The sequence below is a fragment of the Streptococcus sp. STR1/CE/0325 genome, from assembly GCF_055386095.1.
This window is the reverse complement of the sequence record NZ_AP045018.1, coordinates 42,501-100,171: the sequence shown is the minus strand read 5'-3', so window position 1 is coordinate 100,171 and position 57,671 is coordinate 42,501. Positions and strand designations below refer to the sequence as shown.

The window sequence follows — 57,671 nt, the reverse complement described above, 5'->3', positions numbered from 1 at the left end:
CGATGACTTGAGTGATATAAAATTGGAGAAGAAGGAGAAACAAGCTAGACATCAGTAAAGCGTAAAGTAAGACCCCTCCTTTAACTTGGGTTTTCCATCGCATATTGAAAAGTCCTTTCTCCACCTTGTTTGAAGGATAGCTGAATGGTGATGATATTGCCTGCTTTTTTGATTTGTGTTGCTTTTAAACCTGTCATCATGGGTTGATAGCCTCTGCCGTCAGCATTGGTTTTACGAAAATCATCGGCTTTAGATTGGCCAAAAGCCAATTCTTGGCTGCCTTTTTTAATATACAACTTGTGCTGCTCTACTTTGACAAACTCACCACCTTCTAGTTCTTTTCGTAATTGCTGACAAAAAAGAAGCCAGTCTCGCTGCGTATTTTCCGACAGATGATGAACATTGTGCACCAAGACCTTGGTCAAACCTTGATATACCGATATGGAACCCACTAAGACCAAGAGGGCAACCAAGCACTCCAAAAGGGTGAAGGCTCTGACCTTACGCTTTTTCAATCGCTAACACCTCTTTCTTCTCATGATAAACTCGAATGCTGGTTTTCGTTTTTTTCACTCTGACACTGACACCATTGAGTGAGAGACTTTCTTGATTGGTTTGAACCGCCATCTGGGCAACATTCAAAATTTCTTGTCTTTTTAACTGACTGAAACGATTAGCCCGCTCTTGATTAACCTGCCCTAAAATAAGGCTTGTAATCGTGACTAAGATAGCTAAGGCGCTCAAGCTCTCAAGAAGAATGTATCCTTTTAGTTTCTGTTTTTTTATAATGCCCACTCCCTATATATAACTGATAAGCAACCACCTTCTCCTGCGATTCAAAGCTAATCTTAGAAAGAGAAGAATTGCCTCCTTTAGCATTAAAAATCAAGCGGTAAGAAGCCACAGGCTGAATGGTCTTTGGAATGGAGAGACGTTTTTGCCCATTGTTTATCTCTTTTTCTCCAATCTCAAGAGTTAGCTCCTTTTGCTGACTGACTGCTAATTTTTGGGTGTGGCGGTACATTTGCTCAAAGGAGAGGAAAAATAAATTTTGTTCCACCTTGTCAAAGGTCGATTTTACCCCACCTGAAAAGGTAAAGAGTAAAAAACTGACCACAACCAAGACACATAGACTTTCTAATAAAGTGAAAGCCTTAATTGTCAACTGCACGCGCTTCATTCCCATGCTTACTGTAATAATCGTTATAGGCTTTGGCTTGTTTTTCTGTGATATTGCCCTTATTAACGAGCGCTCGAAGGGTTGCTCTATCATCGCTATTTAGCTCATAAAGTTCGGCTTGGCTTTCCACAACCTTGACAACAGCAGCGGTACCACTTTCTTTGACCTTGTCTTTTTGTTGACTGAGATTAGGGACAAACAAAAGCAGCAAGACGCTGATGATTAAAAGGACCACAAGCATTTCCACCAACGTGAAGGCGCTTGCCTTTTTTCTGCTTATTTTTCTCAATTTTTCTACGAGTTTTTGTTTCATTATAACGTCACCTCCATACTGTGATACATTGGTAATAACATGGCAGCATAAATCATAACGATGACCACTGCGACAAAAATAAAAATGAGGGGTTGAATCAGCTGGGTTGCCTGATGCAGTCGGCTGAAAAAACGTTCCCAGATTTCTCTGGCATAAATGCTCAATTCTTGACCTAATTTGGATTTGACCTGACCGTATTCAATCATCAGACTGAGCTCTCTTAAAAAGAAAGGATAGCCTTCTACAATGGTATGAAAAGCCTGTCCTGTTAAAAGTCTTTCCTCCATGTCGTGTCCAATTTCTTGAAAAAGAGAAGACGACTGTTCTTGCATCAGAGCAACCAAATCAACCAAGCCAATGCCCTGCCCCATGAGATTTCCCCATTCTCTAGCGTAATATGCCGTGAGATAGAGCTGAACGGTCTTTCCGATAAAGGGCAGACGACTTAATTGTGTGACCCATTTCAAGCGAGGCACTTTTTGATAATAGCGATAAACCAGCCCAATCAAACAAAGCATCACCCCAGCCCCTGTAAAAAAGAGACTTGGAAACAAAGCAACCAGCTGAGTGGCAAGATTACCCTCCTCTAGCTGAGGCAGGAGATAATTTTTGAGTCCAATCATGATGAGCATCAAAAACGAAAGCAATAAGATGGGGTAGGTTGCCACTTCAATCAGCTTTTTACGAACGCTAGCCATCTGTAAGAGATAATCATCAATCAAGGCCATACTGCTGACCAAATCCCCGTGCTCCTCGGCAAGAGACAACTGGGTGACAATTGCATCAGAAAAGCCTAAGCGTTTTAAAAGCTGCGATAAGGTCTCACCGGATAGTAGCCCCTCTTCTAGTCGATGAACATAAACTTCCTCTAAGAGCTGACTACGCTTTAGAAAGACCACAATCTCATTGAGGGTAAAGCCACTGACCAAGAGGCTGTGAAAGAGCTGAATGACCTTTCTTTGCTTAGCGAGAGGTAATTTTTTCAGCCTGTGCTTCTTCAAGAGAGAGAAGTCCTTTTTCCACCAGCTGGTCGATTTTGGCATTCCATCTGTCTGGGACGTAATTTTCAAACTGTTCGGTCGCAAGATCAATCACACCTCCTCCCCCAATTAACCGCTGATAAACGATAGCGCGAAGGCTATGATACAATTCTTCCTTGGTGACCCCAAGCTCTAACAATCTGGCATAAACCCCTGAGATACTCTTGGCATGCACCGTTGAAAGAACAATAGTGCCTGTCAAACTGGCTCGAATGGCTGCTTGGGCGGTTTCTTTGTCCCTAATCTCCCCAATAATCAATAGATCCGGACGATGCCGCAAGGAGAGTTTGATTAAATTATCATAAGTCGCACCAATGCTGGGATTGACCTGTAATTGCAACATGTGATCTTGCTTAATTTCAACCGGATCTTCAATGGTAATGGTTTGTTTATGCGCAAATTTTTCTTGAATCAGTTGATGCATCAAGGTGGTTTTTCCGCTACCGACCGGACCGGAAAACAGGTACAGCCCTCGTTCTTGCAGGCAAGGTAAAATGGATTCGAGGGCATCGAAATGGTAGGTCAGATTTCGTTTGCCATCAAATAAAATCCGAATCACCAAACTTTCATCATTTTTGTAATCGCCCACACTTGACAGCCTCAACGAAACCGCTTGATTGTCGCCATAAGCATAATCACAAGAACCAAGCTGACTGCGTCTTTTCTCTCCGACATTCATGCCTGCTACAAATTTAAAGTGGCTAATCAGCGCCATTCCTTCTTCTCTTTTAAGAGAACGCTCAAAGACACGCCTGTCTTTGATACGCAAATAAAGTTCGTAGGATGATTGTCTAGGAAGCAGATAAATATCTTGTGCTTCTCTTTCTACCGCTTCTTGAATCATACTTTTTCCAAGTTCTTGTATCATCTCAACCTCCTTACCTAACTATTCGCAAAACCATAAAAAAATAGCCTAAGTCAATAAACTTAGACTATCTTTTTTGTTTGAAAAGAAACACTGCAAGCATAAGGAAGGCTCTGATCGTTTGCTTTTTCATAACCTGGACGATGACAATCAAAGGGAAGCTCCTGCCAATTCGCCAACAAAGCTACTGAGTGATAACGTTGTAAATAATCCACACATTCCTCGCACCAAAACTGTTCTCTCTTATTCCAAAAAGCACTCATCAATGAACTCTTGCTAATAAAACTAGGATAGCGAGCAGCAAGATTAAACCATTCTTTCTTATAGTGTTTTAGGGCGGTATAATAATCATCAAATTCTTTAACCGTGACGATGTCTTTCTTCCAATCGTCTAAAAACCACCATGGCTCACTGTCGCCACATAACGTAATAACTTGATACATCTTTTTTTCCTCTTACTAAGACTTCTATTATACTCTATTTTCTTCCAAGATTAAACCTTTTTGCTTAAATAAACATTAAAAAAGCGTTTGAAACAATTCCTTGTTTCAAACGCTTCTGATTATTTCACTGCCACTTTCTCGATTTCTTTTTCATTTTCAAGAATTTGCTTGGCAGCTTCTGGGGTATCAATGTCTTCTTGTTCTTTGACTTCAAATTCATTGATAGCTTGTGGTTCGATATTGCGGTAACGTGCCATACCAGTACCTGCTGGGATGATCTTACCGATAATGACATTCTCCTTAAGTCCAAGGAGGTGATCTTTCTTACCACGAATGGCAGCATCAGTAAGGACACGAGTGGTCTCTTGGAAGGACGCTGCTGAGAGGAAGGAATTGGTTTCAAGGGAAGCCTTGGTAATTCCCATAAGGACTGGACGGCTGGTTGCTGGAAGGCCACCTGCGATGAGGATTTCCTTATTGGCATCGGTAAAGTCTGAGATGTCCATAAGAGTTCCTGGAAGGAGATCGGTATCTCCTGGATCCATGACACGCACCTTGCGTAGCATTTGACGAACCATGACCTCAACGTGTTTATCGCCGATTTCTACCCCTTGGCTACGGTAAACTTTTTGCACTTCTGAAAGCAAATAAGTTTCAACAGACAAGGTATCGCGCACTTCGAGAAGGCGTTTTGGTTGGATAGACCCTTCGGTCAGCGCAGAACCACGCTCCACTTGATCGCCAACGCCAACTTTCATACGGGCTGTGAATGGTACGATATACTCGCCCATCCCCCGTTCACCTTTGACGTAAACCTTCTTGGTTCTGGTTGAAGCATCTTCTTCAATCTCGATGACTTCACCTTTCATCTCAGTGATAACAGCTTCCCCTTTTGGATTTCTCGCTTCAAAGATTTCCTGAATACGTGGCAAACCTTGGGTGATATCGGTATTTGACGCTACCCCTCCGGTATGGAAGGTCCGCATGGTCAACTGAGTACCCGGCTCACCGATAGACTGAGCGGCGATGGTGCCGACTGCTTCACCGACTTCAACGGCATCCCCTGTTGCTAGGTTGATACCGTAACAGTGACGGCAGACACCATGACGGGTGTTACATGTAAAGACAGAGCGGATGGTTACTTCTTCAACACCAGCTACGACGATCTCTGCTGCCATGTCCTCAGTGATGAGTTCGTTAGCACCAATGATGATTTCACCAGTTTCTGGATGACGGACACTCTTCTTGGTATAACGGCCTTGAAGACGTTCTTCCAGCGTTTCAGTGACTTCCTTACCATCTGTGATGGCGCGAATCTTGAGACCACGGTCTGTGCCACAGTCATCTTCACGGATAATCACGTCCTGTGCCACGTCAACCAAACGACGGGTCAAGTATCCAGAGTCAGCGGTTTTAAGAGCGGTATCGGTCATCCCTTTACGCGCACCGTGAGTAGAGAAGAACATTTCCAATACGGACAATCCTTCACGGAAGTTAGATAGGATTGGCAATTCCATGATACGACCATTTGGTGCAGCCATCAGACCACGCATCCCCGCAAGCTGGGAGAAGTTGGAGATGTTACCACGGGCTCCAGAGTCCATCATCATAACGATTGGGTTCTTTGGATCTTGGGTTTCAATCAAGCGTGCTTCTAGCTCTTCTTTGGCTTCACGCCAAGTTCCTGTGACCGCAGCGTAGCGATCATCATCAGTCATGAGACCACGACGGAAAGCCTTGTTGATTTCTTCGACCTTCTTGTGGGCCATGTCAATGATGTCTTGCTTGTTATCAATCACAGGAATATCAGCAATCCCCACGGTCAAACCAGCTAGGGTAGAATGGTAGTAACCAAGGTCTTTCAAACGGTCAAGAAAGGCGGATGTTTCCGTTGTTCTCAGACGTTTGAAGGTTTCTGCGATGATATTTCCGAGATTTTTCTTCTTAAATGGGAGGTTCAACTCAAGGGCATCGATAGCTTTTTTGATGTCTGTCCCTGGTTCTAAGAAGTACTTGTCTGGTGTTTTTTCGGTTAAGTTGCTGTTGGTTGGCTCTTGGAGATAAGGCAGATCCGCTGGAATAACCTCATTGAACAAGATCTTACCAACTGTTGTAATCATAATCTTGTGGCGTTGATCGTCTGTCCACGGTTTGTCTGGCATGCTATCTACCGCAATCCCAACACGGCTATGAAGATGGACCAAACCATTGCGGTAAGCCATCACAGCTTCGTCTGCATCCTTAAAGACCATACCTTCGCCTTCGCGACCAGCCTCTTCCATGGTGAGGTAGTAGTTTCCAAGTACCATGTCCTGAGATGGGGTAACAACTGGTTTTCCATCTTTTGGATTCAAGATGTGCTCAGCAGCCAACATCAAGAGGCGAGCTTCGGCTTGGGCTTCTTCTGACAATGGCACGTGAATGGCCATTTGGTCTCCGTCAAAGTCGGCATTATAGGCCTCACACACGAGAGGGTGAAGACGTAGCGCACGTCCATCAATAAGGACTGGTTCAAAAGCCTGAATCCCCAAACGGTGGAGGGTCGGTGCGCGGTTAAGGAGCACAGGATGCTCTTTGATGACTTCTTCTAGGATGTCCCAAATACGCTCATCCCCACGCTCAATCATGCGCTTAGCGGCTTTGACGTTTCCTGCGTAATCACGAGCGACAATCTCGCGCATCACAAACGGTTTAAAGAGCTCAATTGCCATCTCACGTGGCACACCACATTGGTACATCTTAAGAGTTGGACCAACAGCGATAACGGAACGTCCTGAGAAGTCCACCCGTTTTCCGAGCAAGTTTTGACGAAAACGCCCTTGTTTTCCTTTGAGCATGTGGCTGAGGGACTTGAGTGGACGGCTACCTGGACCAGTAATCGGACGACCACGACGACCATTGTCAATCAGAGCATCAACAGCTTCTTGGAGCATACGTTTTTCATTTTGAACAATGATACCTGGCGCATTAAGTTCCAAAAGGCGAGCAAGACGATTATTCCGATTGATAACACGACGATAAAGGTCGTTAAGATCAGATGCAGCAAAACGACCACCATCCAACTGCACCATTGGACGTAAGTCTGGTGGAAGGACTGGAAGGATGTTGAGCACCATCCACTCTGGTTTATTACCAGATTTGTAGAAGGCATCAAGAACATCTAATCGACGAATGGCCTTGATCCGTTTTTGACCAGAAGCGGTACGGAGTTCTTCTTTGAGGGCTGCAATTTCAGCTTCTAAATCCACCTGTTTCAAGAGATCTTGAATGGCTTCTGCCCCCATCTTAGCGACGAAAGAACCTGGACCATACTCCATGAGTTTTTCACGGTATTCGCGCTCGGTTAAAAGCGTCTTTGGCTCAAGCGGTGTATCCTTTGGATCGATAACAACATAAGCTGCAAAGTAAATGACTTCTTCCAAAGCACGTGGACTCATGTCAAGCGTCAATCCCATACGGCTTGGAATCCCTTTGAAGTACCAAATATGAGAGACTGGGGCTTTCAACTCAATATGTCCCATACGCTCACGACGCACCTTGGCACGCGTCACCTCAACCCCACAACGGTCACAGACGATCCCCTTGTAACGGATGCGTTTGTATTTCCCACAGGCACATTCCCAATCCTTGGTCGGACCAAAGATAACTTCGTCAAAGAGACCTTCGCGTTCTGGTTTTAGGGTACGATAGTTAATGGTTTCTGGTTTCTTGACCTCACCGTAAGACCATGAGCGAACCTTACTAGGTGAAGCGAGAGTGATTTGCATACTTTTAAAACGATTTACATCAACCACTATAACTGACCTTTCTTTTTTAATTTCATACGAGGTGGGCTAGAAGCAACCACTAAGGAAAGATGGAGCAAAATTTGACCTATCCTTCCTCTGTTGTTACTACTTCCTCGATTGCTTCAGCAATTTCAACTGCTGTTTCTTCTTTTTCTTGCTCTTCTAGAGCTGCTTCTCTGGCTTGTTTTTCACGGGCTTTTTCTAATTCGTCCACGTGCATCACATCATCATCTTCGCCCTCATCAAGGTCACGCAGTTCGACTTCGATATTGTCTTCGTCAAGGACACGCATGTCAAGACCGAGTGATTGCAACTCTTTGACCAAGACACGGAAGGATTCTGGAACACCTGGTTTTGGAATCGGTTTGCCTTTGGTAATAGCTTCATAAGCTTTGAGACGACCAGTGACATCGTCTGATTTGTAGGTCAAGATCTCTTGGAGCACGTTTGAGGCACCATAAGCTTCAAGCGCCCACACCTCCATCTCACCGAACCGTTGTCCACCAAATTGGGCTTTACCACCGAGTGGTTGTTGGGTAACAAGTGAGTAAGGACCTGTTGATCTGGCATGGAGTTTATCGTCAACCATGTGGTGAAGTTTGATCATGTACATGACCCCAACAGAAACACGATTATCAAATGGCTCACCTGTCCGACCATCATAAAGAACAGTCTTGGCATCGCTTGCCATACCAGCTTCCTTGACCGTTGACCAAAGATCTTCTGAGGTTGCCCCATCAAAGACTGGAGTCGCAATGTGAATACCAAGGTTACGAGCCGCCATACCAAGGTGAAGTTCCATAACCTGACCGATGTTCATCCGTGATGGCACCCCAAGTGGGTTCAACATGATGTCAACCGGCGTACCGTCAGGAAGATAAGGCATGTCCTCAATCGGTACAATCCGAGACACAACCCCTTTATTTCCGTGGCGTCCCGCCATCTTGTCCCCAACCTTAATCTTACGTTTTTGGGCAATGTAAACACGCACCAACATATTGACACCTGATTGAAGCTCATCACCATTAGCACGGGTAAAGATCTTCACATCGCGGACAATACCGTCTCCTCCGTGAGGGACACGAAGAGAGGTGTCACGAACTTCACGAGATTTGTCTCCAAAGATAGCGTGGAGCAAGCGTTCTTCGGCCGAAAGATCTTTTTCCCCTTTAGGTGTAACCTTACCGACCAAGATATCGCCTTCTTTGACTTCTGCTCCGATGCGGATAATCCCCATCTCATCCAGATCTTTAAGGGCATCTTCACCCACGTTTGGAATCTCACGAGTGATTTCTTCAGGGCCTAACTTGGTGTCACGAGTTTCACTTTCAAACTCTTCTAAGTGGACCGAGGTGTAAACATCCTCTTTGACCAAGCGTTCACTCATGATGACAGCATCCTCAAAGTTATACCCTTCCCAAGTCATGTAGGCAACGATTGGGTTTTGACCAAGCGCCATTTCTCCATTTTCCATAGAAGGACCGTCTGCAATAAAGTCACCTTTTTCGACCAAATCGCCGACCTTAACAAGGGTGCGTTGATTGTAGGCTGTTCCTGAGTTGGAACGACGGAATTTGGTAATGTGATAGACATCAAGGCTACCGTCCTCACGGCGCACCTCGACCTTGTCTGCATCTGAGTAGACTACACGACCGTCATGTTTAGCAATCACCGCTGCACCTGAATCGTGGGCAGCTTGATATTCCATTCCAGTTCCCACATATGGTGCATGAGGATCAATAAGAGGGACTGCCTGACGTTGCATGTTGGCACCCATGAGGGCTCGGTTCGAGTCATCGTTTTCCAAGAAAGGAATACATGCCGTCGCAACAGCTACTACCTGTTTTGGTGATACGTCCACATAATCAACGATGGCTGCTGGGAACTCTTGGTTGTTACCTTGATGACGACCCATGACGATCTCTTCTGCAAAAGTGCCGTCTTCGTTCAATTTAGAGTTAGCCTGAGCCACTGTGTACTCATCTTCTTCATCTGCTGTCAACCAGACAATCTCGTTGGTTACTTGACCCGTTGCACGGTCCACCTTACGGTAAGGTGTTTGGATAAAGCCGTACTTGTTCAAATGTCCGTAAGACGACAAGTTGTTGATCAGACCGATGTTTGGTCCTTCAGGCGTTTCAATCGGACACATCCGACCGTAGTGGGTGTAGTGCACGTCCCGAACCTCGTAGCCGGCACGGTCACGGGTCAAACCACCCGGTCCAAGGGCAGACAAACGACGTTTGTGGGACAACTCAGAAAGTGGGTTGTGTTGGTCCATGAACTGAGATAACTGAGATGAACCAAAGAATTCTTTGACCGCTGCGGTCACTGGACGAATATTGATAATTTGTTGTGGCGTGAGGGATTCATTGTCCTGCACACTCATGCGCTCACGCACGTTTCGTTCCATACGGGCAAGACCGATACGGAATTGATTAGCTAGCAACTCGCCCACCGCACGGATACGACGGTTTCCAAGGTGGTCGATATCATCAACCTTGCCAAGACCTTCTGCCAAGTTTAAGAAGTAACTCATGGTCGCAAGGATATCAGCTGGGGTCAACGCACGAACCTTGTCGTCTGGATTGCTGTTGCCAACGATAGTCACCACACGATCAGGGTCAGTTGGAGCCACTACCTTGAATTTTTGAAGGACCACAGGCTCGGTCAACACAGCAAAATCATTTGGCGTGTAAACAAACTTGTTCAAATCCCCATCCAAATGCTCTGCAATGCTGTCAATGACATCACGGGTCATCACAGTGCCTTTTTCCACCAAGATTTCACCCGTTTCTGGGTCAACCAGATTTTCAGCGATGGTTTGGTTCAAAAGGCGGGTTTTAACGCTGAGTTTTTTATTGATCTTGTAGCGACCAACGCCTGCTAAATCGTAACGACGTGGATCAAAGAAACGAGCAATCAAAAGGCTACGAGAACTTTCTGCTGTCTTTGGCTCACCTGGACGAAGGCGCTCATAGATTTCTTTGAGGGCTTCATCTGTTCTAGAGTCGCTTGGATTTTTATGAATGTCTTTTTCAATGGTATTGCGTACCAGCTCGCTATCGCCAAAGATATCGACAATCTCATCATCACCAGAAAAACCAAGGGCACGCACCAGCGTGGTAAATGGAATCTTACGTGTACGGTCGATACGAGTATAAGCAATGTCCTTGGCATCTGTTTCTAACTCAAGCCAAGCTCCACGGTTTGGGATGATGGTTGAGCCGTAACCAACCTTACCATTTTTATCGATTTTTTCATTGAAGTAAACACCGGGAGAGCGCACCAACTGAGAAACGATGATCCGCTCTGCTCCGTTGATGATAAAGGTTCCCATCTCCGTCATGAGTGGGAAATCACCAAAGAAGACTTCTTGCGTCTTGATTTCGCCTGTTTCTTTATTGATTAGCCTAAAGGTCACAAAAAGTGGTGCAGAATAATTGGCATCATGAGCACGCGCCTCTTCTAGGGTATATTTAGGCTCTTTTAGTTCATAACCAACAAATTCCAACTCCATGCTGTCGGTGAAGTTGCTGATCGGAAGCACATCTTCAAAGACTTCCCTCAAACCACTATCTAAAAAGTCACGGAATGAATCGGTTTGAATTTCAATCAAATTTGGCAAATCAAGAACTTCTTTAATCCTTGAAAAACTACGACGTGTCCGGTGTTTACCGTACTTAACTTCATGTCCTGCCACGTGATAACTCCTTTAACTAAGATACTAAGCCCGGTCCGCTTTAGCGGACATTTTCGTAGAAAATTAGAAAAGGTGACGCAGTGCCTCTTGGCACAAGGAAACTTTGTCTATTTTCCTAGAAAATGAGGGCGAGTTCGTTTACAACTAAGATACTAAGGGCGTTAAAAAAGCAAGAGGAAAATAGGAGACAAACAGCAGGATGCCATGCATCCAAGGGATGGCTATCTTTTTCCCGACGCTTTTAGCCCGAGTTCCACTCGCCACAGAAAAGCTGAGGCAAAGCCTCTAGCTTTCTGACGCTTAGCCCTATAAGGCTAAGCTAGGCGACTGACTAGGTTATCTTTTGATTATTGTCGAATCAAAAGATAACCGTCGCATACAACTAAGATACTAAGCTCTTTGATAGCTCAGTTTTGTCCTTTTTGAAATAATTAGAAAGATTAAGTTTAGGTGACAAACTGTTTTTTTCCTAATTTTGGGCACAAAAAGAGCAGCCAAATCGTTCTTAATCAAGAGTGATTTAACTGCTGTAAGTCCTAGCTGGACAAGATTTCAGCTAAAACAGACGACAATATTTGATACCATTTTAGCATATTTTTTTCATTTTGACAAGACTAACGTCCCAATAAACTGGACCAAGCTTTTTGATAATCACTATCCGTACCCCCAATAGCAAAGCGGTAAGTCATATTACCTGGACCATTTTTTGCCCAATAGCTGGTGGTCATCTCACCGTTGACCGTGATGGCTCCTCGTCCTGGCACATCCACCTTTCCTGGTCTTAGACCAGTAGATTTGAGCACATCTGCTCGGATAATGCTAGAATCTAACCCAAAACGCTCGCTGCCAAAAACACTACTATCTGCTTGGTTGATGGCATTGACCAAGGCTGCGACATAGCTAGCGTGGTTGTTATAGCCGGTCAAGGACTGCATAGAATGGTTGTCATCATGCCCTGTCCAGTTTCCCAAGGACACCCTAGGTGTAGAGAGCATGAGCCAAGCATCAGAATAATTGTCAGTCGTTCCGGTCTTTCCTGTCCAATCCACACCAGAAGCCAGCGCAGGATTCAGAGCAGACAAACGATTTTTAAAGGACGTGGTCACACCAGAAGCCACGGGACCTTTGAGCAGTTCCTCCATGATGCTAGCTGTTGCCTTGCTGTAAACACGAATCGGTTTTTGCTCATGGTGATAGATGACCTGACCACTGGCATCCCTAATCTGATCGATGATGTAACCTTGCTGATATTCTCCGCCATTTGCAAGAGCTTGGTAAGCATTGGTTTGTTGGGCAACAGAAACTTCAATTCCCCCTCCAAGCGGTAAGCTTTCGATACTATAATCAGCGATGTCATAATTCATCTTCTTCATATAATCGGCAACGTCAACGCCTTTTTGTCGCAATAGGCGGTAGGTCCAGTAGGCAGGAATATTCCAAGAAGTATTTAACGCCTCTTGCAGCGAAATCATGGTCGTTCCCTCATCAGCTCCGTGCATGATTTTTTGTCCACTAGAAAAGGTCGTGGGATAGTTGGACAAGACACTAGCACTTCCCATCAAGCCTTGGTCAATCGCAATACCATAAGCCAAGATGGGCTTGATACTAGAACCTGGTGAGCGCTTGGTATCAAAGGCATGGTTATTTTGGTTGCTACGGTAATTTCTTCCCCCCACAAAGCCCAAAATCGCCCCTGTCTGATTGTCCATGAGGACATTTCCCATCTCAAGCTGGCCTGTGCCATCATCTAGGAGACTTCCGTACTGAGCAGCTGCTGTCTGCATGGCTTCATAGACTGGACGGTTAATGGTGGTCACCACTTGATAGCCACCTAGACGCAGATCTGCTTTGGCTTTCTCACGATAGGCTTTTTTGGTTTCGTCATTTTTCAAGTCTTGTTCGGACACGCCATCACGTTTGACCAAGTAATCATAGAGATGGTCTTCTGCTTCAGCCATGACGGTATAGTAGAGATAGTCATGCTGGCTACTACCGACTTGCTCAGGCGCTTTAAAATCCTTGCTGATGTCATAGTTACTGTATGTTTTGTACTCAGACTGCGACAAGACACCTGTGCGGTACATATTGTAGAGGACGGTCTGCTGTCTGGCAAGACCCGCCGCCATATTTTCCTTGGATTTCAACTGCCCATCTGCGGTATAGGGAGAATAAACAATGGGACTTTGAGGAAGTCCTGCTAGAAAAGCGGCTTGCGGCAGGCTCAAATCCTTAGCCGAAACCCCAAAAATCCCCCTTGCTGCTTCTTCAGCACCAGCGATATTTTGCCCCCGATTATTGCGCCCAAAAGGAGAGACGTTGAGATAATCGGTTAGGATGGTCTCCTTATCCATATAACGCTCTAGCGCTAAAGCATAAACCATTTCCCTTGCCTTGCGCTTAAAGGTGGGATCATCTCCTAACACCTGCTGTTTGAGCAACTGCTGGGTGAGGGTTGACCCCCCACTGCTTTCCCCCAGTCCCAAGAGCGATCCCAAGGTGGCCCTGAATACCGCCTTTGGTACAACACCGTGATGACTCTTAAAATTTTCATCCTCTGTTGCAATGATGGCTTTTTTTAAGTAATCCGAAATATCATTTCCCTTGACAGGTGTGCGCAAGAGGTCGCTATCAATGCTTGCGATCGTCGTGCCATCGGCATAAACCATTGATGAGGTCGTACTGAGCGCTTCGACTTGCTTGAGCAGCTCGTCCTTAGGCGGAACGGCTACTTCATCCACTTGACTAGCAAAATAACCCAAGCCTAACCCTAGACCCAACATCACAAAAAAGAGTAGGGCTAAGAGGAAAAAGCGAGACAAATGCCTCAGCGTCTCCAAAAAGACAGTCCCAATCTCCACAAGGGTCCAAGAGTTCTGTTTTTCTTGGTTACGTCGTTTTTTCTTCATCGTTTATCATACCTCGTTCCCTTATTATAGCAAAACTTTTAACATTTTTCCCATATTATCCAAAAGATACACCTTTCCTTGAAATGCCTTTTGCCAGTTAGGGCTTTTTTTGTTATAATGGAGAATAAAATCAAAGACGAAAAGAGGACTTCCATGAATATTTTTGATCACCTAAAAGAACGCGGTTTGATTTTTCAAACCACGGACGAAAACGAGCTGAGAAAGGCTTTTGAGGAGGGACCTGTCAGCTTTTACTCTGGCTATGACCCAACAGCAGATAGCCTCCACCTCGGTCACTTAGTGCCAATTCTTATCATGCGCCACTTGCAGTTGGCTGGTCACAAGCCTTATCCTTTGGTGGGCGGTGCCACTGGTCTGATTGGAGATCCGTCTTTTAAAGATGCAGAAAGAAGCCTGCAAACCAAGGATACGGTCAAAGATTGGGGCAATAAAATCCAAAAACAATTAGACCGTTTTCTAGATTTTGACAAGGGTGACAACAAGGCGGTCATAACCAACAACTACGATTGGTTTGAGGATATTTCTTTCATTGATTTCTTGCGGGATGTCGGCAAATACTTTACCGTCAACTACATGATGAGTAAGGAATCCGTCAAAAAACGCATTGAAACAGGGATTTCCTACACCGAATTTGCCTACCAAATCATGCAAGGGTTTGACTTTTACGAGCTCAACCGCAGACACGGCGTAACCTTGCAAATCGGAGGGAGCGACCAGTGGGGCAACATGACCGCAGGAACCGAACTGCTACGCAGAAAGGCAGACACGACCGCCCACATCATCACAGTGCCCCTCATCACGGACAGCACAGGCAAAAAATTTGGTAAATCAGAAGGCAACGCCATCTGGCTAGACGCAGAGAAAACCTCGCCTTACGAGATGTACCAGTTCTGGCTCAACGTCATGGATGAGGATGCCATTCGCTTCCTCAAGATTTTCACCTTCTTGTCGCTTGAGGAGATTGCAGACATCCAAAAACAATTTGAAGCTGCACCACATGAGCGCCTCGCCCAAAAAATCCTAGCTAAGGAAGTGGTCACGCTCGTTCACGGAGAAGCTGCCTACGAGGAAGCCCTCCACATCACCGAGCAACTCTTTAGAGGAAATATCAAGGAACTCTCTGCCAAATCTCTAAAAGAGGGGCTCAAAAACGTACCGAACTACGAGGTACAAGCCGAAGATAATCGTAATATCGTAGATATCTTGGTGCAAGCGGGTATCTCCCCATCCAAGCGCCAAGCAAGAGAAGATATCACCAACGGAGCTATCTACCTCAACGGTGAGCGTTTGAGTGAGCTCGACTATACTCTAACAGATAGCGACAAAATCGACGGTGAACTCACCGTTATCAGACGTGGTAAGAAAAAATACGCCGTCCTCACCTATGCCTAATCCCAAAAGCTCGGTCCACGAGCTTTTTCTGTGAAAAAGAAAGAAGAAACATGCCTAGAGAAAATCAAAAATCACACCCAAACCGCGAACAGCGCCAACAAGACATCCAAGACTTTATCGAAAAAGTCCGTGACGAATTTGCCCTCTCCTATCCTGAACTTGAAGGCCTCAGCGAAAAAGAAGCTAGAGAAGTCTTAGAAGTCCTCAAAAACGAAGAAGACATCGCCAATAAAAAACGCATGAAAGACCATTTGGAAGTCTTTTCCGATGCCGTCATCGCCATTGTCATGACCGTCATGCTGCTGGAGATTCCTATTCCAAGTGCCAGCGTTTCATTCCACGAGTTTCGCCACAGTATCTTTCTCTTTCTCGTCACCTTTTTCTTAGTTGCTGATCTCTGGTGGCACAATCATGTGGCCTTTGATGGGACAAAGACTGTCTCGCCAAAGATTGTCATCACCCAATTCCTCTTTATGGCAAGCTTAGCGCTCCTTCCCGTCTTTACCCACTGGATGATGGAGGAAATCACCTTTACAGCCGTTTTTGCTTATGCCCTTATCGCTATCATCACCAACTTTTTTCAGTGGTGCCTCAAGTACTTTATCCTGCAAGAACGCTATGCCAACACAATCCACACCAAAGAATTTGTCAAACACGTCAGCTACCGCAGGCTCCTTAATTCCATCATCATTAGCTTAATCATCATTGGTCTTGCCAAGATCAACCCCTACATCGCCTTTTACTTCTACCTGCTCTCACCTGTCGCTTCCTTTATCCGTACCCTTAGAGAACCTCAGGAAGTTCTGCGACCTCGTTTTCACCTCAAACGTAAATAAAAAAGATGTTTCACGCGAAACACCTTTTTTATTTTCTCTTGATAAGGCTGACCAACAAGAAAAGACCGATAAAAATAATGGTAATCGTCGCACTCGCTGGTGTTTCCCAAAAATAAGAGAGAAAAATCCCTGCCACCATGCCGACAAAACCAATGCCGATCGCCCAGAAAATCACACTCTTGAAACTCCGACCTAACCGCATGGCGATACTGGCAGGCAGCACCATAATGGTGGAAACAAGAAGGGCACCAGCCGCTGGAATCATGAGCGCAATAGCAATCCCCGTCACTAAGTTAAAGAACACCGACATAAGCCGAACAGGTAAGCCATCAACAAAGGCGGTATCTTCGTCAAAAGTGAGGATGTACATGGGCCGGATGAAAAAGAAGGTCAAGAGCAAAATCACCGCCGCAATGCTAAAGAGCGCCACCACCTGCTCCGTGCTAATGGTGATAATCGAACCAAACAAATACTGATCGAGATTGACACTAGAGGCATTGTCCGCCTTACTAATGATAATTAAAGACAAAGCAAGACCTAGGGACATGAGGATAGCGGTCGCAATCTCCATATAGTGGCGATAAACCGTCCGTAGGTATTCCAAAACCAAGGCACCTACCGCCACCACTAAAACTGTGGTCCAAGTCGGTGAAATCCCTAGAAAGACACCTACCGCCACTCCAGCTAAGGAAACATGACTAAGGGTATCACTCATAAGACTCTGCCGCCTTAAAATGAGAAAAATACCTAAAATTGGCGCAAAAATACTAATAGCAACCACCGCCAACAGCGCGCGCTGCATAAAATCATACTGTAAAATCTCTGCAATCATGATGAAGCCTCATCCTCCCTTTCATGCACATTAAAACAACGCCAAGGCAAATCATGGTTGCGCACTAGATGGATATTGCGATCCGCATAAGCCTTGACCTCTTCTGGATCATGGGTAATCATGAGCACCGACTTGCCGTGCTTATGAGCATTGTGGTGCATGAGTTCATAAAAGGTCTTGGTGGTCCCTGCATCCATCCCAGTGGTCGGCTCATCTAGGACGAAAACATCTGGATCAGAGGCAAACATCCGAGCAATCACCGCCCGTTGCTTTTGTCCACCAGAGAGATCTCCCAAGCCCTTATGTCGATTTTCCCACATGCCAACAGACTCTAAGCTAGCCTTAATATGCTCCTCGTCGTGGCTATTGAGCTGTCTGAACCAGCCTTTTCTCGGATAGCGTCCAGACTTGACAAACTCATAAACGGTACTTGGAAACCCTGCATTAAAACTAGCAATCTGCTGAGGAAGATAAGCCATTCGCAGTTTTTTACCTTGGGTATTGACAGGCGAGATGGTCACCGTCCCAACCTTGGGCTGTAAGATACCTAAAGTCGCCTTGATAAGGGTGGTTTTGGCAGCCCCATTCTCCCCAGTTAGGGTTACAAACTCTCCGCTATCCAGATGATAATTGACCCCTTCCAAAACAGGAGTTTGCTCGTACTGATAGGAGAGATTTTCAACGGTAATGTAGCGCATCTAGGCTTCCTCCAATCCTTTTGACAGGGCATCTAGAAAACGGGCAATCACTTCTTGCTCACTTGCTGAAAAACCCTGCAACAAATTTTCATAAACAGCTAAGGTCTTTTGGTGATGCTCATCGTGTTCCTTGGCAATAGGAAGAGCAGCCGGTGTCAAGGTCAAAAGACTAATCCGACCGTCCTTGCGGTCTTTTTGGATATCGATCAAGTCCTCTTTGACCAGACTTTTGACCGCCTTGGTCACAGCTGCCTGACTGACAGACAAGCGCTTGGCCAACTCTGAATTGGTCAAAGATTCCTTGGATAATAGCATTAAAATATGTTCTTGTGTATTGGTCAACTTGACATCGCTCCTGCAAGCACCGAGCAAGAGTTCATGCTGATTTTCAGCCTTGAGCAGGATTTGCTGCAAGACTTCATCGATTTGCTGGGACATGTTCATCTTTGTTTCCCCCATTTTATTATTAACCAGTTAATTATAGCATAAAATAAAAAAGAGTCAAAGAAAACCTCAACTCTTTAGGACAAAAGCCTGACCTTATAGACTTCTTGGCAAAAGCCTTTCATACTATTCATGACCCGATTGGCACGTTTCTCGGTCGGGCAAAGGGCAAAGACCGTCGGCCCACTCCCTGTCATCAGCGCCACATCCGCCCCAGCCTCTAGCATCTTGTCCTTGATTTTTTGGATAAAGGGACGCTTCTTGATGGTGATGTCCTCCAAGGAATTGCCCATGCTGGCAAGCATGCCCTCATAATCATCAGCCAAGATGGCAGCCTTTAGCCCATCGATATCCACACGCGAGATGGTTTCTGGCTCAATCTCCTTAAAAATCGTCCGCGTCGAAACACCGAATTTTGGCTTGACCAAGACAACCCAAGAGGAGAGCTTGGTGGGCAGCAACTCTACCACTTCTCCCTTGCCTCCGATCCAAGCACAGCCGCCTTCTAGACAATAGGGTACATCACTGCCAATCTCAAAGGCCAAATCGATCAACTCCTCCTTGCTCAAGCGCAAATCCCACAGCTGATTGAGCGCCCGAAGAGTCGCCGCCGCATCAGAAGAGCCACCTCCAAGCCCAGCACAGATGGGAATGGTCTTTTCCAGACGAATCTTGACCCCAGCTGTAATACCGTAACGTTCCTTGACCAGACGCACCGCCTTATAGACATCATTTTTATGATTGTGGGGCATCCTGTGGCTGTTGGACTCAAACTCAATCCGACCATCTGGGAGTTCCGATAAGATGACATAATCATTCAAATCCACGCTGACCATAATCATGGACAACTCGTGGTAGCCGTCCAAGCGCTTGCCCATAATATCCAAACCGAGGTTAATTTTTGCAGGGGCTTTTTCCATTATTTCCATCAAGCTACCTCTTCTCTCGTCCTTTGTTTGTCTATTATAACAAATTTTTTCCCATTTCTTTAGTGGAAACCTCACCTCGTCAGAGAAGCCGTTTTCTTCTTGAACAAAAAAGGAGTCCACAGGACTCCTACTTTATATTTAAGATTCTTGGGATGCAAACTGGGTTAGAATCCCGTTGATAAAACGTGGCGATTGGTCATTGCCATAAGCCTTAGCTAGTTCGATGCTTTCATTGAGCGCTACCTTAGACGGAGTTTCGTCATGATAGAGCATCTCGTAAAGCCCCAGACGAAGCAGGCTCAAATCCACCTTGGTCAAACGCTCCAAAGACCAGCCAGACCTTAGCTTGGGCGCGATGCGCTCATCCAAGTCCTCACGGTGCTCTCTCACCCCTGTGACCAACTGGAGCAAGAAAGCAGGCACATCCAAGACCTCATCTTCTGCCAAATCCTTGTCATAGCTATAAGCAAAGTATGCCGCCTCTAAGCTGTCCGCCCCAAAGGTCTCGGCAAAGACTGCCTGAAAGGCCCGCTCTCTTAGCTCACGGCGTGAATGCTTCATCTCAGTCATTCAAGAAGTCCTCTTCAAACAATGACTTCATGTCTGGTTTTGGCGTTTTTTCTGGGACAATGCCAAGCACATGCACATTGACCTCATCCACCACGACCTCCGCCATGTCAAAAATCGCTGACTTGACCGCTTGCTGGATAGCAATAGCCACTGCTGGTACACTGACACCATATTGCAGATAAAGGTAGATGTCCACACTCAAGCGTCCCTCTTCATCTGACTCCAGATAAACCCCACGACCAAGCGTGGTCTTGCTGAGTGTATCGGTCATGGTCTTGTTGTGAAGCGAGTGCACGCCTTCGACCTTCATGGCCGCAATCCCTGTGATGACCTCTAGCACGCGTGGTGCTATGACGATCTCACCAATGGTTTCATTTGTCATCGCTCTTCCTTTCTATACGTAATCCTGAAATAAGGTCACAAAAGACCCCTATTAAGCACGTGAAACGTAAGTTCCCTCAGCGGTGTTGATGATCAGTTTTTGACCCACTTCGATAAAGTCAGGCACGTTAACCACAAGACCTGTTTCAAGTGTCGCTGGCTTACCAGAACCCGTCACAGTCGCTCCCTTGATAGATGGTTGGGTCTCTGTTACAGTGAGTTCAACCGTTGTTGGAACGGTCACACCGATTACTTCTGTACCGTAGAATTGAATCTTCACCTCAGCGTTTTCAAGGATGTAGAGCAACTCATTTTCCACGTTAGCAACTGGAATTTCGTATTGGTCATAGCTTTCTGTATCCATAAAGTTAGCCGTGTCATCCATCTTGTAAAGGTATTGAGCAGGACGTGTCTCAATGATAGCTTGCTCAAATTTTTCCTCAGGACGGTAGCTCGTGTCAAAAGTAGAACCCGTACGCACATCACGCAGTTTCATGCGCATGATGGTGTTTCCCTTACCTGGTTTGTGGTGGCTTGCTTCCAAAACGCGGAGCAATTTGCCCTCAGACTCAAACGTCATCCCAGCTTTTAACTTACTTGCTTCAATCATGGTAGATCTCCCTTGTTTTCAAAATAATATCATCTTATTTTACCATAGAAAGAGGAAATACTCAAATGAATTATTGGAAAGCTCTTTATTTGCTATCGGGAAAATCTCGCTGCAAGCCCTCTTCAAACTTGAGGTAGAGACGTTCCTGACCAAAGATCTTGCAGAGGTACTTGGCCTCGGTGTAGTACTCCTTCAAGGTCTCACGAGGGAGAAAATCCTCACCAGCATTGGCTACAATGGAAATCAAGACAGCTAGTTGATAGCTGGTATGGTGTTTTTTGCAGAGTTCGATTGTCTCAAGTGCTAGATCCATGGCCGCAAAGTTCTCCCCCTTTTTCCAAAGATAATAGCTATAATTGTGTTGCACCTTGATATAGCCAAAAAGATGATCCGAGTAGGAGAAATCCTTGGTCTCATACTCCTTGATGAGAAGCTGATAGATCTCCTCGTAACGTTTCACTTCATCCTTGTTGGCATAAAAGTTAGCCAAGGTATTGAGAACATCCAGATAAGTCGGACTCTGAGGGGCCACAATTTTAGCCAGCTTTTCTAATTTATGAATGGCCTGCTCTTTTTTATCATGATCATAATATAATATCAAGACTTCTATCCAGTCTAAATAGTGTTGTTCATCAATAGAGAGTCTAGACTTTTTCTCCTTTTCCAAGTTGAACAGATACTCTAACTCCTCATAGTTGCGATCATCTAAGAGACGAAAAGCGATCTTTTTAAAGGAGGTCAGGTTGGAGGGGATGGTCATCTTTTCATCAAAAAAATAGTCTATCGAGACTTCTAGTCTCTGAGCTAGCTTATGCAGTAACTGGGAGGAGGGCGTAATCAGCCCTCGTTCAAACTTACTCAACTGGCTTTGTTCGCAGATGCCATCTGCCACTTCTTTTTGTGAGAGGCCCTTTTGTTTGCGCAGATACTTGAGCCGACTGCCTAAGGTTTGATTCATTGATTTGTTTCCTTTTTTATTTATCCTATTTCTCATTATACCGCTTATCTCAGCAGAAGGCAAGTTGTGATAAAGTTTTTTTAGACTTTTTTTAAAAAAAAATGAAAAAAAGACTTGACAGATAAAAAAGATAGGTTTACAATGAAAGCGTAAACAAAAGAAAGGGGAGTCTTCTTATGAAACGGATATCGAAATGCTTGGTCGTCTTAGCTCTTCTAGGGATATTTCTCCCTCATCCCAAGCCTACCTCACTATTAGACAACTCTCATGCTGCATTCTATTCATCAATAGATCACGGTGAAATAAATTAAAATCATTTAGCAGGAAAGAAGGTGATTCCAATGGTTATGTGAACAGACCCGTTTGTCCAAATACAAACTGGCAAACGAAACGATCGTCATCATCACGTTTTTACTCGTGATGCGCCTTATCTCAACAATTGTCGGAGGATACGAACATGAAAGCATTAACAACTGAAGAAATGATGACTGTGCAAGGTGGTTTTGGTTACTATTGGTATTGCAAGGATGGATACCATAGTGCTGTTCATCTCCAAAAAAGCACGGCAGAAGTGAACGCTTATGAACACGAACACCGTTATAATACAACTTGCTGGGTAAAAGGTTAGACGGATAGTCTATCAAAACGGTTAGCCGTCATTCTTTTATTGGCTAACCATTTTTATTTTAATAGAGTAGGGCTAATATTATGAAACTAGAACTAAAAAACATCTCTAAATCCTACGGCACCAAAAGAGTCCTAGAAAATATTTCTCTTGAACTTACTTCTGGTGTCTATGGTCTACTTGGACCAAATGGAGCAGGAAAAACAACTCTTCTTTCCATCATTTGTCACCTGCTTAAACCGACAAAAGGAACGCTCTTACTTGACAATCAGTCTAAAGCCAGTTATTTTTATCAAAATCTTGGATTTTTACCTCAAGACTTCAGCTTTTACCCTAGTTTTTCAGGACTAGATTTTCTCCTCTATCTCGCTAAACTAAAGGGTATGTCCAGATCAGCAGCCAAAAAAGATGCTGAACGTCTACTCAAGCTAGTTGGTCTATCTGATGTCAAAAAACAAAAAATCGCTAGCTACTCTGGAGGGATGAAGCAGCGGCTCGGTATCGCTCAAGCTCTTCTCAATGATCCAAAAGTTCTCATCCTTGATGAGCCGACGGTTGGACTGGATCCCAAAGAGAGGAACCGCTTTAGAAACCTCATCAGCGAACTCTCTAGTGATCGTATTGTCCTCCTATCAACCCACATCGTTTCTGATCTTGAAGCCATCGCCAAGGAAATTTTGATCTTAAAGGATCGTCGCATTGCCGAAAAAGGCACAGCCAATCAGTTATTAACCCTCATTCAAGGAAAGGTTTGGGAAGTCATCATACCTGAACAGGACAGACATTACTATATCTCACACCATACGGTCGTGAATGAACGAATCCTTCCAGATGGCTGGGTGCTACGCATCGTGAGTAGCACCCAGCCATCCCCAAACGCTCAAGCTGTCACCCCAAACCTAGAGGATTTCTATCTCTACCACTTTAAGGAGGAGGTTACGCTATGATGTCCTTAGTTCCCTTTGAGTTACACAAACTCCTCAAGAAAAAAGTCGTTTTAGGTAGCTGTCTTGTTCTTATACTTGCTTTATTGGGATTATTTTTTATTCATTTCAAAGGAAGTGCTGTGTCAGGTTCTTCTGATAGTAAGGTTCATGGACAAGCAGCTATCCAATTAAATCGTCAAATCGTCCAAACACACACTGGTCCCTTAACAGACAAACTGATCAATCAGGTATTTAAAGATTACATCAAGGAAAAAGAAAAATATGGATCTTTCGGATTCTACAATGAAAATTCTCAACTTGCCTTAAGTACTTTAATAGAAAATCCAACACCCTTGCTAGTCCAAATCAACACTGAGGCCAATAGTGATGACCTTACAAAAGAAACCTTTGAGCCCGTTAAATTGCTCTCGCAAGAACAACTCGGTTCTGCTTTTCCTCTTGATCAGCTAACCTTTGGCAATTTTGCTCCTTGGTACTACTTGTTTCAAACGATAAATAGCGGTTTTGTTCTCATTGTTTTATTTACCACTTTTGTCTGCTCACCTGTGTTTTCTGGTGATAAGTCTAAAAATATGGAAAAACTGCTCCTTTCCACAAAAAATGGACGCAACCGTTTGACCTTAGCTAAACTAGCATCTGTTTTCATTATTGGTTCTTTAACATTTATCATCGTGCAAGCCACTATTTTAACAGCTTTTGGTTCTTATTTTGGCTTCAGCGGTGGAGAAACTAGCGTTCAGTTAAACTTGAACTGGATCAGCCCTGTGTCAAACATTATGGCCTTTCCTATCCAAATGTCACTTTCTCAATTGTTAGTTAACCTCTTGATTTTCCAATATATTGGATTATTGCTGATTATTGGGTTTACCGCTTTTATTTCTAGTCGTAGTAAGTTATCTCTTTCAACTTTTGGTATTTCCGCAGGTTCTTTCTTTGCTTTTGAGTTTCTGACTCATGTTTTTTCCAAAGGCTTGCTTAATAAATTACTACTATTCCTCTCTCCATCAACCAATGAAACAGATCATCTTCTACTCAAACTCTCCAATCATCACGGGTTTTTCACCAATCATTTTTACACCAATGCGACCATTATCATCATTGTACGACTTGTACTCATTGCCTTCCTTCTTTTTATCACCTACCGCGGTATGAAAAAAATAAAGAGCTAGAACATTTTTTCATTTGGAGGACATTCTATGAGATTTAAAGGCACTTTACAGCATAGCTCCGAAGATTGTGGCACGGCCTGTTTAGCTAGTATTTTAAACTACTATGGAAAAACTATTCCTGTTAGCACTTTGAAAAAACAACTGGCCTATGGTCCTATGGGGGCAAATCTCCTCAGCATGGTGGAAGTCGCTAAACAATATGGTCTAGAGGCAACATCACTAAAGGGAAATTTTGAAGAGCTAAATACTGCCATTCAATCTGGAGAAATAATCCTTCCTTTCGTTGCCCATGTGACCTTAGAAAACGGTGCTGGACACTTTTTAGTCATCTTACACTGGTCTAAGAAGACGATCAAAGTCTTTAACCCAGCAGAAGGGATTGAAACCATCAGCATAGAAACGTTTCAGAAAAAATGGACCGGTTATATCATCACCTATCGAAAAGGTAAAAACTGGAGATCTTTTAAGCAATCAGACAAGAAATATGACTTATTTTGGAAAGAACTGCTCCCTAAGAAAAAAGACATTATCTTGATTACCATCCTATCCTTTCTTCTTATGGGCATCTCCTTTCTCTCTGCTTACTTTGTCAAGTATATCTTAGATCGACACCTCTTAAAACAATCTTCTGACCATTTCGTTCTCCCTGACCTTCTGCGTCACCTGATGGATAATCTGACTTGGTTAGTGATTTTAATTGGTTTTATCTACTTGGTTCAACTTGGTTTGAATATAGCCAAGACAATCAGTCTTTCGACCCTATCGAAACACTTAAACAAACGTTTTTCTAATATTTTCTATCAAAAATTAATGGCTGTTCCTGCTCTATTTTTCTCACGAATGCCGTCAGGTGAAGTGATTTCTAGATTTCAGAGCATCATCAGTTTGCAAAGTATCATCGTTAACTTCATCTTGACGATGGCTTTAGAAACCATAAGCTCTATCATTGGAGGGATCATTCTATACACCGTCAGTCCTTTATTGTTTGGAGTTGTGATCGTTTTATTAGTCGTTTACTTTGGACTGGTGAGTTTTTTCCTACCAATCCTGAAAAAGCTTAGTAAACAATTCTATACTTCCTATTCAGAAAGCCTTACTTTTTTATCTCAAAGCTTCCAAGGCATTGTTACCATAAAAAGCAGTCGCTCTGAATCTTGGTTTTCCAACAGATTTTCAGACATGATTAAAAAATCTGTTCATTACAAGTACTTGGAAGGAAATTATAGTGGCATTTTAGGAGCCTTAATCGGATTTGTCGAAGGAACTGGTAACATGATCATTTTGATCCTCGGTATCCATCTCGTCCAACAAGGACAATTGTCTTTGGGATCTCTCATCGCTTTTCAATCTATGGTCGTCTTTTTTATCACCCCCGTTAAGAAACTGGTGTTATTACAGGATGATATTCAAAATATTTCCGTTTTGACCTCTAGACTGAATGATGTTTTAAAAGAAACAATAGAATCCAATGGAGAAACAAAGCAGTCAATGAAACTGACTAACTATGAGATCCAACTCAATGCCCTATCTTACCAAGAGCCATTTTGTCCTCCAATTCTACAAAACATCCATTTACATATCAAGGAAGGAGAGTTTATCTCCCTGATTGGTATGAGTGGAAGTGGAAAGTCAACTCTGCTTAACATTTTAGCAACTATTACAAAGCCAAGCATGGGGGCTTATCTTTTAGGAGGAAAAGATATTCATGACTTTTCTCTTGAAGATCTCCGCTCTAAGATTGCCTATGTCGAACAAGATTCCTATCTTTTTTCAGGAACTCTAAAGGATAATATTCTAATGGGACATCCTCAATATGAGCAATCACCTAACTTTAAACAACTCTGTCGAGTTTTTGGTATTGGTGATGGGACAAACCTCCCTTTGACCCTTTCAGTGAGAGAAAGTGGTAGTAACCTCTCAGGAGGCCAAAAACAGCAAATCAATCTATTGAGAGCGCTTCTCCATGATCCCAAAATATTACTTTTGGATGAGGCAACCAGTCATATTGATGCCGCTTTAGAAAGACAAATTTTTCAATTTCTAAAACAATATCATTCACAGATGACCATCATCAGTGTCTCTCATGATCAACAAGTCATTGACTATGCCGATCGTCTCATTGTTTTAAAAAACGGCATGATTGAATCTGTGGGAAACGCTCATGATTTAGAACAAAATAGTCTCACTTATCAACAGTTATTCTGCTCAAATAAAAAGGAGTCTCTATCATGAAACAAAAATTATTAACCTATCTCTTTTTGCTCAGTTCTGTTTGTCTTTCGCTTAGCCTTAAACAAGCTTTAGCAGACACTGAAAATTCATCAAATCTTCCTGTTACTGATATGCAAACTCAATCTCAAATTCAAGACAAAGAAAATACGGTTATATCTGCCCCCTCTTCCTCACAAGAGAGCAAAGAAACTCTCTCGACTGATACCACCCCATCCCAGCCATTAGTAACCCATGAAATAGATAAAGAAACCTATGAAAAGAACATTTCAGACCTTACACGAATCTCAAAAGAACAAGTTTTAAAAGATTTTAGTCCAGATCAACAAGAACACACACTTTATATCGGAAGAGCTGGCTGTATTCACTGCCGTCGCTTTTCACCTGTGATCAAAGAATTTAATCAATTGACCAACGGAACACTAGAATACTACGATGTAGAAGGCAATGACTTTGATGATCAAATCGCACATTTTTTATTCACAGAAATAGGGATTCCTGGAACTCCTACTGTTTTACGTTTGAACAATGGTCAACCTCTATCTGCATGGGTAGGTGAAGACATTACTGCTCAAAAATTATATGACTATCTCTATAAAGGCATTGACCCTGAACAAAACATTACTCCAGAGGTCAATACTAACACCAGCCAAACACCAAAAAACAATGCTCTTACCTCCTCTGATACTGCTCCTATCCTGCAAAAAGAACCTCTTATTTTAAGAAAAATAGATGATCAAAATATGACGACACCTCACCTCATAAATCTCTCACAAATGAGCAAATCTCAAACATCCCACTCCCAGACGATAAATCGAATCCTGCCACAAACAAGCGATTCTAAAGAATCTTTCATCACCATTTTGTCAGGAATTAGCCTACTTCTTTTGGCTATCACTTTCTCCATTCAAAAAAGCCATCTTAAGTATCATCATTGAACTCAAAAGAAGACCAATTAGGTCTTCCTTTTTGCTGTCTATTCAGTATAAACACATGGAAAACACCTATATTTCTGGATTTATGATTTTTTTACTAAAAAAAGTCAAAATAAACTTGAAGTCTTTTTTGAAAAAGATGAATAAGATGAAAAAAAGATTATTATTTGGTTTGTTCTTAGCTGGGTTGTGTCTAGTGGCCCTATCCTTATTGACCCTCCCCCGTCAAAACAATACCAAAGTTCAAGCCAGTTCTCAACCTAAAAACGCTCAAGTGCATAACCTCACCTTAGAGCGGGTTTCTCGTTCTTGAATGAGAAAACTCTCTAAAGACGAGGTTGATCATTACTTTGATGAGCCAGATGCCGATTTCAAAGATAGCGATCGGGTCATCATGACAGAAGAAGACAGTGAGCCTGGTGGCTTTGTCCGTCTTGGACACCAAGAAGGACCTGCCGGTGAAACCTTAGATTAAAATCACCAAGTCACCGTTCCCATCCTCAATGCTAGTCTTACCATCATCACGCCCTTGGTAGGAGCTAGTCTCTCATCTTCTTCCGCCTTTCAACTCGTCAATACCGCAACCACCCTGTCCCTCTTGGGTGGGGCTACCATCGCTGGTGAGATTTTAGGGGGAATGCTCATCCTCACTAGTCCTTGGTTTAAAAATCTTTCTATCAAGCAGATCCTCATGGTCAACCTGCTCGTTCTCTTGCTCTTGTTCCTTAGTTTTTCCTGGCATCAGATTGCTATCCTCGCTATGCTCCTCTTTCTCTCTAGCTTATGTATTGGCATGCTGAACCCCAAGCTAGGTAGCTTGATCTTCAACCAAATCGACCAAAACCAACTGGCCACCGTCTTTGGCGGCATGGTCACTTATTTTCAACTAGGAGAGATGCTCTCAAAACTGCTCTTTTCTAGCCTCGTCATTCTCCTAACGGCAGAAACAGTTAGCCTCATCTATGGCGGTCTTGTCCTGCTCGCTTTCCTTTATCTCCTGATTTCCACCAAAAAAGACTAGCTTCCCTAGTCCTTTTTGTTTGTTTTGGTCTCTCTAGCCCTCGCCTTTCTAATCTGGCGTTCTAGTTCGTGATAGATGGCAGGTTCTGGGGCGAAGCGCTCCTCCCAGTCCTCTGGTTTTTGAATTTTATGGGTGATGGGGTCAAAATGCGCCTTACCATCGGGGAAGATTTTACCCATATTGGCGGCATGAACGGTGTCGAAGATCGGTTTTGGATCAATGCCCATGAGGGCAAAAGAACCGTAACAGAAATAGAGCAAATCCATGAGAGCATCCACTTGACCCACCAGTTGAGACGTGGTCGGCTCTTTTTGGTTGACCTTTTTGACCGCCTGATCGATGGCCTCATGAAGAGCAGCGACACTGGCTTCAAAGTCTGCTGCTTTAGGATTGGTCGCCTTTAAAAACTCCACCAGCTCCTCCACCTTAAAGTTAGCCCGATGACTGGCTGTTTCAGGATCAAAGGCGCGCGGCATCTCATTAAGCTGACCGTCCATCATCTCGTGGAAATCCCTAACCTTGTTAAAATTATCATCCAGACTTTGGAAAGTCAGCTCTGTCTCCTTATGAATCAAACCATAATGGGCAAGGGCATTTGCAATGCCATCTTGGTTGTTGCTAGTGGTGACATAAGTGGCTGCTTTTTTCGCTTCCTTGGTCGCATTGCCCATGGCCACCCCAATGCCCACACCAGACAGCATCTCAAGGTCATTGTCCGAATCTCCAAAAGCCATGACCTCATGAAGGACAAAACCAAAATGCTCACCGGCTCGCTTGATGCCCTCTAGTTTTGAATTGCCCTTGCTGATTAAATCAGCCGAGTAGGGGCTGCTTCTTGTAATGGTCAATTGGGAAAATTTGTCCTTGAGTTGATCGGTTTCTTCACGAGATGCTACCAAGACCACTTGGTAAATGGGTTCACGCATGACGGTCAAGAGACTAGCTCGATTCTGCGGTTTGATCCGTCTGATGACATGCTTAAAGGTGCGCTGAAAGGTCTTTACGGTTTTTTTAGGCAGGGCTTGGCTCACCACTTGACCCAGCCAACTGGTTCCCATACTGATAATATTGGACCCAACAAGTCCAGAAGCCGTCCCTAGTGAGATATCTTTTCGCTTATCAGACGCATACTTGATGACGCGGTAAAGGACAGACTTAGGCAAGAGGTGCTGGTAGAGGATCTGATCTCTGGTAAAGATATACTGACCATTATAGCTGACCGCCACGTCAATCTCCAAATTTTCCATAAAACGATGGATAAAACCTGGCCCACGACCTGTCGCCAGCCCAACTAGTATCCCTTGGGCATGGAGTTCTCGAATCGCCTTTTGAGTCGATTTTTGCACAGACTTGACATCATTTAAGAGCGTACCATCAATATCAAAAAATACCGCCTTGATTGCCATCTGAAGCCCCCTTCTCATTTCATTTATGATACAATAATACCATAATCTAGAAGGAAACAACATGAAAATGAAAAAAATCTTAGTTTTACATACCGGTGGCACTATCTCTATGACTGCCGATGAAGAGGGAAATGTCAAAGAAAGCCAGCAAAATCCCATGACTCAGCTTGGTGTGACTCTAGACCATGTGACCCTTGAGATTTTGGAGCCTTTTTCACTACCTAGCCCCCATATTCGGCTTCGCCACATGTTAGAACTCTATCGCATCATCAAAGAAAAGGCGGACACTATCCATGGCGTGGTCATCACTCACGGAACAGATACACTGGAGGAAACGGCTTATTTTCTTGATACCATGAACCTACCAAACTTTCCCATCATTCTCACTGGTGCGATGCGCTCGTCCAATGAACTAGGGAGCGACGGCGTTTACAACTACCTCTGCGCCCTTCGTGTCGCAATCCATGACAAGGCTTGGGACAAGGGGGTACTGGTGGTCATGAATGACGAAATCCATGCCGCCAAGTATGTCACCAAGACTCACACCACCAATGTCGATACCTTTCAAACACCGACCCACGGACCTCTTGGCATTATCATGAAACATGACATCTTGTTCTTTAAGACCGCGGAGCCACGGGTACATTTTGATTTGGACGACATCTCAGGAACGGTGCCTATTATCAAAGCTTACGCAGGGATGGGGGACGGTATTATTAGCCTCTTGTCTCCTGATACCATTGACGGAGTAGTCATTGAAGCCCTTGGAGCAGGCAATCTCCCACCTGAAGCTGCCAAAGCGCTAAATCATCTCATGGAGCAAGGAGTACCTGTCGTCCTTGTTTCGCGTTGTTTTAACGGCATTGCAGAGCCGGTCTATGCCTATTCAGGAGGTGGGGTTGACTTGGCCAAACATGGGGTCATGTTTGTCAAAGAACTCAACTCCCAAAAAGCACGCATCAAACTTCTCATCGCCCTAAATGCAGGTCTAAGAGGAAAAGACCTCAAAGACTATATTGAAGGCTAATCCATAAAGAAAACCAACATCTACGAGAAATAGTGATGTTGGTTTTCTTTATTTTTCCACTAAGGCAAGTCATGACCGGCTGATCGATAAATGGCATACCAGTCTGGTCTCGTTAGCGTGACATCACAGCCTTTAACTAAGCTGGCTAAACGCTCGGTGTTGGTAGTGCCTATAACCACCTGCAAAGACGTCGGAATCTGCAAAAGATAGGCGATGACGATTGCTTCCTTAGTGACTTGATAGGTCTTGGCTAAGGCTTCTAAGCAAACATTTAAGGCCTCATAGTCAGGATGGTCAAAGTAGGTCCCTTTGGCCAAGTCAATCTGAAAAGGCGACCAGATCTGTAATCGCATCCCAGTCTGTTGACTATAAGAGAGCAAACCACCATCTCGGTTCGCTGCCAAATTAGACAAGGTATTGACCAAAACGCCACTATCTAGGAGCGGACTGTGAACAGGGGAGAGCTGAACTTGATTGGTCACGAGGGGCTCATCAAGGGCTGATTGCAACAGCTCAATCTGATAGCGACTGAAATTGCTGACCCCAAACTGTCTGACCAAGCCAGCTTCTCGTAGCTGATGAAAGGCTTCTGCCACCTCATCGACCTCCATCAATAAATCAGGACGATGGAGGAGCAAGGTGTCCAGATAATCAGTCTTTAAGCGCTTGAGACTGGCCTTCACACTAGTGAGGATATGCTCCTTGGACAGGTCATAGTAACCTTTTTGGATGCCACATTTGGACTGGATGAGCCAATCTTCACGCCTTGGATTGACCTTGCGCCAATTATCACCAAATCGTTTTTCTGATTCTCCCTTGGCATAGATATCTGCGTGGTCAAACTGATTTATTCCTAACGCCAAGCTCTTTTCTAACAATGCACAGATTTCTTGATCGTTCAATGCCGCTAGGCGCATACAACCTAGGATGAGGGTTTCTTTTTTCTTTTCTTCTTTAATCAAACCGTTCCACCTTTTCTAATTGAGCTAGGAGTAGCTCGCCATCTCTGGTCGTTTCCCAGCCGTCTGTTGTTACCAATTCTGCGGCAACTTTTCTCGCCTCTTCTAAAATAGCGTAGTCTTCAACCATGTTAGCGACCTTAAATTCTGGGATACCGGACTGCTTAGTGCCAAAAATTTCCCCAGACCCTCTCATCTTGAGATCGGCTTCAGCAAGGACAAAACCGTCTGTGGTCTCACACATGATGCGCATGCGCTCTTTACCACTATCGGTCTTAGGATTGGCCACCAAAATAGCATAGGACTGCTTACTACCACGACCCACGCGCCCGCGCAACTGGTGCAGTTGACTAAGTCCAAAGCGGTCGGCATCCATAATCATCATGATGGTCGCATTGGGCACATTGACCCCCACTTCGATAACCGTAGTTGATACCAAGACATCCACTTCTTGCTCCTTAAAAGCGGTCATGATGGCTTCTTTTTCCTCTGCCTTCATGCGCCCATGTAAGAGGGCGACCTTGGCTCTTGCTCCAAAATACTGGCTCAACTCCTCATGGAGGGCAATCGCATTTTTCAAATCCAAGGTTTCCGATTCATCGATTAAGGGAGAGATGACATATACTTGAGCGCCAGAGGTGACCTGTTCCTTCATCCAAGAAAGGACGGTGTCTAGTTGTTGGTGCTTAACCCAGCGAGTGATGATGGGCTTTCTCCCCTTGGGCAGTTGGGAGATGATGGAAACATCCATCTCACCAAAAGCAGTGATAGCAAGAGTTCTAGGAATAGGGGTCGCTGTCATCATGAGGACATCGGGCTCATGCCCTTTTTCCCGAAAGGTCTTTCGCTGGTTGACTCCAAAGCGGTGCTGTTCATCCGTGATGACCAGACCCAGACGATGATAGCTGACCCCTTCTTGGATCAAGGCATGTGTCCCTACGATAAAATCCACCGTCCCATCTGCAATCGCATCTAGGGCAGTGCGCTTGGCCTTGGTTTTCATCCCAGAGGTCAAGAGGACTGTATTTTGCTTGGGAAAGAGTTCCGATAGGGTCTCGACATGCTGCTCGGCGAGGATTTCTGTCGGTACCATCAAAGCAGCCTGATAGCCTGCTGTATGAGCAGCATACATGGCAAGACTTGCCACCACGGTCTTTCCTGACCCCACATCTCCTTGGAGGAGACGGTTCATGTGACGAGGAGATGCCATATCAGCCAAAATCTCAGAAAGACTAAGCTCTTGCCCCTCAGTTAAGGTAAAAGGCAATGCAGTCTTAGCCTCTTCTATTTTCTCTTTATCGTAAGCCAAAACCAAGCCAGATTCTGGATTTTGACGCTCTTTTTTCAAGCGTTGCAGGCGCAGTTGAAAATAGAAAAATTCCTCAAATTTCAAGCGCCGTAGCGCCTGTTGGTAGGCAGCTCGGTCATTGGGAAAATGCATGGCCAAAACAGCCTCACGCCTGCCCACTAGGCGATAGCGCTCTAAAAGAGAGGACGGCAAATTCTCCTCCAAAAGCTCCAGATAGCCACTCTCCAAAGCAGTTTTAATAGCCTTAACCAGACTGGCTTGAGACAGCCCCTTGGTCACATGATACACGGGTTGCATCTCGTCTGTAACCTGAGCTAAAATCTTCGTGCCGGTAAGGCTAGCCTTTCTCGCCTCCCATTTCCCAAAAACAGTCAGCTGCTCGCCCAGGACAACCTTGTCTGCCAGATAAGGCTGATTGAAGAAATTGACCCCCAGCACCGCCTCACCTTGCCTGAGTTTGAAAGACAGACGATTGCGCTTAAACCCATAGTATTGGACCACGGCAGGAGTCACCACGGTTCCAGTCACCACCGCCTTTTCCCCGTCTATGAGCTGAGCTACCTCTTGACTCTTGAAATCATCGTAGCGAAAGGGAAAATATAGCAACAAGTCTTTAACCGTCTCAATCCCTACCTTAGCAAAAGTAGCCACCGTCTTTGGACCCAAACCCTTTAAGGTAAGAATAGAATCGCTTAACTGCATGGCGTATCCTTATAGATTCGAGGAATCCGCTCCCCCAATAGACAGGTAATCTCATAATTGATAGTGTGCGAGTAGTCCGCAACATCCGTCGCAGAAATCATCTGACCCCCGCTTTTTCCGATTAAAACCACTGGAGTGCCAAGGGGATAGTTCTTTGATAGACGAATGGTCAACTGATCCATCGAAATCCGTCCAACAATCTCACAAAACTCTCCCTCAACCAAAACCGAGAAACCTTGCAAGCGCCGCAACCAACCATCCGCATAGCCAATCGGTACCGTAGCAATCACTTCCTCTGCTCTGGTCTGATAGGTTCCACCATAGCCGACACGATTCCCCTCTAACAGGGTTTTGACATGGACTAGAGCGCTTTCTAAAGTGAGAGCAGGTTTCAAATCATAAGGCAACTCTAGAGCCCTGCCACTCGGATTCATCCCATACATGGCGACACCTAGACGCACCGCCTTAAAGATGCCTTCCTCATGCCAAAGAGTGGTGGCTGAATTGCTGGCATGCACCAAGGCTGGCACTTCATCTAGCTGAGATAAGAGCGTCTTGAAGGTCTCAAGCTGACGATGAAACTGAGCCTCATCCACCTCATCTGCCGTCGCAAAATGGGTAAAAATCCCCTCAATCTGAACCCCCTTTTCTCTCAAAAGCGCCATAGCTTGATTGAGTTCATCAGAAGACCGCATACCGATACGTCCCATCCCAGAGTCCACCTTGAGATGGACCTTAAGACCAGACCAGTCTAAGTCTTGCTTGAAGAGCTCATCCAGCCAAGCAAGACTTGCTACCGTCAAAGTCACCTGCGCCTCAATAGCTAGAAAAACCACTTCTGGAGCAGTAACTCCCAAAATCAAGATAGGCTGATTTAAACCCGCCTCACGCAACTCCAAAGCCTCATCTATATTGGAGACACAAAAACCATCAACCTCTTCTATAAGCGCCCTTGAAACCGCCACTGCACCGTGTCCATAAGCATCTGCCTTAACCACTGCAAAAGTTTTCATCCCCTCTTTGAGGTGGGTTTTTATTGTTTTCACATTCTCTCTAATAGCTGTCAAATCAACGACTGCACGTGTTGGTCTATGTTTACTTGCTACCATTTCTTTCCTCCAAAATCACACTCGCCATGACTAGATTACCACTATGACTGATGGAGATAAACACCTCCCCATCAAAAACTGATTGGTGTAAGAAGGGCCGCCCCCTCTCATCGGCGAGCACTTCCATATCCAAAAATCGGAGCTTGCCGATCCCAGTCCCCAAAGCCTTAGCAAAAGCCTCCTTGACCGCCCAGCGCCCAGCCAGATATTCGAGCTGCCTCTTGCCCTTATAGCTCGTAAAAACAGCTAATTCTTTGGGGGTTAGGACCTTTTCTGCAAAACTAGCTCTACGGCGCAAAGCCTGTTCAATCCGGTCAATCTCAACCAGATCAATGCCGTGTCCTTTGATCATCTTCTTTCTCCTAAAAAGGAACTAAGACAAAATCTCAGTTCCTTTTATCTTTTCTACTGTCCTTAGAAACGCTTCTTCCCGTGGCAGTTTTTGAATTTCTTACCAGATCCACATGGACATGGGTCATTACGTCTCACATTTGAAAAATCGTATTCTTCTAAGCTGTCAAAGTCAATCTTTTGCGCTGCAATATTGCCTTGCGCAGTGGTATGTGCTGGCTGAGCTGCACGTTCACGCTCTTGCTCATGGATTTGCGCCTTCATCATGGTTCTCGTCACATCAAACTCGATTGCTCCAATCATCTCTTGGAACATGCGGAAACCTTCAGACTGGTACTCGACAATTGGGTTATTTTGCGCATAACCACGCAAACCAACCGCACTACGCAACTGATCAAGCGCATCAATATGATCAGTCCACTTATTATCCACGACCATAAGGATAAGCACCTTTTGGAACTCGATGATACGATCCTCATCTTGGAGTTTAGACATCTGACGATCGTACACTTCCATCGCGCGATCATAAAGTTCTTCCTTGATTTCCTCATAACTGAGGCCTTCAAGGTCTGCTAAGCTAATCTCATCTGCATCTAGAAGATTGGCTTGCGCAAAGGTCAAAATGCCCTCTAGCGCCTCTTTTTTATCCAGACGGCTATGGCTATCCACGGCACGGTCAATAGTTCTGCCAATCATAGCCTTAATCTCAGGACCAAGATCACGAATGGCTGTGATGACATCATAGCGGTTGGCATAAATGATTTCACGTTGCTCACGCATGACATCATCGTATTGAAGGACTTGCTTACGCGTGTCGTAGTTGTTTCCCTCTACCCGTTTTTGAGCACTCTCCACCTGACGGGTCAACATACCAGACTTGATAACAGCGTCCTCTTCATCAAGATTCATGCGCTCCAAGAAGGCCTTAATCCGCTCAGAACCAAAACGTTTCATGAGATCATCCTCAAGAGAAAGGTAAAATTGGGATTCTCCTGGATCTCCTTGACGACCAGCACGCCCACGCAACTGGTTATCAATCCGACGGCTCTCGTGACGCTCTGTTCCAATCACGCAAAGACCTCCCAGATCACGTACACCTTCACCGAGCTTGATATCCGTTCCACGACCCGCCATGTTGGTGGCAATGGTGACTGCCCCACGTTGGCCGGCATTCATGATGATTTGCGCTTCCTTAAAGTGGTTTTTCGCATTCAAGACTTCATGCGGAATGCCTTCTTTGACCAACATCTTAGACAACAAATCACTGGTATCAACAGAAGCTGTCCCCACCAAAATCGGCTGCCCCGTCGCATGACGTTCCTTGACTTCTTCGACCACTGCCTTAAATTTGGAATTAAGGGTTGGATAAAGCAAATCCGCATGGTCCTTACGGGCTACAGGACGATTGGTAGGAATCGGGATGATCCGCATGTTGTAAATCTCGCGAAACTCCTCTTCCTCGGTCTTACCTGTCCCAGTCATACCTGCTAGCTTTTTATACATCCGGAACATATTTTGATAAGTGATAGATGCGCTAGTTTTTGACTCATCCTGAATCGGCACACCCTCTTTGGCCTCGATAGCTTGGTGCAAACCATCTGAGAAACGCCGACCTTCCATGGTCCGACCTGTAAACTGGTCCACGATCAGAATTTCTTGCTCTGGACTGACCACATAGTCAATATCAAGCGTCATGATATAGTTGGCTCGAAGGGCATTATCAATATAGTGGGTGAGCGCAACATTTTCCAAATCATAAAGGTTTTCAAGTTGGAAGTATTGCTCCGCCTTATCAATCCCAGAGTCCTTAAGACCAATGGTCTTGGTCGGTACATCAATCGCGTAGTCCTCACGGTCCAAAGACTTGACAAACATATCCGCTCGCACATAAAGCTGGTTGCTCTCGGTACTAGACGCACCAGATACAATCAAAGGCGTTCTCGCCTCATCGATCAAGACCGAATCCACCTCATCGACCAAGGCAAAGTTCAGCGGACGTTGCACCATATCCTCACGACGATTGACCATGTTATCACGAAGATAGTCAAAACCAATCTCTGAGTTGGTTGAGTAGGTGATGTCACAGTTATAAGCCTCACGTTTTTCATAAGGCGACTTGGCTGCAAGGTTAATCCCAACAGAGAGACCCAACCAGCTATAGACCTGTCCCATCTCCATCGCGTCACGTGTTGCCAAGTATTCGTTAACGGTAACCACGTGTACCCCTTCGCCTGAAATAGCATTGAGGTAAACCGGCATGGTAGCGGTCAAGGTCTTTCCTTCTCCCGTTCTCATCTCTGGCACATCACCATGGTGAAGGACAATCCCTCCCATAATCTGAACCGTATAAGGAAAGAGCCCCAAAACACGCTTGGCTGCCTCACGCACAACGGCAAAGGCTTCTGGAAGCATCTCATCTAGGGTTTCCCCGTATTGGTAACGTTTTTTAAATTCTTCGGTTTTGGCTTTTAGCTCTTCATCAGAAAGAGCGGCCATCTCATCTGCATAAGCCTCTACTTTCTTTGCTGTTCTTCTTAATCGTTTGACTTCACCCTTATCATTTTCGATAAGGGTTCGTAGAATATTTGCCATTCTTATTCCTTTCACTTGCTACATTATCTGTTTATTATACCACGAAAAGTCCCGTCTTTCAAGCATTCTAGCAAGAGCTAAGGTCCATCTCAAGGCGGATTTTTACCCTTTTTTCTCCTCATTCGGATGGCTAGCAATCAGGGTCATCTCACCTGAAAATTGCCACTCTGTGACCGGATAAGGCAAGATGAAATGATCGCCCTTCTTGAGTGAATAGGCATGCTCATCCACCATCAACTCTCCTTGTCCATCAATCACACTAAGCAAAAGATAAGGGCTGGTTTGCTTCATCTCCACCAAACGCTCGACTTCCCACTTGGACACGCTAAAGAAGCGATTGCTGACCAAAAGTGTGGTCTTAAAGCCTGCTAGATCTAAGGTTTCTGGTCTAGTATTTTGCACCTCACCAATCTTTAGGACATCAATAGACTGCTTGAAGTGCAAATCACGCGCCACTCCCTTGTCATCCACGCGATCAAAATCATAAACCCGATAGGTCGTATCACTCGACTGCTGGGTCTCTAGGATCATGATGCCCTTTCCAATCGCATGCAGGGTACCGCTTGGCACATCAAAAAAGTCTCCTGCCTTTACAGGCACGCGCACCAAGAGGTCTTCCCATTGTCCTGCTTCAATCATGGCCTTTAGTTCCTCACGTGTCTTGGCCTTGTGCCCATAGATAATCTCGGCCCCCTCCTTAGCCGACAGCACATACCAACACTCGGTCTTGCCCAACTCCCCCTCATGCTCCATGGCATAAGCATCATCGGGATGCACCTGCACACTCAGCCAGTCATTAGCATCTAAAATCTTGGTCAAAAGAGGGAAAACCCTCTCCTTAGGAAAGCCAAATAACTCAGGATGCTCAGCATACAAAGCATCTAGCCCCATCCCCTCATAAGGCCCATTTGCAATTTGAGAAACCCCATTAGGATGAGCTGAAATCGCCCAACATTCTCCTGTGTGGCTACTAGGAATAATATAACCATACTCCGTTTCAAGACGGTTTCCTCCCCAAATCTTTTCCTGCATGACGGGTTTTAAAAATAACGGTGCTGTCATATCTTTTCCTCTTTTTCTATCAAATCATACTGTTCTAACCCTTTCATTATACCATATTTTCTAGGGCTTTATTTATGAAAAATTCTGACAAGATACTGACAAATCCCACACTTTTTGCTATAATAAAGCAAATTCAACCCTTGTGAGGATAGAGATGAAAGTCACTAAATTTGGCGGTAGCTCCCTAGCTTCTGCAAAGCAAATCAAAAAAGTCGCAGCCATTATCAAACAAGATTCCGATAGACGTTTTGTCGTGGTTTCTGCCCCAGGAAAACGTGACAGTGAGGATACCAAGGTCACCGATGCCTTGATTAGCTACTACCAAAAGCACCGAGCAGGTCAAGATGTTAGCAAAGAACAAGACTGGATTTGCGATCGCTATCAGTCTATCTGTCAAGACCTAGAGCTAGACCCTCATGTCCTAGCAGACATCAAAAAGGACATCAAACAGCTCGCCACCCTGCCCACCACAGATAACCCTTTTCTCTATGACACCTTCTTAGCAGCAGGAGAAAATAATAACGCCAAACTCATTGCAGCTTATCTGAGACAAGAAGGCCTACTCGCCCACTACCTTCACCCAAAGGAAGCAGGTCTTTTCGTTAGTGGTGAACCGCAAAATGCCAGACTTTTGCCATCTAGCTATGACAAGATTGAAGAACTCCGAAACACCAAAGAAATTCTCGTCATCCCAGGATTTTTCGGAGTGACCAAAGACGGAGACGTCTGTACCTTCTCGCGCGGTGGCTCTGATATTACAGGATCTATTATCGCAGCAGGAGTAGGCGCAGAGCTCTACGAAAACTTTACCGATGTGGACGGCATTTTCGTTGCCCATCCTGGTATCATTGAGCAACCGCAAATCATCAAAGAATTAACCTACAAAGAAATGCGTGAATTAGCTTACGCAGGTTTTTCTGTCCTTCACGACGAAGCCTTGATTCCTGCTTACCGTGGCAAGGTTCCCATCGTTATCAAAAACACCAATAATCCCGATGCACCGGGAACAAAAATCGTCCTTGAGCACACAAAACCAGAAAATGCAGTCGTTGGGATTGCAGGAGATGACCAGTTTGTCAGTATTTACCTTTCTAAATACTTAATGAACCGTGAAGTCGGTTTTGGACGTAAGGTTTTACAAATCCTTGAGGACCTCAATATCCGCTGGGAACATATGCCAACAGGAATTGACGACCTCTCCCTCGTCTTACGCGAAAAAGAACTCACCCCTATCAAGGAGCAAGAGATTATCTCTTATCTCACCCAGCAACTCCAAGTGGACGAACTCGAAATCGAACACAACCTCTCCATCATCATGATGGTAGGAGAAAACATGAGAAACTTGATTGGACTCACCGCCAGAGCAACCAAGGCTCTATCTGAACACGACATCAACCTCAAAATGATTTCTCAGGGAACCAGCGAAGTTTCTGTCATCTTCATCGTTAAAACCGAGCAAGAAAAAGATGCCATCAAGGCTCTTTATGAAACCTTTTATGGCTAATCAAAAAGACTTAGCAACTCACTGCTAAGTCTTTTTCTCATTCTAAGCTAACCTTATTTGTCATAAGTTTTCAGCGCTTTTTCTCTTTCTTCTACCTGTTGTTTGGCATCGAGTTTTTTACCTTGGTAAACACTGGTTTCCCATGAGCCATAAATAGGATTTGGGAAGATGATAAATTTCTCACCAAACTCACCTTGCAACTCTTCTAGCATCTTGTTGCGGTCAGTCTCTGATGTCTTTGAAAAATCAGCAAAATCAACCAAATTATCCCCAAAGAGCATAACAAGATTGTTGTTTTCCTGAACTTTCTTCCTGCGACCTTCCTTAGATTTCATATCTTTTTCCTTAAACATGAGATGATCTTCCCCCTGAACAGGAAGACCCTCTTGTTTAAGGTTTTTCATGGTTGCCTCTACCTGATCCTTAGAACGGTCAGAGATATAGTAGATTTGTACCCCATGCTCATCTGCATATTGGAGAAAATCCTTAGCACCAGCGACTGGCTTAGCTGCAGCTTTTTGCACCCAAGCATCCCAGTTTTTCGGATTGAAAGCCGTCCCATCTTTGACATTTTTCGCATCATAGGGACTATTATCAAGAACTGTCTCATCCAAGTCTAGGACAATCGCATAAGGCTTATCTGAAGGTTGAGTGAGCAACTGTTCTAGACGGTGACGAGCCACATTATAGCCTTGAAGATAAAGCGCCTTGGCTTCTGCCGCATTTTGTTCCCAAAGGGTACTCATAGTATTTTCTCTCGCCCGCAACTGATCATAGGTGAGGGTCACCTTATCACTAGCTTCCTTTGAGCTAGATGAGGTGGATGCACTCTTCTCATTTGAACATGCCGCAAGGAGCATCACACTCAAAAAACCTGAAGCAAGGGACACAATAACTTTTTGTTTCATTAGGAAATTCCTCTCTTTCAATCCTTAGTTTACTCTTATCTTAACTCAAAGTCAAAAAAAGGAAACGTTATAACTCATTTTCTTTCTCATCGTTCCTTTTTAGGACTTTTGCCAAACCTAGCCAACTAGACAAACCCAAAAAGAGAGAAAACCATCCCTTCTTTTCTCCTGTCTGCGGGAGAAGACGCTCACTCGTCTTTACTTGAGAGGAGGTTCTTTGACCGAGTGCTTGAGTGTGCACCAAAGCATACTTTTGTGAGGCAAACGTGAGTCTATCTGGCTTAAACAAGACTGGTTGCTGCTGCTGCTCTGACCGATGACCAAAGTCACTATCCATCAGTCCAGCCGTACCAGCTTGGTTCGGTTCTTTTACTTTTTCTTTCAGAAGTATAGGTAAATCGAGCAACAACCGATTAATCTTATCCTCCACGGTAACAGAAATTTGGTCCTTAATGGCACGATAACCACTCGGGAGGATGATTTGAAGGCTGTACTCTCCATTTTTCAAAGAGCGCTCAAAGGTTGTGGGATCGTACTGACTTTGAATGAGGTCAAATACTTGTTCTTTTGAATTGATGGCCTTGATTTGACTTCCCTCTGGTAAAGGAGTAGCCAAAACAACGTCTAATTTATTGTAAAAGACCCGCTGATAAGCAAAAGAAACAATAGGATGTGGGTGAGTCGCATCTACTACGACTGTTTCTTTTTGATGTTCTCCCCACTCATAACGATAATCAGACAACCACAGCTCTACCGTATAGGTCCCATCAGGCAGGGTCGGAAACTGATTGTGATTGTAGTAGCGATTAAATTCTCCTAGCACACGTTTGCCTTGACTATCTGTGACCGTATAGCGGACAATAGCTGGATAATACGAAATTTCAGAACCCCTACCATCTTTAAAGACCACTTCCAAATAATGGGCAGAAGAATCTTTTGCATCTTCACTTTCTTTCTTGCTTTCTTCTCCTGATGACTCCTCTGCTGGTGTTATCGGCCACGGAATTTCTCGCCCTTCTAGATCATACTGGCGTTGGTTGCTGACCTTGTCCCAAACCACAATCCGCACAGTAGAAAGATCAATTCCAAAAGGCAACTGATAATATCCCTCAGCATCAGGGAGAACCTCGACATCTTCTTGATCTTTATGATACATCACATAAGTCCCAGACCAACCAGAACCTGTCTCAAAGATAGGACCGACCTGCAATAAGCCAGTAGAAGGATCAAAGTGAATCGCCTTCATTTGAGGCGCGGTGGTATCAATCTTCACTTGAAAGACCAATTCTTGTGGCTTAGCCGCCCTAGCACTAGGACGATAGGTAAAGACATATTGATAGTCGCCATCTGGCAAAACCTGACCATTTGAATCCTTGCCATCCCACTCACCAGCAGATAACAACACACTTCTTGGATCATCCCGATAAGCAAAGCCCAATTTGCGATGCTGATCATTACCATACTCATATAAAGGGTGCTCTCGCTTAAGATCAGACTTCGCATAAATCGCCAAGTGCATGTTTTCGACATTGCGCAGCAACACCGCCTTTAAAGACACACTATCATACTGCCCGTCTTGGTTAGGCGAAAAATACAAATGAGTCCCATCAAATGTTTCACCCTCTTGACCCAGCGTTTTTTCCACCTCAACACCATTTTCTGTTGCATACGAAATCAATGACGTAAAATGGTTGTCTGGATGACGAGAGTTGGTGAGCGTTGCCACCTTTTCTCCTTGATCACGTCCGTCTTGGTAGTAATAGTAGGGTTTACTAGACCCCTTATACTCATAAATGGCAGACTCAATGCCTTGTAGATTTTGGAAATCACCTCTAAATCCAACATAAGGAAGGCTCGCTATTTTCTCCTTGGTAGCAGGGTCTGTAAAAATGGTAAACCCTTCTAAATAATAACCATTGGGCATCTGGTGAGACAAGTCTTTTGCCCATGTGCTAGCATCTAGTTGGATATGCACACGTTTTTCTCCTCTAGCTGGGATACGGATTGTTCCTGTGCCTTGTTGGTCGTCTAGTAGGCGGTCATGCAGGGTAAAACGCCCCTCCTTGACCTCATCTGTTTCTAGTGTTGTGTGGTAATCCAGTTGCTTTTCTTGATGGCTTAGATTGTGCACCACCACATCAAATCCAAATTGATCACTGACATTGCCCAAGGTCAAACTAGAAGTCCCATCGACAGCTGTCACATACACTTCGCCATAAGCAGCAGCTTTTGCATCCATGACACCTGCCCCTTGCTGCCTTGGTGAGGTATAGGTCTGTGTCTCCTCATCAACATGCAAACTCGCCGTACTCATCATCAAACGCTTGATGGTGTCGTATAACAAGGGACCTGAAAGATGGGGAAAACGCTTAATCAAGACCTGTTTCATCAAAGCTGCCACACCAGCCGCGTGAGGAGCAGCCATACTGGTGCCTTGGTCCATATAATATTCACCATTGTTGACAGAAGAATAAATCATCCCTCCAGGTAAAGTAATGTCTGGCTTTAAATCTCCGTCAACCGACAATCCCCAAGAAGAAAAGTCCGAGATTTCCTTGCCCTTGTCATAAGGAACCCGCTTAAACTGATTGCCAATCCTCACCTGATAAGCACCACTCGCCAAGGCCTCACCAAATCTGTGGCCAATCAAACCAACAGGAAACCGCTCTCCCAGACCTTGTAAATCCAAATCAGTCAGCTCATCTCCTTCTTGATTGGTTTGATAAAAAATCAATCCAATAGCGCCTGCTTTTTTGACCTTTTCAATTTTTTCTATATCAGAAAGACTGCCTCCTCTTTGCGTCAAAACCAATTGATTAGCAATTTCTGCTTTCTCATAGTTGCTCGCTTGATCATTGGAGACATAGAGATAGGATTGTGGAATCGTGGTTCTAAAAGACTCTCTTTCCACAAATGATTTCATCGGAATATGCCCATCATCCAAGAGCGGATTGCCCTTCCAGTCAGGAACATCTATCCAAGCAGTGGTTGCCTGTAAGCGACTAAGACTATTTAAGGATGCCACAGACAAAACACTAGGATAGACCGATGGTGTTCCCACCATGCCGTAGTCTGGATTGCTGGCTAGCGGCAGATACGTCTCCATCCCAAAATGCCCACTATTAGTCCCAGCGATGATCACCATGACACCAGCCTTCCTAGCCAGCTCAAAAGCCTCTTTGGTGGCATCGCTAATATCATCAAGACCTCCCGCAGCTGTCCCAATACTAATGTTGATCACATCAGCACCTAGCCTAATGGCATCTTCGATAGCTTTGGTGTAAACAAAGGGCTGCACTTGAGCGCCTTTGGTATCTGAAAAGACCCGCATAAACATCAGTTGTGCCTCTGGTGCGACTCCACGTAGCAGCTCACCTACAGGAGAAATCACATCACTATTAGCTACTGCACTCCCTGCAACATGCCCCCCATGTGTAATCGGGTCAAGTTCTTTTATCTCATCATTTTGATCGCTATAATTATATGCATAGACAATCTTATCGCTGACCCATTTCCCATAATCAATGCCGACTTCTTGTTTCTTATTTTCTATATCCTCAGCAGAAAGGTACTTGGCTTTGGAGCGATCTGATAAACGATAGGCAGGATGTTCAGGGTCAATACCACTGTCAATGATAGCAATCACTTGCCCCTGCCCTTTGATTCCCTTGTCCCACAAAGGCTGCAAATCAATCAACTGATTTTCTTGACTCACTGGGACTGGAGTAGAGGTCTGAAGAGGGTCTGTTTCACTTTGATGGTTATTCGTTTGGTTAGAAAACTCCCCTCTCATCTCCCTAGCCTCTCCTTGGTCAAGGTCTAAAGCACCTGTTTGTTCAGAGGCCCCTAAATCTTGCTTATGTGTAGCTAGCACAGAGACCTGAGGATCTGGGATGACCTCCTCTGCCAAAACAGTTCCCTCTTTGGAGGCTTGCATTCCCAATAATAGGCTAGAAAAAAGACCGGTTACCATAATGGATTTGATCGGATTCGGTGACATAACTGTCCTCCTTCTTTTAAAAGTAATAAAATCACACTCAAATCAAGCATACAATAACATTATAACCGATTTCATTTTATTTTGATGAGAAATCAATCACTTTAAAACAGCAAAAAGACTAGGGAAGCCTCCCTAGTCTCACTTTTTTTAGACCAAAAGATTGGAACAAGCCCCTGTTGTTTCCATCTCGTGGAAATTCTCAAATGAAATGGTAATCATATCCTTGAGCGCATCACTGGTATAAGAACCAATATGCGGTGTCAAAAGCACACGAGGATACAAATCCAGCATACGGTCAACCAGCTCATCTCCTGTCCGACCTTCAAAATCATGGTTAAAGAAGGCTTTTTCATTGGTGATGACATCTGTTGCAAATCCTTTTAGATGACCTGAAGCGACCGCGTCCAAAACGGCTCCTTCATCCGTAATTTCAGCACGAGCCGTATTGACCAAAATCGCTCCCTTTTTCATCTTAGCTAGATAGCCATCATCAAAATAGCCATCATTGGTGCCTGGGATATGCGGCACATGTAGCGATACAATATCAGAGTGTTCCAATAGCTCGTCTTCACTCACATAAGTCAGCACCTCCTTAGCTGCTTCATTTTGATAAACATCAAAACCAAGCACCTTAGCGCCAACTCCTTTCCAAAGTTTGGCCTCTGCCTGACCGATACGCCCTGTTCCGATGATACCAACTGTCAGATTGGATAGCTGATTGGCAAACAAGTCCTCAACCACCATAAAATTCCCTTGACGAGACTGCTCCACCGCTAGAGCTGTATTGCGTTGTAACTGCAAAGCAAGTGTAAAGGCCAACTCCGCCACAGCATAAGGCGAATACCCAGGAACATAGGCCACATGCTGACCATTCGCACGAGCTGTCTCTAAATCAATATGAGCATAGCCGACCGTGCGTGTAAAAACATAGTCAATTCCGTAGGACTTCAGCGTATCCAGATTTTGCTTATCTGCTACATTATTGGCACGAATCAAGACAGCATCGTGTCCTTTTGCGGTCTCCACATTGTCATGAGACAAATTCTCCCGAATCAAGGTCAACTGATAGTGATACCGATTCAAATATTTAAAGTAAGGCACCTCATTGGGTCTCACCCCGTAGCATGCAATTTTCATTACTGAATCACTCCTCCCGCATTGAGGGCTGTCATGACAACCACCCAAAAGATAATCGCTAAAACAGAAAGTACAGAGGTCAACAAGGACGCATTAGACGCCAAAACCGCTTCCTTATCAAACTTGATGGCATAAGAAACTGCAACCGTTGCAGGCGGTGTTGCTAGCATAATCATGACACCCACCATCGCATAGTAGCCAAGAGGGAAAACAGCGTTCACAAGAAGCATAATGACAAGGAAAATGGCAGGAACAACCAACAGCTTGACCGCAGAATAAACCCAAACAAACTTATCCTCAAAAGCCTCCTTGAAAGAAATCGAAGCCAAGGTCATCCCAATCGCCAACCAAGCAAGCGGTGAAGACAAATTAGCAAGGTATTCTAGCCCCTTATTAAACCAAGGCAAGGTTTGGTCAAAGCGGAAAATCGATACCGTCACTTCCTTAGGCAATTTTCCTCCTGGTACAAAAAGCTGATTGTGAACCGTTACTTGAGGGAATGATTTTTGGAAAAACCACAGAATCATCCCTAAAAAGGTCGCAAGAATAATAGGGTTCAAGAAAATCGTCTTTAAATGTTTGGGATCAAAGGTCTGATCACTCATCGTCATCAAGGCATAAGAATAAAGAAAGACCCGATAAGCGATATTAAAGAGATTGGCATAGATGACCGCCTCCGGATGACTTGCCGCAAAAAAAGCTGTGATGATGGGAATTCCGTAGAAGGTCGTTGACCCAAATGCCGTCAACACACCCAAGGTATCCGCCTTAGCCTTAGGCAGACGACCAAAAATGAGTTTTCCAATCACAATCAACAAAAGATAAGCAACAAAGCCAAACAAAAAGATATTACGTCCAGAAGTAAAAGTCTGAGCATTGATGTCAGACAAAAATGCCTTAAACGCTAAAGCTGGCAAAGCAACAGACAACAAAATGCTAGATAGCACCTTAGCACTATTTTCTGGTACAAGCTCTTTTTTTCTCAAGTAATAACCAATTAAAATAATAAAAATCGTTGAAAATACAGCTCCCCTAAGTGACGTATTTGCAAATACCGTCTGCGCAATTTGTGCGATATTCATAACTGAACAAACTCCTCATTTCTTATATGATTCTGGTCCAAAAGTTTAACATTCCTTTTGTAACCCTTTTTATTACTTGTTCATTATATCACATTCCCGAAACTTATCAAGTGATTTTTTTAACAAAATAAACTTACCTATATCAAAAAATGGCAAAGCAACCAAAACCTCTATCCTCTTATTTGGACATTTCTGTCATGGAAAAAAAGGGCTCCTTCTCCTATAATAGACCTATCATTATGACAAAATCATCTTTTACAGGAGCATACCCATCATGACACAAACCTATCAAATCCTAACCTTTCACTTTAACCAAGAAGACATCTTTGAAACGCTCTATCTCAAAGTCAAACCCATTGTCCTAAAAACAGCAAGGCAATACTACATCTCACTTTGGGACATGAATGACTGGGAACAAGAAGGCAGACTTATCCTTCACCTTCTCTTAGATAAACTCCCCGAACTCGCCTTAGAGGAAAACAAGCTCTTTCGTTTCTTTAAGACCAAATTCACGAATCATATCAATGATGTTCTCAGAAAGCAGCAGTCTCTCAAGCGAAAATTTAATCAAATGCCCTACGAAGAAGTGTCCGATACGGCTCACGCCATCAAAGACAAGGATAAACTAGACACCCCAGATAAGGTCGCTTTTCAGCATATCTATGACCAGTTAAAGCAAATCCTCTCCCAAGAAGAATTGACCCAACTAGAACTCATTTTCGCTGGTAAAACCTTCAAGGGAAAGAAAAAACTTCTCAACAAAATGAAATCTCATTTCTCTGATTTCATGCCTTAATGGCAAAAAAGTCCCATATGACTGATAATGAAAAGCAAGCAAAATACTCATTAGAAAGTATTACTTGGAACATGTTAAAATTTCATAGCACAAGCCCATCACCAAAATCAACACATCAGTTGTTTTTTCAACATAATCTGTTATAATGAAAATAGAAAAGGAGCTGGACGGCAATCCAGCTCCAAATGTAGAACCGTTAAAAAGACGGTGGCTCAATCTAGATTATTTAGAAATAACCGTGACTGTCCAAAGTTTGACGGTTATTTCTTTTTGTCATCATCTTTGAAGATTTTATAGCACAAACCAATCAAAGCAACTGTGAAACCACCGAAGCCTAGAATAGTTTGTACAACTTCAAAAGCTGTCAAAAGATTGCTCCTCCTTTCCGTCAGATTTTGATGAGCTGCCCATAGGCATCACCTCACTTTCAGAAAATCAAGAGCTACCGTCTTCACTTTTCTACTCATCTATTGTATCATATTCCATTCCCAAAAGTTGTTGAAATAGAGTAGTCTTTTCAATACGTTTTAATGATGCTACATTTCAAACACAATCTAGATTAAAATTTCATAGCACAAGCCATTCACCAAAATCAACACATTAGTTGTTTTTTCAACATAATCTGTTATAATGAAAATAGAAAAGGAGTTGAGCGCTAACTCAACCCCAATGTAGAACCGTTAAAAAGACGGTGGCTCAATTTAGATTATTTAGAAATAACCGTGACTGTCCAAAGTTTGACGGTTATTTCTTTTTGTCATCATCTTTGAAGATTTTATAGCACAAGCCCATCACCAAAATCAACACATCAGTTGTTTTTTCAACATAATCTGTTATAATAAACATAGAAAAAGGAGTTGAGCGCTAACTCAACCCCAATGTAGAACCGTTAAAAAGACGGTGGCTCGTATAACAGATTTAATCCGTCCTACTCGCGCAAAAGTGGGGACGGATTATTTTTTGTCATCATCTTTGAAGATTTTATAGCACAAGCCACCCAAAGCAACTGTGAAACCACAGAAGCCTAAAATTGTCTGTACAACTTCAAAAGCTGTCAAAAGATTGCTCCTCCTTTCCATCAGATTTTGATGAGCTGCCCATAGGCATCACCTCACTTTCAGAAAATCAAGAGCCACCGTCTTCACTTTTCTACTCATCTATTGTATCATATTTCATTCCTAAAAATTGTTGGAATAAAGTAGTCTTTTTAATAAGTTTGTCGTTTCTTTACTTAGTTAGATGGCACAAAAGCCTTCCAAGTCAATTTTGCAAGATCAACTTTTTCCGATGAAATGCCCAGTACTTCTTCTGGGTCTGTACCTTGGAACTGTGTGAAAGTTGATTTTTTTACTTCTACAACTTCGCCATTTTTAAGCTGATAAGAGTCAGCCTCCCAATTTGGATCAGTCCCTAAACCAGCAAGATACATCAATGTGCCATCTTGAAAGATTGCTAAGCTACTTCTCAGACCTCCTGCTGATGCAACCCCTGCTCCTTTAACGAAAACTGGTTTATCTCCTTTTAAAGTGTAAATAGCCGAGATGGAGTCTGCATCTCCAATAATAAGTTCGTCACTCTTATCATGATTAATGTCATAAAAAGCATATTGTTTTACAAAACCATTATTTTTCATTTCTGCTATGTCGTTCATGACCACGGCTTCCTCACGCCCTGCATCTTCCGATACCGACTCAAGTACATCATAGCCAGAGGTTGATAATTTTATGAACTTTTCAATGACTGAAGCATACTGTTCTTCCGGATTGACTTTCTTCTCAATAGTAGTTGTCTGTTTTGTGGTCTCTGCGGCTTTTTCGACTTTACTTGTTTTTTGCGAACAAGCGACTAACAAAAATGCTACGCAGACTAACACGAAGCCATTACGTTTATTTTTCATTATAATTCCTTTCAGCATATTTTTATAAAATCATTAATATATCACAAATTGTCATTTTCAAAAACCTCCCTACTCTTTATAGTGAGAAGATTTTTCAATTATAATAATGATTGTGAACCTCTTGAACTCTTAAATTTTTGAGGTAAGAAGCTGCTTCAGCGGTATTGATGCGAATAGCTTCCAATTGCCCAATCTGCATAGCTTGCATATAGTTATTGTAGCGAAGAAGTTCAACCATCTTCTGACTGTTAATAAACTGATCTTGTTGCAAACGTAGCATTTCTTCTTGATAAGCTAATTGGGTCGCTTTATACTGTGTGTCATCATAAAGATTAACCAATTCTTTGATATTATCAGCCTTGAAATTTTCAAGTGATGCAATGAAGAAATCTACAGCATCCATAAAATAATAATCTTTAGGATACCACCCCTGCCCAAATACAGATAAAACCTGTGTAGCTTGGTTAAGTTCTAGCTCACATTGTTCTTTCTCCCGTGCTATCTCTTCATTTCGTTTAATTTGGCGGTTGTATTCTTCCACTCTCATTTCATTATCTTCAATACGCTTACGATTTTCTTCATCAATTAGCTGATTGATAAAACTAACCCATCTTGGATAAAAGAGATTGCCTAAAATCAAAGAAACAGCTACTACAACTACTGATATGATACTAAATACAATTGCTGCAAGAATATCAATACTCATAAATGATTTAATTGCTATATATATAGTATTCAGCGGTGTCGTTAAAACAATGAAAAGAGAGATAAAGATACCTAGACCTATCCAAGATCCTTGATGCTGACGCATCTTTTTTTGAATCAGAAAAACGAGAACAGCACTTGCGACTAAGTACCAAAATAGTTCTCTAACATTACCTTCTCCCCAAAGTCCTAAAAATAGAAATTTAGCAATATTCCCTAAAGCACCCATCAGCACCGCATAAAATGACCATTTTAAAAGATTTTCTGATACAGGCTTTGTTCCATCTCCAAACGAGTTCACCAGCTCTTCTTGAATTAAAATAGTTTTTCTTTTAGCGTTTTCAAGTTCGGTCAAAGATATTTGCTTTTCATAAATAAAAATCAAGCCTTGACGAACGGTATAAAGGTTACTCAATAATTCCTCTTTATTTTCCATCAATACCTCTCCACATTACCACATTCTCTTTTTTCGGTCATGATACTTTTTAGAAATTAGGTAAGAAACAAGGAAACTGACCATATTTGATAGTCGAATATAGTCAGTTTCTCCCCCTTCTATCGATTAGTAATTTCGCCTTGCTCTGTCAGCATCAGCTCTTGCTTGTGCTGCTCGCATTTGGTCTTGATGGTGTCGAGTCTGTCTTGCACGTTCCGCTGCTATCTGAGCTTGTCGCTCCGTCTCAAGCATTCTTCTACGTGCTTCTTCATTATTCGCAGCAGCTGCATTAAGTATATCTTGATCAATTGGAACGGATCCACTAAGACTTGCAGTTTCTCTCCAAGTCCTAGCAGTCTCTTTTTCAAGATAATTTAATAGTGGCTTAAGCAATGAAAATGTTAGCAAAGCAAGTTTTATATTTATTTTGAAGAAAGTCTTTATTATGTTCATGCTTTACCCCCTCCGTCTTCTTCTTGCACCAGTCAGACCAAGGCTAGACAATACCGCTACACCAAAGAGTGCCAATAGACTTGTTTGTTCTCCTGTTTGTGGCAATGCTTTAGCACGTGCAACACGTGAATAGGTAACCTCTTGTGGTGTGACTGTTGCACCTGTTTCTTCAGCTACTGGACCAATCGCACCTGATTGCTCAACTACTGGCTTGTCTTTAGTCGCTGGAGCATCTTTTGGTACTGTAATAGTTGTACCATCTGGCAAGGTGATAGCTGCGTCACCTTTCGTCAAATCTGCTAAGTCAAACTTAGGCTTTTCTTCAACGGTTGGCGCATCTTTTGGTACAGCAATGATGTTACCATCTGGTAAGACAATGACCTTGTTATCTTTAGCTGTGTCTTCAAGAGCTTTGAGCTTATCATACTCTGCTTGAAGTTCAGCGAGTTTACTGTATTCTTTAGCTAGTTTTGCTTTAAAGGTTTCAAGAGCCGCTTTTGCCGTTTCAGCTTTTGTTTGTGCGTCAGCAAGTACCGTTTGTTTTTCAGCAAGTGCTGCTTTTGCGCTTTCAAGAAGAGCTGGCGCATTGGTGTAACCATTTAGTTCTTCAGCAAGAGCTTTAGCTTCTTCAACCAAACGGTCTTTTTCAGCAAGGAGCGCTGCTTTATCTTTATTAAGACCCTCAAGAACAGCTTCTTGTTTTGCAAGTTCAGTTTTTGCAGCGTCAAGTGCGGTCGCTTTTGTAGCAGCAGTAGCTTGAGCCGTTGCTAATTCCGCTTTAGCGGTATCAAGCGCTGCTTTCTTTTCAACAAGATTTGCTGAGAAGTTATCAACTGCTTTTTGTGCGTCAGCCTTTCTAGTTTCAGCATTTTGAAGCGCAATTTTTGCTAGGCGCAAATTGTTTTCTGCCACTTGAGTTTGAAGTGGGGTAGCCGTTACATCAGCTAGAGTTTTCTCAGCTTTGGTTTTAAGCTCAAGAGCAGTAGCGTAGTCAGCACTTGCTTGGGTCAACTCAGCTTTTGCTTCGTTGGATGCAGTTTTTGCTTCAGCTAGTTTGGTTTGAGCTTGAGTGAGAGTTGCTTGGAGTGTAGCGATTTTAGCATCAGTTGGTAATTGAGCCTGTAATTTTGCCAAATTTTGTTTTTCAATCTCGATTGCATCTTTCAAATCAGGTATCGAATTTTTAAAATTTCCAGTCAATGTAGCATATGCTCCATACGGAATATAACCATAGTCATCAAAACCAGCAATATTATTACGATCACTTGAAGCATATTCCTTAGTCATGGCGAATAAAACATTTGGCACCATTCGAATTAACCAATATCCTACACTAAAATAATATTCTATACTCAAATTATTAAAATCAATCCCAGGAAAAATGGTATCAACAGTTATATCCGCATCATTTATAACTAAATACTCCCAAGCTTTTGTGTAGGCCTTCGTAATTTCTGCTTCGATTGTAGCTGGCACACTCTGACCTTGTTTGGTGTAAGTCGTATAGCTTGTGTTTTTTAGAGAAACATAATTTTGAATTGCATTCATTGCCTCAGCATTATCAGCTTGGAGTTGTTTTAAATTTTGGAATTTACGATTGAACGTATCTCTCACATTTTCCCAATAAGTAAGTTCCGCTTCTCGTGCTTTAACATCATACAATTTGTAAACGATAGAGTCTGATTTCGAAGCTCTAAAGGTATTATCTAAAACAGCTGCAGAAACATTGTTAGCAAAAATACCATAAGTATGCCTGCCACCCTCTAGTGTATGTCTGTAATGCCCAAAGTCTGAAGGAGCATCTTCAAACAGCCAATACATCACTCCTTCTAGTACCCTATGTGATAACTCTTTGAAGGTTACCGTTGAAAGATTTTTATAGGTAGTTGTAGTAAAGAAAAGACTTTCCTTTGTCGCATTGGTTACATTTTCGTAATGCCCTTTGTCCAACAGGGAAACATTCGACCTTGTAATTGCTGAATTTTGATAGAGTTTCTGAGCATTCCATCCATCTACAAGGCTCTGCTCAGTCAAAAAACCGCTTGTTCCTGTTTCAAATAATTTACGAATGGCATTGACTTGAGAGTTAATCACAATGTTTAATGATTTATAGGTTTCAAAAGTCATTTGCGGTACTGCATCAACAACTGTTATTGTCGAGTTTAAAACATCACTTCCAATTAAATTAGATAGATGCTTCTCAGCAGAATTATTGGTTAGCCATGCTGTTATCTTAGCTTCAAGTTGATGTCTCATCGCATAATCTTGGGCTTGTCTGTATTGACTTTGTGCCAACAATTTTTTAAATTGAGCTATTAAATCTCTTAACGATTTAACATCATCGCCAAAGTAAGTTTCACCAGTTTTATCAAGAATTTCTTTTTGAACCGCTAGAGCAAATGAATTTTGATTATTATCAAGATACTCTGCTAGTGCTTGCTCTGCTTTTGATAAAGATTGAGTTGTTATATCTAAAGTTTGTCTTGCCTTCGTTACAGCGTCTTGTGCAGTAGTCAATTTCGCTTTAGCTGTATCAACAGCATCAGTTTTGGTTTTGACATCTGTTTCAGCAGCTTTCACTTTAGCATCACGATCTGTATCTGACTTCTTAGCCGTTTCAAAAGCGGTAGTTGCAGTTGCAACAGCATCTTGTGCTGTTTTAACATCAGCAGTCGCTTTATCAAGGTTAGCTTGGGCTTCAGCTTGACCTGTACCAGATAGAGCGCTTTGAGCAGCTTTAACATCAGCTTCTTTGGACGCTACAGTTTTATCTGCGGCGTCTTTTTCGGCTTGTGCTGTATGCACAGCCGTTTGTGCGTCTGTTACTTTAGCGGTTTGTGATGCGATTTCAGCATTGACCTCATCTGTTTCTTTAGCGTTAGCTTGTTGGTCAGCAAGGTTTGCTGCTTGGTCAGCTTGATTTGCCGCAATGTTTTCTGGTGTTGCTTTGCTAGCAGTTGTTTCAGCCTCTTTAAGATCTTGTTTGGCATCATCAACATGAGCTTGAGCGTTCTTTAAGTCTGCATCTGCAAATTGTGCTTGATGATCAGCGTCTTCTACTTGAGCTTGTGCTTCAGCAACCACTTGCGTTTGTGCAGCAATAGCGGGTTTGACATCTGCGGAGGTCTTTTTTGTTTCTGCTTTTGGTGCTTCAGTTGTAGAAACTACAGCGTCATTTGCTCCATCAACAGTTGGTGTCATCTCATCAGCTAAAGCTGGTGTGCCAACGGCTGCAAGAGTGAGTGCAGTCGTTGCTGCAAGGGATTTGAGTTTTCTTTTTGCCATAAAATTCTCCTTTATTGCTATTAAGATAGGTTTGGCTGTAAAGTCAAACCTTGTTATATGTAGTATAACAAGCGATTTGTCAAGTGTTTACAAACCAAATCTAAAAAATATTTTACCAAAAAAGATGAAACAAATTGGTCGATGTTAATCTATAGTTTCATTTTTGCCAAAATCCACCGAATAAAGGTGCATTTTTTTCTTTTTTGAACCTATAGGTAAGTTTGGTGTCATATTTGACCTATTTTATGATATAATACTGAAAAACAACAGGAGATGAGTATGACAGATTTACACCCATTTGGACCAACATTTAAGTCTTTACGAGAGAGTAGAGGACTTAACTTGAAGGAAGCTGCTGCCAATATTGTATCCCCTCAATTTCTAAGTCGTTTTGAGAAAGGCGAAAAAGGGATTTCACTTGAAAATTTTAGTCGATTGCTAATTGTCTTAGGTTTAGAGTGGAACGATTTTACAACCGCCTATGCCAATCAAGGTGGCGACTGTATGGAATTTCCTACTATAGAATTAGACAAGCATGTTAAGAATGCAGAAGATATTTTAACCTATGCCGCTACTTACGAAAAATTATTTGATACGTATTTAACAGATAATCCTCTCCAAGCTGATATGCTATTAAACTCAATCAAACTAGGACATTACCCTACTATATCCAAAACAGACGAAACGGTAGCAAAAATTCAGCATATTATCAATCATTTAATGGAAATTGAAACATTTAATAGTGCTGAACTTGAGATTTACTGTCGTATCATCAATCATTGCCCACTTGAACTTGTTGAGCACATGTCTAAACAACTTCTCTTCATGTATAAGCAAAGTACAAATACAGATACTTATATCCGTATTTTGAACGCTATTACCTATACAGCCAAACATTTTTCAGAGCTTGGTTACTACGCTAAGGCGGATGAGATTATTAAAAAAGTCAAATCCCTGCAAACATATGAGAGAGGTTATTTATCCACACCACTTATGTTTCTTGAAATGGTGCATGTCTATAATCAATTTCGTTGGAACAAGCCTGAGGCAATCCCTCTAGCAAAAAATCTGCTCAACTATCTTGAAAGTGCAAAATTTATTGACTTCAACTATTATTCAAACCTTATCAATGCATTTACGTATTATTGTCATAAATTAAATAAAACTGGCAAAGAGCTTTTCTAACCATCATGATCAAACAAGCAAACCGCTAAGATGCAAAATCCTAGCGGTTTTCTTTTATTTCAATGAAACCTAAACTATTACGATACAACTCCCAAAGAGCCATATTATCATCTCTAAAGATGATGAGAGCCATCTAACAAAGGAAACCACTTAAAGGCGCTACATGACCCTAAATGACGTTTTAGAAATGCTTTCAGTCTCCCGACCATGGCTCTTAGAAAGAGGTAAACATAAAACTTGGGACTACCATATCTTTGATAAGAATAAAAAAGTCATGGCATCGACATAAAATTAATGAAAGGAGCAATCATCGATAAAAATATTATATGTTATGATCTATGGGAAAAATAGCTAGAACTGACTGTAAAACCACTTGGCAAAGCTGATACAACACTACACAAGCCTATGTGACGTGGAAAATTCACCAAAGCACAATTTGAAGATAAACTAGCGATTCAGATAACAGCTAGGGAATACCAAGCACTGAAACAAATTGTCGTAATACCGTAAGCAGGATAAATGCGGAAATCCGAAATCTCATTGTCTTTGCTAAACATGATAAGCTCAATATTGAAGATTTTACAGAAAGGGTTATTTTATCAGGTCGTCCTCCTAAAAAACGAAAAGAAATATATTCATAGTTTTAAGGATTATCAGACATAACTAGTTCTATCTCTCCTCACTTCCTCCTAATCCAACTAAAAACTGGATGACGTGCAGGTAAAGTGCAGGACTTACATGGGACGTTTACTATGGAAACGTACTGCCGATACGGTACAGTGAGACAACGTTGGAGCAAAGCAAAAACAGAAGATTCAAAACGGACAATCCCTGTTGATGCAGATACACTGAAAATCCTTAAAAAACTAAAACAAGAACAAGATGTGTTTATTGAAAATGGAACCATCACAAATGATGAAAATATGATTTT

Annotated in this window: 51 protein-coding genes (2 of these 51 cut by a window edge); 15 read left to right on the top strand and 36 right to left on the bottom strand. The window is 43.3% G+C overall.

Annotated elements, in window-relative coordinates; genetic code table 11:
- The 11 genes from comGG to pbp1b all read right to left on the bottom strand — a co-directional run.
- On the bottom strand, window positions 1-103 hold the 5' portion of the coding sequence (comGG, locus tag ACZ49W_RS00565) for a competence type IV pilus minor pilin ComGG (protein WP_464813414.1). Its footprint begins 203 nt before the window's first position; 103 of the gene's 306 nt are visible here — the first part of the coding sequence; the start codon lies at window positions 101-103; the stop codon falls past the left edge of the window.
- Window positions 81-515, bottom strand: coding sequence for a competence type IV pilus minor pilin ComGF (gene comGF, locus ACZ49W_RS00560; protein ID WP_464813413.1), 435 nt, complete (start codon window positions 513-515; stop codon window positions 81-83). The genes comGG and comGF overlap by 23 nt, the downstream gene beginning before the upstream one ends.
- Window positions 502-795 carry a competence type IV pilus minor pilin ComGE gene (gene comGE, locus ACZ49W_RS00555; RefSeq protein WP_464813412.1) on the bottom strand — a complete coding sequence of 98 codons (294 nt, stop codon included), beginning with the start codon at window positions 793-795 and terminating at the stop codon, window positions 502-504. The genes comGF and comGE overlap by 14 nt, the downstream gene beginning before the upstream one ends.
- The gene (gene comGD, locus ACZ49W_RS00550; protein ID WP_464813411.1) at window positions 749-1,186 is read right to left on the bottom strand and encodes a competence type IV pilus minor pilin ComGD; all 438 of its coding nucleotides are present in this window, start codon (window positions 1,184-1,186) and stop codon (window positions 749-751) included. The genes comGE and comGD overlap by 47 nt, the downstream gene beginning before the upstream one ends.
- Window positions 1,155-1,469 (bottom strand): competence type IV pilus major pilin ComGC, encoded by a 315-nt coding sequence (comGC, locus tag ACZ49W_RS00545; RefSeq protein WP_464814935.1) that lies wholly within the window; start codon window positions 1,467-1,469, stop codon window positions 1,155-1,157. The genes comGD and comGC overlap by 32 nt, the downstream gene beginning before the upstream one ends.
- 23 nt (window positions 1,470-1,492) lie before the next feature.
- Window positions 1,493-2,536, bottom strand: coding sequence for a competence type IV pilus assembly protein ComGB (gene comGB, locus ACZ49W_RS00540; protein WP_464814934.1), 1,044 nt, complete (start codon window positions 2,534-2,536; stop codon window positions 1,493-1,495).
- On the bottom strand, window positions 2,457-3,401 hold the full coding sequence (comGA, locus tag ACZ49W_RS00535) for a competence type IV pilus ATPase ComGA (RefSeq protein WP_464813410.1): 945 nt from the start codon (window positions 3,399-3,401) through the stop codon (window positions 2,457-2,459). Before comGA ends, comGB begins: the two co-directional genes overlap by 80 nt.
- A 59-nt stretch (window positions 3,402-3,460) precedes the next feature.
- A complete protein-coding gene (locus ACZ49W_RS00530) occupies window positions 3,461-3,841 on the bottom strand; it encodes a DUF1033 family protein (protein ID WP_464813409.1) in 381 nt (126 codons plus the stop codon).
- A gap of 119 nt (window positions 3,842-3,960) precedes the next feature.
- A complete protein-coding gene (gene rpoC, locus ACZ49W_RS00525) occupies window positions 3,961-7,635 on the bottom strand; it encodes a DNA-directed RNA polymerase subunit beta' (protein ID WP_464813408.1) in 3,675 nt (1,224 codons plus the stop codon).
- A 79-nt stretch (window positions 7,636-7,714) separates the two neighbouring features.
- On the bottom strand, window positions 7,715-11,332 hold the full coding sequence (gene rpoB, locus ACZ49W_RS00520) for a DNA-directed RNA polymerase subunit beta (protein ID WP_464813407.1): 3,618 nt from the start codon (window positions 11,330-11,332) through the stop codon (window positions 7,715-7,717).
- Between the two features lie 614 nt (window positions 11,333-11,946).
- The gene (pbp1b, locus tag ACZ49W_RS00515) at window positions 11,947-14,238 is read right to left on the bottom strand and encodes a penicillin-binding protein PBP1B (protein ID WP_464813406.1); all 2,292 of its coding nucleotides are present in this window, start codon (window positions 14,236-14,238) and stop codon (window positions 11,947-11,949) included.
- A 153-nt stretch (window positions 14,239-14,391) separates the two neighbouring features.
- On the opposite strand from pbp1b, the gene tyrS reads away from it, so the two are divergent.
- Together tyrS and ACZ49W_RS00505 are read left to right on the top strand one after the other, a co-directional pair.
- Window positions 14,392-15,651, top strand: coding sequence for a tyrosine--tRNA ligase (tyrS, locus tag ACZ49W_RS00510; protein ID WP_464813405.1), 1,260 nt, complete (start codon window positions 14,392-14,394; stop codon window positions 15,649-15,651).
- A gap of 50 nt (window positions 15,652-15,701) precedes the next feature.
- Window positions 15,702-16,487, top strand: a complete 786-nt coding sequence (locus ACZ49W_RS00505) for a TMEM175 family protein (RefSeq protein WP_464813404.1) — start codon at window positions 15,702-15,704, stop codon at window positions 16,485-16,487.
- Window positions 16,488-16,515: 28 nt separating this feature from the next.
- Here the strand turns inward: ACZ49W_RS00505 and ACZ49W_RS00500 are convergent, their stop codons facing one another.
- The 8 genes from ACZ49W_RS00500 to ACZ49W_RS00465 form a co-directional block, all read right to left on the bottom strand.
- A complete protein-coding gene (locus tag ACZ49W_RS00500; RefSeq protein ID WP_464813403.1) occupies window positions 16,516-17,319 on the bottom strand; it encodes a metal ABC transporter permease in 804 nt (267 codons plus the stop codon).
- The gene (locus ACZ49W_RS00495; protein ID WP_464813402.1) at window positions 17,316-18,017 is read right to left on the bottom strand and encodes a metal ABC transporter ATP-binding protein; all 702 of its coding nucleotides are present in this window, start codon (window positions 18,015-18,017) and stop codon (window positions 17,316-17,318) included. Before ACZ49W_RS00495 ends, ACZ49W_RS00500 begins: the two co-directional genes overlap by 4 nt.
- Window positions 18,018-18,461, bottom strand: a complete 444-nt coding sequence (locus tag ACZ49W_RS00490) for a zinc-dependent MarR family transcriptional regulator (protein WP_464813401.1) — start codon at window positions 18,459-18,461, stop codon at window positions 18,018-18,020.
- 77 nt (window positions 18,462-18,538) lie between these two features.
- On the bottom strand, window positions 18,539-19,390 hold the full coding sequence (ispE, locus tag ACZ49W_RS00485) for a 4-(cytidine 5'-diphospho)-2-C-methyl-D-erythritol kinase (protein WP_464813400.1): 852 nt from the start codon (window positions 19,388-19,390) through the stop codon (window positions 18,539-18,541).
- Between the two features lie 138 nt (window positions 19,391-19,528).
- Window positions 19,529-19,960, bottom strand: coding sequence for a transcription antitermination factor NusB (gene nusB / locus ACZ49W_RS00480; RefSeq protein WP_464813399.1), 432 nt, complete (start codon window positions 19,958-19,960; stop codon window positions 19,529-19,531).
- Complete coding sequence (locus ACZ49W_RS00475) at window positions 19,953-20,342, bottom strand: Asp23/Gls24 family envelope stress response protein (protein ID WP_464813398.1); 390 nt, start codon at window positions 20,340-20,342, stop codon at window positions 19,953-19,955. Before ACZ49W_RS00475 ends, nusB begins: the two co-directional genes overlap by 8 nt.
- Window positions 20,343-20,393: 51 nt before the next feature.
- On the bottom strand, window positions 20,394-20,951 hold the full coding sequence (gene efp, locus ACZ49W_RS00470) for an elongation factor P (protein ID WP_464813397.1): 558 nt from the start codon (window positions 20,949-20,951) through the stop codon (window positions 20,394-20,396).
- 85 nt (window positions 20,952-21,036) lie between these two features.
- Window positions 21,037-21,909: a helix-turn-helix domain-containing protein gene (locus tag ACZ49W_RS00465; RefSeq protein WP_464813396.1), complete on the bottom strand. Its 873-nt coding sequence runs from the start codon at window positions 21,907-21,909 to the stop codon at window positions 21,037-21,039.
- A gap of 457 nt (window positions 21,910-22,366) precedes the next feature.
- On the opposite strand from ACZ49W_RS00465, the gene ACZ49W_RS00460 reads away from it, so the two are divergent.
- The 8 genes from ACZ49W_RS00460 to ACZ49W_RS00425 all read left to right on the top strand — a co-directional run bounded on the left by ACZ49W_RS00460 (window position 22,367) and on the right by ACZ49W_RS00425 (window position 28,835).
- Window positions 22,367-22,537: a ComC/BlpC family peptide pheromone/bacteriocin gene (locus ACZ49W_RS00460; RefSeq protein WP_464813395.1), complete on the top strand. Its 171-nt coding sequence runs from the start codon at window positions 22,367-22,369 to the stop codon at window positions 22,535-22,537.
- Between the two features lie 80 nt (window positions 22,538-22,617).
- Entirely contained in the window at window positions 22,618-23,481 is an 864-nt protein-coding gene (locus ACZ49W_RS00455; protein ID WP_464813394.1) for an ABC transporter ATP-binding protein, read from the top strand.
- Window positions 23,478-24,650: a hypothetical protein gene (locus ACZ49W_RS00450; RefSeq protein ID WP_464813393.1), complete on the top strand. Its 1,173-nt coding sequence runs from the start codon at window positions 23,478-23,480 to the stop codon at window positions 24,648-24,650. Before ACZ49W_RS00455 ends, ACZ49W_RS00450 begins: the two co-directional genes overlap by 4 nt.
- Before the next feature lie 27 nt (window positions 24,651-24,677).
- The gene (locus ACZ49W_RS00445) at window positions 24,678-26,882 is read left to right on the top strand and encodes a peptidase domain-containing ABC transporter (protein ID WP_464813392.1); all 2,205 of its coding nucleotides are present in this window, start codon (window positions 24,678-24,680) and stop codon (window positions 26,880-26,882) included.
- Window positions 26,879-27,817: a DUF6568 family protein gene (locus ACZ49W_RS00440; protein WP_464813391.1), complete on the top strand. Its 939-nt coding sequence runs from the start codon at window positions 26,879-26,881 to the stop codon at window positions 27,815-27,817. The genes ACZ49W_RS00445 and ACZ49W_RS00440 overlap by 4 nt, the downstream gene beginning before the upstream one ends.
- Before the next feature lie 145 nt (window positions 27,818-27,962).
- Window positions 27,963-28,127 carry a hypothetical protein gene (locus ACZ49W_RS00435; RefSeq protein WP_464813390.1) on the top strand — a complete coding sequence of 55 codons (165 nt, stop codon included), beginning with the start codon at window positions 27,963-27,965 and terminating at the stop codon, window positions 28,125-28,127.
- A complete protein-coding gene (locus ACZ49W_RS00430; RefSeq protein WP_464813389.1) occupies window positions 28,128-28,289 on the top strand; it encodes a hypothetical protein in 162 nt (53 codons plus the stop codon). It abuts the gene before it with no gap.
- Window positions 28,290-28,343: 54 nt separating this feature from the next.
- Window positions 28,344-28,835, top strand: coding sequence for a hypothetical protein (locus ACZ49W_RS00425; protein ID WP_464813388.1), 492 nt, complete (start codon window positions 28,344-28,346; stop codon window positions 28,833-28,835).
- Window positions 28,836-28,840: 5 nt separating this feature from the next.
- Here the strand turns inward: ACZ49W_RS00425 and ACZ49W_RS00420 are convergent, their stop codons facing one another.
- A complete protein-coding gene (locus tag ACZ49W_RS00420; protein WP_464813387.1) occupies window positions 28,841-30,241 on the bottom strand; it encodes a Cof-type HAD-IIB family hydrolase in 1,401 nt (466 codons plus the stop codon).
- Window positions 30,242-30,308: 67 nt separating this feature from the next.
- Between ACZ49W_RS00420 and ACZ49W_RS00415 the strand changes: the two genes are divergently transcribed.
- Window positions 30,309-31,268 carry an asparaginase gene (locus ACZ49W_RS00415; protein WP_464814933.1) on the top strand — a complete coding sequence of 320 codons (960 nt, stop codon included), beginning with the start codon at window positions 30,309-30,311 and terminating at the stop codon, window positions 31,266-31,268.
- A 59-nt stretch (window positions 31,269-31,327) separates the two neighbouring features.
- Here the strand turns inward: ACZ49W_RS00415 and ACZ49W_RS00410 are convergent, their stop codons facing one another.
- The 6 genes from ACZ49W_RS00410 to manA all read right to left on the bottom strand — a co-directional run bounded on the left by ACZ49W_RS00410 (window position 31,328) and on the right by manA (window position 39,352).
- Window positions 31,328-32,230: an aldo/keto reductase gene (locus ACZ49W_RS00410; RefSeq protein WP_464813386.1), complete on the bottom strand. Its 903-nt coding sequence runs from the start codon at window positions 32,228-32,230 to the stop codon at window positions 31,328-31,330.
- Window positions 32,223-34,238, bottom strand: a complete 2,016-nt coding sequence (gene recG / locus ACZ49W_RS00405; RefSeq protein ID WP_464813385.1) for an ATP-dependent DNA helicase RecG — start codon at window positions 34,236-34,238, stop codon at window positions 32,223-32,225. Before recG ends, ACZ49W_RS00410 begins: the two co-directional genes overlap by 8 nt.
- A complete protein-coding gene (alr, locus tag ACZ49W_RS00400; protein WP_464813384.1) occupies window positions 34,229-35,347 on the bottom strand; it encodes an alanine racemase in 1,119 nt (372 codons plus the stop codon). The genes recG and alr overlap by 10 nt, the downstream gene beginning before the upstream one ends.
- A complete protein-coding gene (acpS, locus tag ACZ49W_RS00395) occupies window positions 35,334-35,699 on the bottom strand; it encodes a holo-ACP synthase (RefSeq protein WP_464813383.1) in 366 nt (121 codons plus the stop codon). Before acpS ends, alr begins: the two co-directional genes overlap by 14 nt.
- Before the next feature lie 62 nt (window positions 35,700-35,761).
- Entirely contained in the window at window positions 35,762-38,290 is a 2,529-nt protein-coding gene (gene secA / locus ACZ49W_RS00390; protein ID WP_464813382.1) for a preprotein translocase subunit SecA, read from the bottom strand.
- Between the two features lie 102 nt (window positions 38,291-38,392).
- Window positions 38,393-39,352 carry a mannose-6-phosphate isomerase, class I gene (gene manA, locus ACZ49W_RS00385; protein ID WP_464813381.1) on the bottom strand — a complete coding sequence of 320 codons (960 nt, stop codon included), beginning with the start codon at window positions 39,350-39,352 and terminating at the stop codon, window positions 38,393-38,395.
- A gap of 154 nt (window positions 39,353-39,506) precedes the next feature.
- On the opposite strand from manA, the gene ACZ49W_RS00380 reads away from it, so the two are divergent.
- Window positions 39,507-40,856, top strand: coding sequence for an aspartate kinase (locus ACZ49W_RS00380; RefSeq protein ID WP_464813380.1), 1,350 nt, complete (start codon window positions 39,507-39,509; stop codon window positions 40,854-40,856).
- A 53-nt stretch (window positions 40,857-40,909) separates the two neighbouring features.
- Here the strand turns inward: ACZ49W_RS00380 and ACZ49W_RS00375 are convergent, their stop codons facing one another.
- The 4 genes from ACZ49W_RS00375 to ACZ49W_RS00360 all read right to left on the bottom strand — a co-directional run bounded on the left by ACZ49W_RS00375 (window position 40,910) and on the right by ACZ49W_RS00360 (window position 47,983).
- Complete coding sequence (locus ACZ49W_RS00375) at window positions 40,910-41,764, bottom strand: 5'-nucleotidase, lipoprotein e(P4) family (protein WP_464813379.1); 855 nt, start codon at window positions 41,762-41,764, stop codon at window positions 40,910-40,912.
- A 67-nt stretch (window positions 41,765-41,831) separates the two neighbouring features.
- Window positions 41,832-45,764: an SGO_0316/SGO_0317 family LPXTG-anchored serine peptidase gene (locus ACZ49W_RS00370; RefSeq protein ID WP_464813378.1), complete on the bottom strand. Its 3,933-nt coding sequence runs from the start codon at window positions 45,762-45,764 to the stop codon at window positions 41,832-41,834.
- Between the two features lie 147 nt (window positions 45,765-45,911).
- Window positions 45,912-46,901, bottom strand: a complete 990-nt coding sequence (locus tag ACZ49W_RS00365; protein WP_464813377.1) for an NAD(P)-dependent oxidoreductase — start codon at window positions 46,899-46,901, stop codon at window positions 45,912-45,914.
- Window positions 46,901-47,983: an AEC family transporter gene (locus ACZ49W_RS00360; protein WP_464813376.1), complete on the bottom strand. Its 1,083-nt coding sequence runs from the start codon at window positions 47,981-47,983 to the stop codon at window positions 46,901-46,903. Before ACZ49W_RS00360 ends, ACZ49W_RS00365 begins: the two co-directional genes overlap by 1 nt.
- 274 nt (window positions 47,984-48,257) lie before the next feature.
- Between ACZ49W_RS00360 and ACZ49W_RS00355 the strand changes: the two genes are divergently transcribed.
- Entirely contained in the window at window positions 48,258-48,779 is a 522-nt protein-coding gene (locus ACZ49W_RS00355; RefSeq protein ID WP_464813375.1) for a sigma-70 family RNA polymerase sigma factor, read from the top strand.
- A gap of 260 nt (window positions 48,780-49,039) precedes the next feature.
- On the opposite strand, the gene ACZ49W_RS00350 is transcribed toward ACZ49W_RS00355, so the two are convergent.
- From ACZ49W_RS00350 to ACZ49W_RS00325, 6 genes are all read right to left on the bottom strand, one after another.
- Window positions 49,040-49,171, bottom strand: a complete 132-nt coding sequence (locus ACZ49W_RS00350; RefSeq protein WP_464814932.1) for a putative holin-like toxin — start codon at window positions 49,169-49,171, stop codon at window positions 49,040-49,042.
- A 561-nt stretch (window positions 49,172-49,732) separates the two neighbouring features.
- The gene (locus tag ACZ49W_RS00345) at window positions 49,733-49,858 is read right to left on the bottom strand and encodes a putative holin-like toxin (protein WP_464813374.1); all 126 of its coding nucleotides are present in this window, start codon (window positions 49,856-49,858) and stop codon (window positions 49,733-49,735) included.
- 152 nt (window positions 49,859-50,010) lie between these two features.
- The gene (locus ACZ49W_RS00340; protein WP_464813373.1) at window positions 50,011-50,676 is read right to left on the bottom strand and encodes a hypothetical protein; all 666 of its coding nucleotides are present in this window, start codon (window positions 50,674-50,676) and stop codon (window positions 50,011-50,013) included.
- Window positions 50,677-50,770: 94 nt separating this feature from the next.
- The gene (locus tag ACZ49W_RS00335; RefSeq protein WP_464813372.1) at window positions 50,771-51,817 is read right to left on the bottom strand and encodes a hypothetical protein; all 1,047 of its coding nucleotides are present in this window, start codon (window positions 51,815-51,817) and stop codon (window positions 50,771-50,773) included.
- Window positions 51,818-51,943: 126 nt separating this feature from the next.
- A complete protein-coding gene (locus tag ACZ49W_RS00330; RefSeq protein ID WP_464813371.1) occupies window positions 51,944-52,270 on the bottom strand; it encodes a hypothetical protein in 327 nt (108 codons plus the stop codon).
- A 3-nt stretch (window positions 52,271-52,273) separates the two neighbouring features.
- Complete coding sequence (locus tag ACZ49W_RS00325) at window positions 52,274-55,555, bottom strand: LPXTG cell wall anchor domain-containing protein (RefSeq protein WP_464813370.1); 3,282 nt, start codon at window positions 55,553-55,555, stop codon at window positions 52,274-52,276.
- A gap of 279 nt (window positions 55,556-55,834) precedes the next feature.
- On the opposite strand from ACZ49W_RS00325, the gene ACZ49W_RS00320 reads away from it, so the two are divergent.
- Together ACZ49W_RS00320 and ACZ49W_RS00315 are read left to right on the top strand one after the other, a co-directional pair.
- Window positions 55,835-56,740, top strand: a complete 906-nt coding sequence (locus ACZ49W_RS00320; protein ID WP_464813369.1) for a helix-turn-helix domain-containing protein — start codon at window positions 55,835-55,837, stop codon at window positions 56,738-56,740.
- 752 nt (window positions 56,741-57,492) lie between these two features.
- Window positions 57,493-57,671 carry the 5' portion of a hypothetical protein gene (locus tag ACZ49W_RS00315; protein WP_464813368.1) on the top strand. The gene runs 115 nt beyond the window's last position, so the window shows 179 of its 294 coding nt (coding positions 1-179); it begins with the start codon at window positions 57,493-57,495; its stop codon lies off the right edge, out of view.

What these genes read in the sequence shown, in the direction of transcription:
- ACZ49W_RS00375 (WP_464813379.1), bottom strand. Translation starts at nt 41,764, where the DNA reads ATGAAACAAAAAGTTATTGTGTCCCTTGCTTCAGGTTTTTTGAGTGTG.
- ACZ49W_RS00495 (WP_464813402.1), bottom strand. Translation starts at nt 18,017, where the DNA reads ATGCGCTACATTACCGTTGAAAATCTCTCCTATCAGTACGAGCAAACT.
- ACZ49W_RS00530 (WP_464813409.1), bottom strand. Translation starts at nt 3,841, where the DNA reads ATGTATCAAGTTATTACGTTATGTGGCGACAGTGAGCCATGGTGGTTT.
- comGD (WP_464813411.1), bottom strand. Translation starts at nt 1,186, where the DNA reads ATGGGAATGAAGCGCGTGCAGTTGACAATTAAGGCTTTCACTTTATTA.
- ACZ49W_RS00430 (WP_464813389.1), top strand. Translation starts at nt 28,128, where the DNA reads ATGAGAAAACTCTCTAAAGACGAGGTTGATCATTACTTTGATGAGCCA.
- ACZ49W_RS00435 (WP_464813390.1), top strand. Translation starts at nt 27,963, where the DNA reads ATGAAAAAAAGATTATTATTTGGTTTGTTCTTAGCTGGGTTGTGTCTA.
- efp (WP_464813397.1), bottom strand. Translation starts at nt 20,951, where the DNA reads ATGATTGAAGCAAGTAAGTTAAAAGCTGGGATGACGTTTGAGTCTGAG.
- ACZ49W_RS00355 (WP_464813375.1), top strand. Translation starts at nt 48,258, where the DNA reads ATGACACAAACCTATCAAATCCTAACCTTTCACTTTAACCAAGAAGAC.
- ACZ49W_RS00360 (WP_464813376.1), bottom strand. Translation starts at nt 47,983, where the DNA reads ATGAATATCGCACAAATTGCGCAGACGGTATTTGCAAATACGTCACTT.
- ACZ49W_RS00475 (WP_464813398.1), bottom strand. Translation starts at nt 20,342, where the DNA reads ATGACAAATGAAACCATTGGTGAGATCGTCATAGCACCACGCGTGCTA.
- comGB (WP_464814934.1), bottom strand. Translation starts at nt 2,536, where the DNA reads ATGCCAAAATCGACCAGCTGGTGGAAAAAGGACTTCTCTCTCTTGAAG.
- ACZ49W_RS00440 (WP_464813391.1), top strand. Translation starts at nt 26,879, where the DNA reads ATGAAACAAAAATTATTAACCTATCTCTTTTTGCTCAGTTCTGTTTGT.
- ACZ49W_RS00460 (WP_464813395.1), top strand. Translation starts at nt 22,367, where the DNA reads ATGAAAGCATTAACAACTGAAGAAATGATGACTGTGCAAGGTGGTTTT.
- ACZ49W_RS00500 (WP_464813403.1), bottom strand. Translation starts at nt 17,319, where the DNA reads ATGATTGCAGAGATTTTACAGTATGATTTTATGCAGCGCGCGCTGTTG.
- nusB (WP_464813399.1), bottom strand. Translation starts at nt 19,960, where the DNA reads ATGACTGAGATGAAGCATTCACGCCGTGAGCTAAGAGAGCGGGCCTTT.
- ACZ49W_RS00370 (WP_464813378.1), bottom strand. Translation starts at nt 45,764, where the DNA reads ATGTCACCGAATCCGATCAAATCCATTATGGTAACCGGTCTTTTTTCT.
- secA (WP_464813382.1), bottom strand. Translation starts at nt 38,290, where the DNA reads ATGGCAAATATTCTACGAACCCTTATCGAAAATGATAAGGGTGAAGTC.
- ACZ49W_RS00455 (WP_464813394.1), top strand. Translation starts at nt 22,618, where the DNA reads ATGAAACTAGAACTAAAAAACATCTCTAAATCCTACGGCACCAAAAGA.
- ACZ49W_RS00415 (WP_464814933.1), top strand. Translation starts at nt 30,309, where the DNA reads ATGAAAAAAATCTTAGTTTTACATACCGGTGGCACTATCTCTATGACT.
- tyrS (WP_464813405.1), top strand. Translation starts at nt 14,392, where the DNA reads ATGAATATTTTTGATCACCTAAAAGAACGCGGTTTGATTTTTCAAACC.
- ACZ49W_RS00450 (WP_464813393.1), top strand. Translation starts at nt 23,478, where the DNA reads ATGATGTCCTTAGTTCCCTTTGAGTTACACAAACTCCTCAAGAAAAAA.
- ACZ49W_RS00465 (WP_464813396.1), bottom strand. Translation starts at nt 21,909, where the DNA reads ATGAATCAAACCTTAGGCAGTCGGCTCAAGTATCTGCGCAAACAAAAG.
- ACZ49W_RS00335 (WP_464813372.1), bottom strand. Translation starts at nt 51,817, where the DNA reads ATGGAAAATAAAGAGGAATTATTGAGTAACCTTTATACCGTTCGTCAA.
- ACZ49W_RS00490 (WP_464813401.1), bottom strand. Translation starts at nt 18,461, where the DNA reads ATGAACATGTCCCAGCAAATCGATGAAGTCTTGCAGCAAATCCTGCTC.
- ACZ49W_RS00330 (WP_464813371.1), bottom strand. Translation starts at nt 52,270, where the DNA reads ATGAACATAATAAAGACTTTCTTCAAAATAAATATAAAACTTGCTTTG.
- ACZ49W_RS00365 (WP_464813377.1), bottom strand. Translation starts at nt 46,901, where the DNA reads ATGAAAATTGCATGCTACGGGGTGAGACCCAATGAGGTGCCTTACTTT.
- ACZ49W_RS00420 (WP_464813387.1), bottom strand. Translation starts at nt 30,241, where the DNA reads ATGGCAATCAAGGCGGTATTTTTTGATATTGATGGTACGCTCTTAAAT.
- comGA (WP_464813410.1), bottom strand. Translation starts at nt 3,401, where the DNA reads ATGATACAAGAACTTGGAAAAAGTATGATTCAAGAAGCGGTAGAAAGA.
- ACZ49W_RS00320 (WP_464813369.1), top strand. Translation starts at nt 55,835, where the DNA reads ATGACAGATTTACACCCATTTGGACCAACATTTAAGTCTTTACGAGAG.
- ACZ49W_RS00380 (WP_464813380.1), top strand. Translation starts at nt 39,507, where the DNA reads ATGAAAGTCACTAAATTTGGCGGTAGCTCCCTAGCTTCTGCAAAGCAA.
- ispE (WP_464813400.1), bottom strand. Translation starts at nt 19,390, where the DNA reads ATGGAAATAATGGAAAAAGCCCCTGCAAAAATTAACCTCGGTTTGGAT.
- ACZ49W_RS00345 (WP_464813374.1), bottom strand. Translation starts at nt 49,858, where the DNA reads ATGGAAAGGAGGAGCAATCTTTTGACAGCTTTTGAAGTTGTACAGACA.
- acpS (WP_464813383.1), bottom strand. Translation starts at nt 35,699, where the DNA reads ATGATCAAAGGACACGGCATTGATCTGGTTGAGATTGACCGGATTGAA.
- ACZ49W_RS00505 (WP_464813404.1), top strand. Translation starts at nt 15,702, where the DNA reads ATGCCTAGAGAAAATCAAAAATCACACCCAAACCGCGAACAGCGCCAA.
- pbp1b (WP_464813406.1), bottom strand. Translation starts at nt 14,238, where the DNA reads ATGAAGAAAAAACGACGTAACCAAGAAAAACAGAACTCTTGGACCCTT.
- ACZ49W_RS00445 (WP_464813392.1), top strand. Translation starts at nt 24,678, where the DNA reads ATGAGATTTAAAGGCACTTTACAGCATAGCTCCGAAGATTGTGGCACG.
- ACZ49W_RS00340 (WP_464813373.1), bottom strand. Translation starts at nt 50,676, where the DNA reads ATGAAAAATAAACGTAATGGCTTCGTGTTAGTCTGCGTAGCATTTTTG.
- recG (WP_464813385.1), bottom strand. Translation starts at nt 34,238, where the DNA reads ATGCAGTTAAGCGATTCTATTCTTACCTTAAAGGGTTTGGGTCCAAAG.
- alr (WP_464813384.1), bottom strand. Translation starts at nt 35,347, where the DNA reads ATGGTAGCAAGTAAACATAGACCAACACGTGCAGTCGTTGATTTGACA.
- ACZ49W_RS00325 (WP_464813370.1), bottom strand. Translation starts at nt 55,555, where the DNA reads ATGGCAAAAAGAAAACTCAAATCCCTTGCAGCAACGACTGCACTCACT.
- manA (WP_464813381.1), bottom strand. Translation starts at nt 39,352, where the DNA reads ATGACAGCACCGTTATTTTTAAAACCCGTCATGCAGGAAAAGATTTGG.